Annotated in this window: 49 protein-coding genes (2 of these 49 cut by a window edge); 27 read left to right on the plus strand and 22 right to left on the minus strand. The window is 61.8% G+C overall.

Annotated elements, in window-relative coordinates:
* From DES45_RS05530 to DES45_RS05540, 3 genes are all read left to right on the plus strand, one after another.
* On the plus strand, positions 1-230 hold the 3' portion of the coding sequence (locus DES45_RS05530; protein ID WP_245429760.1) for an HlyD family type I secretion periplasmic adaptor subunit. It extends 1,144 nt beyond the left edge of the window; the window shows 230 of its 1,374 coding nt (coding positions 1,145-1,374); its start codon lies off the left edge, out of view; the stop codon is at positions 228-230.
* Positions 231-382: 152 nt separating this feature from the next.
* The gene (locus DES45_RS05535; protein WP_114768997.1) at positions 383-2,122 is read left to right on the plus strand and encodes a hybrid sensor histidine kinase/response regulator; all 1,740 of its coding nucleotides are present in this window, start codon (positions 383-385) and stop codon (positions 2,120-2,122) included.
* A 124-nt stretch (positions 2,123-2,246) separates the two neighbouring features.
* Positions 2,247-2,885: a response regulator gene (locus DES45_RS05540; RefSeq protein WP_114768998.1), complete on the plus strand. Its 639-nt coding sequence runs from the start codon at positions 2,247-2,249 to the stop codon at positions 2,883-2,885.
* Positions 2,886-3,022: 137 nt separating this feature from the next.
* Here the strand turns inward: DES45_RS05540 and manD are convergent, their stop codons facing one another.
* From manD to uxaC, 7 genes are read right to left on the minus strand one after another with little or no spacing between them, the layout of a single operon-like run.
* Complete coding sequence (manD, locus tag DES45_RS05545; RefSeq protein ID WP_114768999.1) at positions 3,023-4,231, minus strand: D-mannonate dehydratase ManD; 1,209 nt, start codon at positions 4,229-4,231, stop codon at positions 3,023-3,025.
* A gap of 22 nt (positions 4,232-4,253) precedes the next feature.
* The gene (locus tag DES45_RS05550; protein WP_114769000.1) at positions 4,254-5,732 is read right to left on the minus strand and encodes a mannitol dehydrogenase family protein; all 1,479 of its coding nucleotides are present in this window, start codon (positions 5,730-5,732) and stop codon (positions 4,254-4,256) included.
* Between the two features lie 7 nt (positions 5,733-5,739).
* Positions 5,740-6,582 (minus strand): ABC transporter permease, encoded by an 843-nt coding sequence (locus tag DES45_RS05555; RefSeq protein ID WP_114769001.1) that lies wholly within the window; start codon positions 6,580-6,582, stop codon positions 5,740-5,742.
* 4 nt (positions 6,583-6,586) lie between these two features.
* On the minus strand, positions 6,587-7,501 hold the full coding sequence (locus DES45_RS05560; protein ID WP_114769002.1) for an ABC transporter permease: 915 nt from the start codon (positions 7,499-7,501) through the stop codon (positions 6,587-6,589).
* On the minus strand, positions 7,501-8,586 hold the full coding sequence (locus tag DES45_RS05565) for an ABC transporter ATP-binding protein (RefSeq protein ID WP_114769003.1): 1,086 nt from the start codon (positions 8,584-8,586) through the stop codon (positions 7,501-7,503). Before DES45_RS05565 ends, DES45_RS05560 begins: the two co-directional genes overlap by 1 nt.
* A 15-nt stretch (positions 8,587-8,601) precedes the next feature.
* Complete coding sequence (locus tag DES45_RS05570; RefSeq protein WP_114769004.1) at positions 8,602-9,789, minus strand: ABC transporter substrate-binding protein; 1,188 nt, start codon at positions 9,787-9,789, stop codon at positions 8,602-8,604.
* A gap of 55 nt (positions 9,790-9,844) precedes the next feature.
* A complete protein-coding gene (uxaC, locus tag DES45_RS05575; protein WP_114769005.1) occupies positions 9,845-11,248 on the minus strand; it encodes a glucuronate isomerase in 1,404 nt (467 codons plus the stop codon).
* A gap of 122 nt (positions 11,249-11,370) precedes the next feature.
* On the opposite strand from uxaC, the gene DES45_RS05580 reads away from it, so the two are divergent.
* Positions 11,371-12,129: a GntR family transcriptional regulator gene (locus tag DES45_RS05580; protein WP_114769444.1), complete on the plus strand. Its 759-nt coding sequence runs from the start codon at positions 11,371-11,373 to the stop codon at positions 12,127-12,129.
* A gap of 35 nt (positions 12,130-12,164) precedes the next feature.
* On the opposite strand, the gene DES45_RS05585 is transcribed toward DES45_RS05580, so the two are convergent.
* Together DES45_RS05585 and mprF are read right to left on the minus strand one after the other, a co-directional pair.
* A complete protein-coding gene (locus tag DES45_RS05585; protein ID WP_114769006.1) occupies positions 12,165-13,592 on the minus strand; it encodes a virulence factor family protein in 1,428 nt (475 codons plus the stop codon).
* Positions 13,589-16,138: a bifunctional lysylphosphatidylglycerol flippase/synthetase MprF gene (mprF, locus tag DES45_RS05590; RefSeq protein ID WP_170151400.1), complete on the minus strand. Its 2,550-nt coding sequence runs from the start codon at positions 16,136-16,138 to the stop codon at positions 13,589-13,591. The genes DES45_RS05585 and mprF overlap by 4 nt, the downstream gene beginning before the upstream one ends.
* An 852-nt stretch (positions 16,139-16,990) precedes the next feature.
* Between mprF and DES45_RS25020 the strand changes: the two genes are divergently transcribed.
* On the plus strand, positions 16,991-17,161 hold the full coding sequence (locus DES45_RS25020) for a hypothetical protein (RefSeq protein ID WP_170151401.1): 171 nt from the start codon (positions 16,991-16,993) through the stop codon (positions 17,159-17,161).
* Here the strand turns inward: DES45_RS25020 and DES45_RS05600 are convergent.
* On the minus strand, positions 17,158-18,894 hold the full coding sequence (locus tag DES45_RS05600) for a SulP family inorganic anion transporter (protein ID WP_114769009.1): 1,737 nt from the start codon (positions 18,892-18,894) through the stop codon (positions 17,158-17,160). The two genes, DES45_RS25020 and DES45_RS05600, sit on opposite strands and share 4 nt — an antisense overlap.
* A gap of 35 nt (positions 18,895-18,929) precedes the next feature.
* Positions 18,930-19,208, minus strand: coding sequence for a helix-turn-helix domain-containing protein (locus DES45_RS05605; protein WP_114769010.1), 279 nt, complete (start codon positions 19,206-19,208; stop codon positions 18,930-18,932).
* Between the two features lie 294 nt (positions 19,209-19,502).
* On the opposite strand from DES45_RS05605, the gene DES45_RS05610 reads away from it, so the two are divergent.
* On the plus strand, positions 19,503-21,779 hold the full coding sequence (locus DES45_RS05610) for a CDC48 family AAA ATPase (protein WP_114769011.1): 2,277 nt from the start codon (positions 19,503-19,505) through the stop codon (positions 21,777-21,779).
* A 65-nt stretch (positions 21,780-21,844) separates the two neighbouring features.
* Here DES45_RS05610 and DES45_RS24725 read toward each other — a convergent pair whose 3' ends face one another.
* From DES45_RS24725 to DES45_RS05635, 6 genes are all read right to left on the minus strand, one after another.
* Positions 21,845-22,138 carry a hypothetical protein gene (locus DES45_RS24725; protein WP_147282351.1) on the minus strand — a complete coding sequence of 98 codons (294 nt, stop codon included), beginning with the start codon at positions 22,136-22,138 and terminating at the stop codon, positions 21,845-21,847.
* 59 nt (positions 22,139-22,197) lie between these two features.
* Entirely contained in the window at positions 22,198-22,692 is a 495-nt protein-coding gene (locus DES45_RS05615) for a hypothetical protein (protein ID WP_114769012.1), read from the minus strand.
* 64 nt (positions 22,693-22,756) lie between these two features.
* A complete protein-coding gene (locus DES45_RS05620; RefSeq protein WP_114769445.1) occupies positions 22,757-23,953 on the minus strand; it encodes a gluzincin family metallopeptidase in 1,197 nt (398 codons plus the stop codon).
* A 76-nt stretch (positions 23,954-24,029) separates the two neighbouring features.
* Positions 24,030-24,788: a TfuA-like protein gene (locus DES45_RS05625; protein ID WP_114769013.1), complete on the minus strand. Its 759-nt coding sequence runs from the start codon at positions 24,786-24,788 to the stop codon at positions 24,030-24,032.
* Positions 24,785-25,999 carry a YcaO-like family protein gene (locus DES45_RS05630; RefSeq protein ID WP_114769014.1) on the minus strand — a complete coding sequence of 405 codons (1,215 nt, stop codon included), beginning with the start codon at positions 25,997-25,999 and terminating at the stop codon, positions 24,785-24,787. Before DES45_RS05630 ends, DES45_RS05625 begins: the two co-directional genes overlap by 4 nt.
* Positions 25,996-29,064, minus strand: a complete 3,069-nt coding sequence (locus DES45_RS05635) for an ATP-binding protein (protein ID WP_114769015.1) — start codon at positions 29,062-29,064, stop codon at positions 25,996-25,998. The genes DES45_RS05630 and DES45_RS05635 overlap by 4 nt, the downstream gene beginning before the upstream one ends.
* A gap of 447 nt (positions 29,065-29,511) precedes the next feature.
* On the opposite strand from DES45_RS05635, the gene DES45_RS05640 reads away from it, so the two are divergent.
* Positions 29,512-30,765, plus strand: a complete 1,254-nt coding sequence (locus DES45_RS05640; protein ID WP_170151402.1) for a polysaccharide biosynthesis/export family protein — start codon at positions 29,512-29,514, stop codon at positions 30,763-30,765.
* 129 nt (positions 30,766-30,894) lie between these two features.
* Positions 30,895-31,941, plus strand: coding sequence for an alpha/beta hydrolase (locus DES45_RS05645; protein ID WP_114769017.1), 1,047 nt, complete (start codon positions 30,895-30,897; stop codon positions 31,939-31,941).
* Between the two features lie 507 nt (positions 31,942-32,448).
* On the opposite strand, the gene DES45_RS05650 is transcribed toward DES45_RS05645, so the two are convergent.
* A complete protein-coding gene (locus DES45_RS05650) occupies positions 32,449-32,751 on the minus strand; it encodes a hypothetical protein (RefSeq protein ID WP_114769018.1) in 303 nt (100 codons plus the stop codon).
* Between the two features lie 151 nt (positions 32,752-32,902).
* On the minus strand, positions 32,903-34,162 hold the full coding sequence (locus tag DES45_RS05655; protein ID WP_342633504.1) for a L,D-transpeptidase family protein: 1,260 nt from the start codon (positions 34,160-34,162) through the stop codon (positions 32,903-32,905).
* 584 nt (positions 34,163-34,746) lie between these two features.
* Here DES45_RS05655 and DES45_RS05665 point away from each other — a divergent pair.
* The 18 genes from DES45_RS05665 to DES45_RS05750 all read left to right on the plus strand — a co-directional run bounded on the left by DES45_RS05665 (position 34,747) and on the right by DES45_RS05750 (position 54,088).
* Positions 34,747-36,330: an ATP-dependent metallopeptidase FtsH/Yme1/Tma family protein gene (locus tag DES45_RS05665; RefSeq protein ID WP_245429761.1), complete on the plus strand. Its 1,584-nt coding sequence runs from the start codon at positions 34,747-34,749 to the stop codon at positions 36,328-36,330.
* Positions 36,331-36,636: 306 nt separating this feature from the next.
* A complete protein-coding gene (gene urtA, locus DES45_RS05670; protein WP_173950582.1) occupies positions 36,637-37,893 on the plus strand; it encodes an urea ABC transporter substrate-binding protein in 1,257 nt (418 codons plus the stop codon).
* 67 nt (positions 37,894-37,960) lie between these two features.
* Positions 37,961-39,553 (plus strand): urea ABC transporter permease subunit UrtB, encoded by a 1,593-nt coding sequence (gene urtB, locus DES45_RS05675; protein ID WP_114769023.1) that lies wholly within the window; start codon positions 37,961-37,963, stop codon positions 39,551-39,553.
* Positions 39,550-40,683, plus strand: a complete 1,134-nt coding sequence (urtC, locus tag DES45_RS05680) for an urea ABC transporter permease subunit UrtC (RefSeq protein ID WP_114769024.1) — start codon at positions 39,550-39,552, stop codon at positions 40,681-40,683. Before urtB ends, urtC begins: the two co-directional genes overlap by 4 nt.
* A gap of 3 nt (positions 40,684-40,686) precedes the next feature.
* Positions 40,687-41,439 carry an urea ABC transporter ATP-binding protein UrtD gene (gene urtD / locus DES45_RS05685; RefSeq protein ID WP_114769025.1) on the plus strand — a complete coding sequence of 251 codons (753 nt, stop codon included), beginning with the start codon at positions 40,687-40,689 and terminating at the stop codon, positions 41,437-41,439.
* Between the two features lie 2 nt (positions 41,440-41,441).
* Positions 41,442-42,137 (plus strand): urea ABC transporter ATP-binding subunit UrtE, encoded by a 696-nt coding sequence (urtE, locus tag DES45_RS05690; RefSeq protein WP_114769026.1) that lies wholly within the window; start codon positions 41,442-41,444, stop codon positions 42,135-42,137.
* Between the two features lie 115 nt (positions 42,138-42,252).
* Positions 42,253-42,966 (plus strand): urease accessory protein UreD, encoded by a 714-nt coding sequence (locus DES45_RS05695; protein WP_245429762.1) that lies wholly within the window; start codon positions 42,253-42,255, stop codon positions 42,964-42,966.
* A 9-nt stretch (positions 42,967-42,975) separates the two neighbouring features.
* Entirely contained in the window at positions 42,976-43,596 is a 621-nt protein-coding gene (locus DES45_RS05700; protein ID WP_114769028.1) for an urease subunit gamma, read from the plus strand.
* Positions 43,596-45,323: an urease subunit alpha gene (gene ureC, locus DES45_RS05705; protein ID WP_114769029.1), complete on the plus strand. Its 1,728-nt coding sequence runs from the start codon at positions 43,596-43,598 to the stop codon at positions 45,321-45,323. The genes DES45_RS05700 and ureC overlap by 1 nt, the downstream gene beginning before the upstream one ends.
* Positions 45,324-45,330: 7 nt before the next feature.
* A complete protein-coding gene (locus tag DES45_RS05710) occupies positions 45,331-45,807 on the plus strand; it encodes an urease accessory protein UreE (protein WP_114769030.1) in 477 nt (158 codons plus the stop codon).
* Positions 45,794-46,492 carry an urease accessory protein UreF gene (locus DES45_RS05715; protein WP_114769446.1) on the plus strand — a complete coding sequence of 233 codons (699 nt, stop codon included), beginning with the start codon at positions 45,794-45,796 and terminating at the stop codon, positions 46,490-46,492. The genes DES45_RS05710 and DES45_RS05715 overlap by 14 nt, the downstream gene beginning before the upstream one ends.
* Entirely contained in the window at positions 46,486-47,112 is a 627-nt protein-coding gene (gene ureG, locus DES45_RS05720; protein ID WP_173950581.1) for an urease accessory protein UreG, read from the plus strand. Before DES45_RS05715 ends, ureG begins: the two co-directional genes overlap by 7 nt.
* A gap of 11 nt (positions 47,113-47,123) precedes the next feature.
* The gene (locus DES45_RS05725) at positions 47,124-47,696 is read left to right on the plus strand and encodes a HupE/UreJ family protein (protein ID WP_114769032.1); all 573 of its coding nucleotides are present in this window, start codon (positions 47,124-47,126) and stop codon (positions 47,694-47,696) included.
* Positions 47,697-47,987: 291 nt separating this feature from the next.
* A complete protein-coding gene (locus DES45_RS05730; RefSeq protein WP_114769033.1) occupies positions 47,988-49,079 on the plus strand; it encodes an ABC transporter ATP-binding protein in 1,092 nt (363 codons plus the stop codon).
* Complete coding sequence (locus DES45_RS05735) at positions 49,072-50,205, plus strand: ABC transporter substrate-binding protein (RefSeq protein ID WP_114769034.1); 1,134 nt, start codon at positions 49,072-49,074, stop codon at positions 50,203-50,205. The genes DES45_RS05730 and DES45_RS05735 overlap by 8 nt, the downstream gene beginning before the upstream one ends.
* A gap of 87 nt (positions 50,206-50,292) precedes the next feature.
* Positions 50,293-51,126 carry an ABC transporter permease gene (locus tag DES45_RS05740; RefSeq protein WP_114769035.1) on the plus strand — a complete coding sequence of 278 codons (834 nt, stop codon included), beginning with the start codon at positions 50,293-50,295 and terminating at the stop codon, positions 51,124-51,126.
* On the plus strand, positions 51,123-52,046 hold the full coding sequence (locus DES45_RS05745; protein WP_245429763.1) for an ABC transporter permease: 924 nt from the start codon (positions 51,123-51,125) through the stop codon (positions 52,044-52,046). Before DES45_RS05740 ends, DES45_RS05745 begins: the two co-directional genes overlap by 4 nt.
* 530 nt (positions 52,047-52,576) lie before the next feature.
* On the plus strand, positions 52,577-54,088 hold the full coding sequence (locus DES45_RS05750) for a sensor domain-containing diguanylate cyclase (protein ID WP_114769036.1): 1,512 nt from the start codon (positions 52,577-52,579) through the stop codon (positions 54,086-54,088).
* Between the two features lie 46 nt (positions 54,089-54,134).
* Here the strand turns inward: DES45_RS05750 and DES45_RS05755 are convergent, their stop codons facing one another.
* Positions 54,135-54,560 carry a hypothetical protein gene (locus DES45_RS05755; protein WP_114769037.1) on the minus strand — a complete coding sequence of 142 codons (426 nt, stop codon included), beginning with the start codon at positions 54,558-54,560 and terminating at the stop codon, positions 54,135-54,137.
* Between the two features lie 371 nt (positions 54,561-54,931).
* On the opposite strand from DES45_RS05755, the gene DES45_RS05760 reads away from it, so the two are divergent.
* Positions 54,932-56,674 (plus strand): mechanosensitive ion channel family protein, encoded by a 1,743-nt coding sequence (locus DES45_RS05760; RefSeq protein WP_114769038.1) that lies wholly within the window; start codon positions 54,932-54,934, stop codon positions 56,672-56,674.
* Positions 56,675-56,698: 24 nt separating this feature from the next.
* Here DES45_RS05760 and greA read toward each other — a convergent pair whose 3' ends face one another.
* On the minus strand, positions 56,699-57,163 hold the full coding sequence (gene greA / locus DES45_RS05765) for a transcription elongation factor GreA (protein ID WP_114769448.1): 465 nt from the start codon (positions 57,161-57,163) through the stop codon (positions 56,699-56,701).
* Between the two features lie 63 nt (positions 57,164-57,226).
* A protein-coding gene (locus DES45_RS05770) for a branched-chain amino acid ABC transporter permease (RefSeq protein ID WP_114769039.1) crosses the window boundary here: on the minus strand, positions 57,227-57,671 show its 3' portion. The gene runs 677 nt beyond the window's last position; the window shows 445 of its 1,122 coding nt (coding positions 678-1,122); the start codon falls outside the window, past its right edge — the gene reads right to left on this strand; it ends in the stop codon at positions 57,227-57,229.

Genomic DNA, 57,671 nt, shown 5'->3' on the forward strand with positions numbered 1-57,671 from the left:
CGGTTCGTTCAGTCTCCGCTGATCGTCTGCTGGACGATAATACGCGCCAGCCCTATTATCTCGCCCGCGTCGAAGTCGATCGGGAGGAGTTGAAGCGCATTGCTCCCGAAGTGGATCTCGTCCCGGGAATGCCGGCGGAGGTTCTCATTGTGGCGGGCGAACGGACGCTCGTTCAGTATCTCTTCAAGCCTTTCATTGATGCACTTCGTCGCAGCTTCAGAGAGAGCTGACCGAAAGCAGTTCCGGCCAGGTATCCTTCGGAGCATAGCCTGAAGATGGAAGCTTATCCTTAAGGGCACATCTCACGTCGTAGCAGATCCCTTCAAAAGGGCTAAATTGGATCATAAGAGGATCCACGCGGCGGCTCGGAACGATCCAGCCCATGACATCGCGGTCATTGAGATTTGGCCTTTCTCTTGCACCAGCCCTCGCGCTCGCGCTTGGCATTGTCTTCTTGGGTTCTCTTGAACTGGTTCGAAGCTACCATGAGGCCGGGGCTCTAGGGGAGGAAGCGGCTCAGAATCTCGTCCACGTTCTAGCCGAGCAGACAGAGCGCACCTTTCAGGCCGTGGACTTCACCCTGATCGGAATGCGCGATGCCTTATCGATGCATCAGGATACATCCGAGAACGATCCGGCGTTCCGTCAGGCATTGAAGGAGAGGCTCGAGGTTCTGCCGTTCGTTCGGGCTCTCTTCGTGATCGGTCCGGACGGCTTCATCACTCACGATACTGACTATCCCTCAACCCCCAGGGTAAGCTTGGCCGATAGCCCTTACTTCAAAGCCCATCGGGATAATTCTAAGTTAGGCCTCTTTGTCGGCTACCCGCTCCGAAGCCGCTCGCTCGATCGATGGTTCGTCAGCTTTAGCCGAAGAGTCGACAACCCTGACGGCAGCTTCAGCCGCATTGTCGTGGCGGCTGTCGAGCCCCGATACTTTGAGAATTTCTATCAAGGCCTGTCGGTTGGCGAGGGTGGGTTCATCGCCCTCCTGATGCGTGATGGAACGCTTCTGGCCCGCAATCCGGCGTCTGATGATGCGATTGGCAAGGCCTTTTCGACGGCTGAACCCGTCTCCACGCTGCTCGCGAGCCGCCATCAAGGTGTCTATTGGGCGACGAGCCCAGTCGATGGCACTCCACGGATTGTGGGCTATCAAGCCCTCAGTACATCGCCGGCAGTTGTCCTGGTGGGGCTCGCGCAACGAACGGTGTTCAAGCCCTGGTACAAGCATGCAGCGGTCGTGCTCGTCACAGCAATGATTCTCCTCGGGCTGATCGGCTCGCTCATCTATCTCGTCCTGAGGAATCGAAGACGTGAGCAGATCGAGCTAGCGAGGCTCAGCCGCAATCAACGGCTGGAATCTCTGGGACGCATTGCTGGCGGAATCGCCCACGATTTCGGCAACACGATCCGGATCGTCCAGTCGTCTGTTCTGCTCTTGAGACCATTGCTGTCAGGGAATGCCGAAGGCCTCTCTATTCTCAATGATGTCGAGCATGCTTTGAGCGGTGCAAAGGCGATGATCGAGAGTCTGATGACATTCTCAAGGCGTCAGGAATTACGTCCGCAGGTCACTGTCATCGACAGCCAGATTGCATGGTTCGCCCCCATCCTGAGGCAGGCCGCCGGACCTCGGATCTCGGTCACCTTCAACCTCGGCAGTTCTGCCATGGTATGCAGTCTCGATCCCGTTCAGTTCGAAGCAGCCCTGCTGAATCTCGTGCTGAACGCCCGAGACGCGATGCCGAATGGCGGTACGATTCTCATCGAGACGTCCGTCACGTCGAATCCACACCTCAAGGACATCGCGACGCAGCCGGATGAGGGGGCAAGACCCTGGGTCCTGATCTCCGTCATAGATGCTGGTCAAGGCATGCCGCCTTCAGTTCTCGAGCAGGCGTTCGATCCATTCTTCACCACCAAGGCGGAGGGGCAAGGCAGTGGCCTCGGCCTGAGCCAAGTGCTGGGCTTCGTCCAACAGAGCGCCGGAGAGATCAGGCTTGAAAGTGAGCAGGGGCGTGGGACAAGAGCGATCCTCATGTTCCCAGCGATCGGCCAACGTGATCAAGAGGTGGGACCGTCCCAAGAGACCGAAAATTCCGCTGAGGTTGATCGGTGAAAGCCTGAAGGCAAGTCTCGTGATAAAGAGCCCCCCTGTAAAAACCCGAGGATCTATTCGGGAGATCGCCTGATAGGCTTAAGCAGCTTGCGAGGGCCGGGTTCGCCCATGTGCAGGAGACACCATGACCGTGAAGCTCCTCATTGCGGATGATCATACCATCGTGCGAAGAGGCCTGCAGGTTCTTCTACAGGAGCAGCCGGGATGGGAGGTCTGCGCGGCTGCCGAGAACGGACAGATGGCTGTCGAGCTTGCCCTCAAGCATCGGCCGGATGTCGCAATTCTCGATTATTCCCTTCCGGTGCTCAACGGCCTCGAAGCGACTCGCCAGATCCGTCTCGGAAGTTCTAAGACCGAAGTGCTGATCTATACGATGCACAACAACCAAGATGCCATTCGCGACGTGCTGCACGCTGGTGCCCGTGGCTACCTTCTCAAGGTCGAAGATGACGGCGAGGTGGTCAGAGGGGTGAGCGCCCTTCTTCAGAAAAGACCCTACTTCTCCCCGCAGGTGGCCGAGACCTTGCTCGATACATTCCTGAGCGGCGGCAAGGTCGTGACATCACAGATGCTGACATCCCGGGAGCGGGAGGTGGTGCAACTCGTCGCCGAGGGCCAGAGCAATCGCGCGATTGCCGAACGTTGGGCTGTCAGTATCAAGACTGTCGAAAGTCACCGGACCGCAGCCATGAGGAAGCTGAATCTCCGGTCTGGCGTGGAGCTTGTCCTTTATGCAGTGCGAAACAAGCTTGTCGAGCCTTGAAAGGCCGGATCTCGGGCAATCCCGAGGTGTTCCCAGGTTCTGAAAAGCCTGAGCGTCAGAACGCAGCCGAGAAGTCGCGATAGCGCAGCGTCCAGCAGGCAGACGTCTGCGCGTCGCGACAGCCGTTCTTCCTCAAACTACCAGCTCCACAATGTGCCGTCTTCGAGCCGTGCGACGGGAAGATATGCACGATCGTAAGGATACTTCGCCGCGACTTTCTCGTCGATGTCGACGCCATGTCCCGGAGTGTCGCCAGGATAGAGATAGCCATCCGCGAAGGAATAGGCGTGCGGAAAGACTTCATCGGTCTCTGGCGTATGACGCATGTATTCCTGAATGCCGAAGTTCGGCACCCACAGGTCGAAATGAAGCGCCGACCCCATGCAGACCGGAGACAGGTCGGTCGCCCCGTGGGAGCCGGTACGGACCTGATAGAGCTCCGCGAGGGCCGCGATCTTACGCAACTGGGTGATACCGCCGGCTCGGACGACTGTCGTGCGAATGTAGTCGATAAGCTGGTTCTGGATCAGCTCCCGACAGTCATGAATGGAGTTGAAGATCTCTCCGATGGCAATCGGGGTCGTCGTGTGTTGGCGGATCAGGCGCAGGGATTCCTGGTTCTCTGCCGGCGTGGGATCCTCCATCCAGAACAAGTTGTACGGTTCGAGGCTCTTGCCGAGCCGAGCCGCCTCGATGGGCGTCAGACGATGGTGCACGTCGTGGAGCAGGTGAAAGTCGACTCCATGGGCCACACGTACGGCATCGAAGAGCTTCGGAGCAAAGTTGAGGTATTTTTCCGTCGACCAGATCTGCTCCTCGGGCAGTCCCTTCGTGGCGGGCTCGTAGAACAGCTTCCCTCGGGCAATCCCGTAGGCAGTCTCCAGACCGGGAATCCCGGCCTGCGCGCGAACGGCCTTGTACCCGAGATCGAGATACTTCCCCACTGCGTCGACGGTTTCTGGAATGTCGCGCCCGTTGGCGTGACCGTACACCATGACACCCGACCGGCTCTTGCCGCCGAGGAGTTGGTAGAGCGGAAGGCCTGCGACCTTTGCTTTGATGTCCCACAATGCCATGTCGACGGCTGCGATCGCCGACATGGTGACCGGACCGCGCCGCCAATAGGCACCTTTGGCAAGGTACTGCCAGATGTCCTCGATCTGCTGCGGATCCCGTCCGATAAGGCAGGGGATCACGTGCTCCTCGAGATAGGCCGAGACTGCCAGCTCCCGTCCGTTCAGGGTCGCGTCGCCGATACCGTAGACGCCTTCGTCCGTGACGATCTTGAGAGTGACGAAGTTCCTGCCGGGGCAGGTGACGATGCAATAGGCCTTTTCGATTTTCATGGGGATCCCCGGGGAAGTGTCGTCAGGCGGAGGCTAGGTCCAGGACGGTCTTTCGAGCGCCTTGGGCATAAAGCTGCGCAAGTGCCGCTGTAACGGAATCGGTAAAATGATAATCCGCCGGCAGATCGTCGCCAAAGATCTCGCGGAGACTGAACAGCTCCTGCGCAAGCTTCTCGGGACTGCCGCCGGCGCGCTTTGCATGCGTGCGCAAACGGGCTGCCATCGGGTCCCGCACATCGATCGGCAGTCCCCTCTCGTCGACTCCGGTGACGTACCGCATCCAAGCGGCGATCCCGAGGGCAAGGCGTCGGAACGGAGCTCCTGCGTTCAGACGGTCGCGAACCGTGCCGAGCAGTCGTTGTGGAAGCTTCTGTGACCCGTCCATTGCAATTTGCCAGGTACGGTGCCGAAGGGCAGGGTTCTTGAAACGCTCAATAAGGGCTGTCTTGTAGGATACGAGATCGGCACCCGGCGGCATGTGGAGGGTCGGCGTCACCTCTTCGTCCATCAGTCCGCGCACAAGCCGTTCGAAGAATGGATCGGCCATGGCGTCGGAGACCGTTTCATAGTCCGCAAGATAGCCGAGATAGGCGAGGGTCGAGTGGCTTCCGTTGAGCAGGCGGAGCTTCATATGCTCATACGGCTCGACGTCGGCCACGAATTCGGCACCGGCCATCTCCCAGGCAGGGCGGCCCTGCGGGAAGTCGTCCTCGATCACCCATTGGGTGAAAGGTTCGGTGACGACCGGCCACGCGTCCGACATTCCTAGCGCCTGCGCGACACGTTCCCGGTCGGCATCGCTCGTGGCCGGTACGATCCTGTCGACCATTGTGGAGGGGAAGGCGACTTCGGTGGCCATAAACCGGCCGAGATCCTGATCGATCAACTCGGCATAGCGAGCCAGGACTCGTTTCACGGTGCGACCATTCGACGGTAGATTGTCGCAACTCAGGACCGTAAACGGCGGCACCCCGGATGTCCTGCGACGACGAAGGGCCTCGACGATGAAACCTGGAGCCGATCGCGGCTGATGCCGATTGGCAAGGTCGTGGACGATATCGGGATGAGCTTCGTTGAGGGCTCCCGTCGCAGGGTCGTGACAATAGCCCTTCTCGGTGACCGTCAGTGAAACGATGCGGATGGCGGGATCGCACATCACCGTGAGGAGATCTTCGACTGCCTCGGGAGCAACGATCACGCGGCCGATCGAGCCGATGATCCGCAGAGCTTCACCGTCTCGCGAGCGCACCGAAACTGTGTAGAGACCATCCTGTGGCGACAGGGCGTCGTAAGTGTCCGGGCTACGAAGGCTTGCGGCAACGATTCCCCACTGTGGATAGTGACCGAGAACATCATCGGTATAGACCGCCTGATGAGCTCGATGGAAGGCGCCGACGCCCAGATGTACGATTCCCGGTGTGACGGCCTTGCGATCATAAGGAGGCTTATGGACGCTCGCAGGGAGGTCGGCAAGATTCGTCTCGTTCAAACGCTTCGACATTGCGTCCTCAATGCGCCGGTTGTTGCTTTGCCCGCGTAACGATCTGCGTCGGATTGACGAAGCGCAGGGCAATCACGAGCCAGACGAGCGTCGTCACCATGTAGATCACCGCCATAGCGTCGATCGACTGCACGGCGCGGACGCCTGCCGCGAAGACGGCGTAGTAGAGTGCGACAACAAGCGTCTGGCTGGTCGGACCGGCGACTAGGAAGGTCAGCTCGAACATCGCGATGGTCCGGACGAGGACGAGGAGGAGGGCTGCCAGTATGCCCGGAAGCAGCAATGGCAGCAGCACATGGATGAACAGCTTGAAGGTGTTGGCGCCGAAAACTCTGGCCGCAGCTTCGATCTTCGGGTCGATCTGCTCGATGAACGGGATCATGACCAGGATCACGAAAGGCACAGTCGGCACGAGATTGGCGGCGACCACCCCCCAGAAGGTTCCGGCCAGTCCCGTCTGGTAGAGGACCGTGGCAAGAGGGATGCCGAACGTGATCGGCGGGATGAGAAGCGGCAGCAGAAACAGGAGCACGAGCAGCTTCTTCCCCGGAAAGTCTCGCCGGGCTAAAGCATAGGCCGCTGTGACGCCGAGGACGCCTGAGATCAGGACGACGGCGCCAACCACCTGAAAGGTCACGAGCAGCACGTCTCCGAGCTGAAATTCGCTCCAGGCCGAGTCGTACCAACGTGTCGTCCATCCCGCCGGAAGCCAGGTTCCAAGCCAGCGCGTCGCGAAGGAACTCGTCACCACGGTCGCGATCATGGCGAGCAGGTTCAGCACGAAGAACGCGACGACGGCCCATATGGCAGCGGCCCAGAGCTTGGCGCCGAGTGTGGTATCGCGGATCATCGGATTACCCTTTCGCGCCGCTAGCAGGACCGCGGTAGAAGAGACCGCGGGAGGCAAGAACGGCGACCACGATCGCGAGCTGGACGAAGCCCATGATCATCGCAACCGCGGAGGCCATGGAGTAGTCATACTCCTCGAACGCTGCCTGATAGGCTGCGATCGAGATCACGCGGGTCGGGCCCGCCGGTGCGCCGAGAAGAACCGCGGAGGGAAACACGGAGAAGGCCTGAACGAAAGACAGGCAGAACGTGATGGCGAAGCCCGGCATCAGAAGAGGAAGGTAGATATAGCGGAACCGCTGCCAGGAATTGGCCCCGAGCGTTGCTCCAGCCTGCTCTAGCGCCGGATCGATCCCCGTCACATACGAAAGAGTGAGCAGGAACGTGAAGGGAAAGCCGGTGATCACCAGCGATGCGAAAACGCCCCAATAATTGTGAACCAGCTTGAGCGGCTCGGAGATGAGCCCCAACGTCATGAGCGTGCGATTGAACCAGCCCTGCGGCCCGAGATAGTTGAGCAGCCCCTCCGCCACCAGTACCGTTCCCAGAGTGATCGGGAGCACCAAGGTCGTGGTGAGAAGACGCTGATGACGCAATAAACGGACGCGGAAGGCGATCGGAACTGCCAGCAGCAAGTTCAGTAGCGTGACGGGAATCGCAAGCCACAGGGTCTTCGCGATCGTCTCGTATAGAAATGGGTCTGAGAAGAAGCGCTTGTAGTTCGCGAGCCAGTCGCCGCCGGCCTTGGGCTCGAAGGACAGAATAAAGCCGAAGGCGAACGGGTAGACGAAGAGCGCGAGGCTGAAGATGGCTGCAGGCACAACGAGGAGGGTGACCGCGTCAAACCCCTGGGCCGCAAGCCTCTGGCGAAGGCTCGGCCCGTGTGCCGTTGCAGCGGTGGCCGGCGCAAATGCGTCCATCAGTTTCTCCCCTGCACAGGCTCAGCGAAGACGAGAACACGATTGTCCTCGACCTGGAGATGGATCTTCGCGCCGGGTTCGACGGCTTGGTGGGAGCGGAAGACCAGGTCGAGACCGCCAGCCGTATGGGCGGTTCCGACGAACTCGCGACCGCGGTACTCCATGGTGTCGACCGTAACGGCGAGGGAGCGGTCGCCCGGGGTTCCGACGGCCATATCGTCGGAACGTATGGCCGCATAAGCGAGTGATCCGGGCGACACGTGCTCGCGCGCAACTCCCGCGATCCTTGCCCCCTCGACGTCGAGGAGTACGCGACCGTTCTCAATTTCGAGGACGCGGCCCCTCAATTTGTTCCTGAAGCCCATGAAGTCGGCCACGTCGAGATGGGCCGGCTCCTCGTAAAGCTCCTTAGGCGACCCTACCTGACGTACCACGCCGTCGCGAAGCACAACGATGCGGTCGGCGAGCGAAAGGGCCTCATCCTGATCGTGCGTCACGTAGATGGTCGTAGCGCCGAGCTCGTTGTGGATGCGGCGGATCTCCGCACGCATCTCGAGCCGAAGCTTTGCGTCGAGGTTGGAGAGAGGCTCATCCATCAAGACCAGCGGCGGCTCGATGACGATGGCCCGGGCAATCGCCACGCGCTGTTGCTGTCCGCCGGAGAGCTGTCCGGGGAGCTTGTGCTCCTGTCCCTGAAGCCTCACGAGGCTCAGGGCTTCATCGACCTTGCGATCGATCTCGGCCTTGGGCGTCCCGCGCATCTTCAGGCCGAATCCGATGTTCTGCCTGACATTGAGATGAGGAAAGAGTGCGTAGTTCTGGAACACCATGCCAAAGCCGCGCTCCTCGGGGCGCAGCGTATCGACCCGCTGCTTGTCGAGCCAGATTGCACCTCCGGTGACGGGGAGGAGACCCGCAATGCAGTTCAGAGTCGTCGACTTGCCGCAGCCCGATGGTCCTAGAAGCGCGATGAACTCGCGCCGGCGGATTGTCAGGCTGACGTCGCGAAGGGCGTTCAGGGCCCCGAAGTCGCGGCTGACACGGTCGAGCCGGACTTCGTCGAACTGTGAGAGAGCTATCGTCATCGCGGGTCCCTAGCCTTACTTGCGCTTCGCTCCGCCGACCTGCTCGTCCCACATGCGGAAGGCGACGACCATCTGCTCGGGCTGGAGGGGCAGTTCAATCGGGTTCTCGGCGATCCACTTCTCGTATTCGGGACGTCCGAACTCTTTGATCGCCGCTTGGCTGTCCGGCGGGGCCATATCGATGGTCACGCCCTTTACAGCGGGGCCAGGATAGAAGTAGCCCTCGTCATAGGTGTAGGCTTGCTGCTCCTTCGTGAGCAGGAAGTTCATCAGGTCGATGAGGACGGCGACCTTCTCGTTCGGCAGCCCCTTGGGAATGCACATGTAATGCGCATCCGCCACCCAGTGGAAGCCTTTTATGGCTGCAACCTTGGCTTCCTTCGGAACGACGCCGAGAACGCGCGGATTGATGTCCCAGCCGGTAGTCGACACCGTCATGTCGCGGGAACCCTCGCCGAGTTCCTTCATGACCGCGCCGGTGCCTGACGGATAATATTCGATGTATTGACCGAGTTCCTTGAGGTAGGCCCAGGTCTTGTCCCAACCCTTTGCGGGATCCTGCGGGTTGCTATCGCCGAGGATGTAGGGGAGGCCCATGATGAAGGTGCGGCCAGGGCCGGAATTGGCCGGTCGTGCATAGATGAGACGGTTCGGATTGGCCTTGGCCCAGGCCAGCAATTCCTCCGCGGTCGTCGGAACGTTCTGGACCTTGTTGGGCATGTATTCGAGCAGTGGTCCGGACGGGTAGTACGTCACAACGACGCCCTGGCCCTTGGCGAGTCCCTGCATCTTCGCGGCGGCCGGAAGATAGATGTCGTCGAGCTTCGGCAGGACGTTCGCATGAGCCGGCAGAAGCTCGACCCAGAGCTTCTGTTCGATCCCGGCCGAAAGCGCGTCGGTCCCGGTGAGCACCAGATCGATGTCGACGCGTCCTGCATCCTGCTGCGCCTTGATCTTGCCGGCGAGTTCCGGAGCAGGCGCCTTCGTAAAGGTGATGCGCGACACGACGTTCGGTTTGGCCTTCCGGTAGTTCTCGATCGCCTTCTGCGTCAGGGCGAGGTTGCCCGCGACGTCGATAATGTTGAGCGTAACCGGGCTCGTCGGCAGCGCGAGCTGCGCGAATGTCGGTCCGCCCAGAGCCGCGACGCCCGCAGCGCCTGCCACACCCCCGACGAAGGTTCTTCTGGTGATCACGTTGCTCATTCTCTTCCTCCCGTTCTGGTCTGTGCGGCGTAGCCTTTGTGAGCCCCGTCCGGTGTCACAGCTTGTAGGCCTCTTTCGCGAGGCGATATGCGAGGTCGTGGGCCACCTCATGCGCTTCATCCTCGTCGAGGCGATGCTGCGCTACGAGATTGGCCAGAAAGGCGCAGTCAACGCGCCGGGCCATATCATGGCGCGCAGGGATCGACAGGTATGCGCGCGTGTCGTCGTTGAAGCCGACGGTGTTGTAGAAGCCGGCTGTCTCCGTAGTGAGTTCGCGGAAGCGCCTCATGCCTTCGGGAGCGTCGAAGAACCACCAGGCTGGTCCCAGTCTGAGGGCCGGATAATGCCCGGCGAGGGGCGCGAGCTCGCGGGAATAGCTCGTCTCATCGAGCGTGAAGAGGATCAGGGTGAGATTGGGTTCGTTCCCGAAGCGGTCCAATAAGGGCTTGAGGGCGCCGACATAATCTGTCGCCGAAGGGATATCTGCTCCCATGTCGCGGCCGAAGCGCGAGAAGATCGCTCGGTTGTGGTTTCGGAAGGAGCCTGGATGAATCTGCATCACCATGCCGTCCTCGACGCTCATGGCAGCCATCTCGGTCAGCATTTGGGCCCGGAAGAGTTCGGCATCCTGGTCGCTCGCATCTGCTGTCGAGATGCGCCTGAACAGGGCCTCCGCCTCGCTTCGCGCCAAGTCGGCCGTCCTCGCTGTGGGATGCCCGTGGTCGGTGGACGTCGCGCCGTAATCGCGGAAGAAGGCGCGGCGCTTGCGGTGCGCTTCGAGGTAGCCGTCCCAGCTGAGGATGTCGCAACCCGTAATCTCTCCAAACCGTTCGAGGTTCTGCCGAAAGCCCTCGAAAGCGGGATCGACGACTGGATCGGGACGATAGGCCGTGATCACGCGCCCATCCCATCCGGAGCGGCGGATGATGTCGTGATGCTTCAGAGGATCGAGAGGACTCTCGGTTGTTGCGATGGCTTCGATCTGAAACCGCTCGAAAAGAGCCCGCGGTCGGAATTCAGGCGTGCGCAGGGCTGCGTCGATCTGGTCGTAATACTCGTCCGCGTTCTGCGCAGAGAGGCGTTCCGTGAAGCCGAAAAGCGTCGCGAAGGTGTGATCAAGCCAAGCGCGGGTCGGGGTGCCTCGGAAAAGATGGTAATTCTCTGCGAAGCGACGCCAGATTTTTCGGGAGTCGCGCTCGATCGCACTTCCATCCCGGGATGGAACGCCGAGATCCTCAAGATAAATTCCTTGGCTGTAGAGCATCCGGAAAATGTAGTGATCCGGGATCACAAACAACGTCGCCGGGTCCGGAAAGGGTTCGTTCTCCGCATACCAGCGCGGATCGGTGTGGCCGTGCGGTGAGATGATCGGCAGATCTTGGATGCCCGTGTAGAGCCGTCGCGCAATCTGGCGCGCTGCGGGGTCGACAGGAAACATCCGGTCCGGATGGATCAGCATCGCGTCCTCCCTGAAGGCTCCGTTCCGAACTGTTTTCCGATCGGTTTCGAGCTCAACGTCCCGGAGCTTAGAACGGTCTCGAAAGCATTGCAATGGCCTACTAGTATGGTAGTGTGGTGAATATGAACGACAAGACGCTCAGGAAGCTTGATCTCAACCGGGAGCCAATAGCCCGCCAAGTCACCCGGGCCCTGCGTCATGCAATCGTGACCATGCAGTTGGCCCCTGGAGAGATGCTCTCCGAACAGGATCTGGCTCGCCGCTTCGGTGTCAGCCGCTCGCCGGTCCGGGAGGCTTTGATCAAGCTCAGCGAAGCGGGTCTCGTGCGTGTTTTGCCCCAGCGCGGCACACAGGTCGTGAAGATCTCGCAGGCGGGCGTCGAGGACGCACGCTTCATCCGGGAAGCTGTGGAATGCGCGGTGGTACGCGAGGCCGCTTTGAACGCAACGTCGACCATCGTCGCCGAGTTGAATGCCAGCCTGACGAGGCAGCGACGCGCGCAACGGACGACATCGACGGAGGAGTTTCTGTCTCTCGATGAGGAGTTTCACCGCCTCCTCGCCGAGGCTGCTAGGCGGCCGGCCGCCTGGCAGATGATCGAGGACATCAAGCCTCAGATGGATCGCGTTCGCTTTCTGGACATGGCGCAGGCCATGCCGCGCCATGCGGTTCTGGCACAGCACATTGTTATCGTCGATGCCATCAAGGCCGGAGATCCTGAGACGGCCGAAAAGGCAATGCGCCACCATCTCAGCGAGATTCTTCGCTCGCTTCCGGAACTCGCCACGCAATATCCCGACCTCTTCGAATGGGACACTGGAACCGGCCCGGTGATGGAGAGCGTCAAAAAGCCTCGAGTGAATGCGGGCGGAGGCAAATAGGTCCGTCCGACCATATCTTTATCGATCAATCTGGGTCAGAGCTTCGCGCTTTCGCCCTGCATTCGTCTCCAGATCGCCTCTGCTGCCTTGGTGTAGTCGCCATCGAAATGGTGTCCTCCCTCCAAGGGAAGGCGTTCAGCCTGAGCGAGCTCGGGAGCTGTGCACGACGTCTCCCCATCCTCTGCTTCCTCTTTGCCGTAGATACATTGTGTTCTGTTGAGCGGCAGTTGGGCCAGAAGTGGCACTAGCGGTCTGCTTTCGGCCGTGGCGCCACCCACAAAGCCTTCCACAGTTACTTCGAAATCGGCGTTCTGGCCCAGGGCCAGAAGAGAGACGACCTGGACCCGGTCCTTCACGGTCTTCGGCAGCAAAGGCCAGACGTCCGGCATGATGTCGGCCCCGAATGAGAAGCCGACGAGGGAGTAGCGATTGGTTCCGAACTCGGAGCCGTAATGATCGAAGAGAAGTGCAAGGTCTGCGGCAACCTGCGCCGGGCTCTTCTTCGACCAGAAGTACCGCAGGGAATCGACGCCGACGACAGCGACGCCTTGTTTTGCAAGCCATTCGCCGATCGACTTGTCGATATCACGCCAGCCGCCGTCGCCGGACACGATGATCGCAAGGCCGTTGATCTGGCCCTCAGGCTTGATAATCGCCACGGGAAGCTCCGAATGCCCGCGCTCTCCGGTATGTCCCAGACGGACGGCTCCTTCAACAAGGGCCGACCGCGTGCCCTCCTCGTCCTGGGCAGGGACGTATTCGGCCGCGTCGATCGGCTCCTGGAACGCTTCGATGCGAGTCCGTTCGCTTTCGCCGGCGATCACCCGCCACTGGCCGGGGATGTCCGCATTGTTCGGCAGAGCGTATAAATCGTCTGCCGCCTTCACGAGGTCGGGCTCGAAGCAATAGGGGCGGTCGGACTTGATCACGGGTTCGAAGCCGATGCTGATCGCACCGCCGAGAGTGTTCGGTGGAGCCTGAGCGAGAGCCGCATACGCAAATGCTGCACCGTCACCTCGCCCGATGATCACCGGGAAGAAGTAGCGCTTGATCCCGAGTTGACGCTGAACGGCTTGGCCGAGATCCTTCAGGTCGTCGGCGATATAGTGGCAGTCCTCGTCTGCGGGCTCCTTGGCAAGCGCCTGCCGGAATGCATCGAAGTCGAACGTGACCACGATAAGACCTTCTTTAGCCAGAGCTTGGGCGTCCGCATTGCGCGCAGGAATATCCGGCGTGCCGGCGGCGAGGATCACGAGCCCTCGCGCCGGCTGGTCGGAACTCAGGACTTCGACGGTGCCGAATTCCTCCAGCTGTTCCACTTCGCTCATCGCCAGGGTGGCCGTCGTGACGGTGGGCGGAGTCAGGGCAGCCAGAACGGCACCGCCCTTGAGAGCGGCTCCGATGCCGAGTGCCAAGAGGGCAACGGTGATGGCGATGCCCTTGAAGATATCGGTAAGCTTCATCGCCGCGCTCCTCTGATGATCGCCTTGGAAGCGCTGCCGGATATCAGGCTCGTCACGTCGAGCAGGATCTGCGGTAGCGCCCAGCCTCCCGGACACGCCATGTAGCGTGGCTCCCAGACTGGCCCGAACTTTTCCTTGTAGGCGCGCAGTCCCCTGAAGCCATAGAACCGCTCACCGTTGCGGGCAACGAAGGCTGCAACCTTGTGCCAGCTTGGGGCGAGGCGGTGGTGAGAGAGACCCGACAGCGGAGCCATTCCGAGATTGAACCATCGATAGCCGCGCGCCTTGCCTTCCTGCATGAGGTTGACGAACAGGAGATCCATGACACCGGAGCAATCCGGGAGGTGGCGCATGAGGTCGACGGTCATCTCGCCGCCTGGTTGGCCGTACCAGATGTTCGCAAAGGCGAGAATTACTCCTCCCCGCCTCACGACGGCGATGTCGAAGCGCGACAGGTAGCTTTCCGACCAGTAGCCGATTGAGAAGCCTTTCTCGCGGCTGCCGCGCTCTGCAAGCCAGGCATCGGAGACCTTCTTCAGCTCGGAAAGGTGCGCTGGGACCTCGTTCGCAGGAATGATCGCGAATTGCAGGTCGTCCCGCTTCGCCCGATTGACGGCGCTGCGCCAGTCGCGACCGGCCCTGCCTTCCGTCGTAAAGGCCGACAGGTCCACCCTTGCCTCCTCGCCAAGCTTGATCAGCGAGAGGCCGCCATCCAGATAAAGCGGCAGATGGGCCGGACTGACCTGATAGAAGACCGGCCAGCCCGCATGGCGATCAACCTCTTCGAGAAAACGCCACATGAGATCCGGCGCCCGATCGGTGGGGCCAACCGGATCACCCATGACGATCCAGCTTTTGCCCCGCACGGCGTACATGAGGAAGGCATCGCCAGCCTCGTGCATGAGCACACGCTTGTCGTCCAGGAGAGCAAGTTGTGCATCGGCCCGGCTAGCCTGGGCCAGAGCCGGAGCAAGTATCTCGAAGTGGAGAGGGGGCGTGCGTCGCTGAGCAGGTGACCGGTGCAGCATCGCGTAGAGCGAGAGCGCGGCTCCCACGATCACTGTGGCAAGGCTCGCGCGCAGGAAGCGCGAGGCATCGTCGTGCCAATCGAACTGCCACCAGAGTTGATGGCTGTAATCGACATCCTGAAAGACTGCAAAGCCGAGCCAGATGGTGCAGGCGATCACGAACGCGATCGCGATGAGCCAGCGTGGCTCCAAGGGTTCGGCGAAGATGCCTGCCTTGCGGTAGAAGGCCGATCGATAGGTCGCAAGCAGAGTCAGCACGGCTCCGAGGATCAGCGCCTCCTCCCAATCGAATCCCTTGACCAGCGACAGCACCATGCCGGCGCCAATCAGAACGACTGCGAGCGTCCATGCACTTGTCAGCCGCCTGAGAAGGCCGCGCGACAGCACCAGAAGGAACACGCCCACGGTGCTGGCGACAAGGTGCGACACCTCTGTGAACGGCAGGGGGATGAGATGGCGCAGTCCGCGAATGCGCGAATAGTCGTTCGGCAAGGCACCTGATGTGAGCAGAACCAATCCGCCGAGGAACGTCAATGCCGCCAGAGCTGCCGGAACGAACGGCAACACGAGACGCCCCATCCTCCTGGCAGCCCGCGCGAGCTTCGTGCCCGGGTGTCGAAGCTCGTCGACGATAAGAAGCGCTACGGCTAGGCCGAACGGGATCAATGTGTAGGTGAGGCGCCAGATCAGAACTGCCGAAATGAGATCAGAGGCTGGAACATTCGGGAGTGCGAGGAGGACCGCCGCTTCGAACGCCCCAAGGCCGGCCGGCGCATGGCTGACGAGAGCGAGGATGATGGCGCAGGAGAAGACCGCCGCGAAGGCCGGAAAGCCGATATGGACGCCGGACGGAAGCAGAATCCAAAGGGCCGCCGCCGCAGCCCCGACATCAATGACCCCCAGACCAATCTGGATGAGGAGATGGGGACCACTCGGCAGTGGGATCCGGGCCCAGCTCCGGCCGATGGCTCGGCCACCCCTGCCGGTCCACGCCAGAAAGCCCAAGAGGGCAATCAGGAGAAGCGCGCCAAGTCCCTTGTTGACGTTCGCCGGCAGTCGGTCGAGAGCCGTCAAGGCGGAAGGCTGTAGAAGGGCACTAAGGCCGATCACCGATGCCATCCCTAGCCAGAGGTTCAGACCGGCAACGGCGGTGAGCCGGCCGACATCTGGCATCGAAAGTCCCGCGCGGCCGTAAATACGCCAGCGAACCGCGCCTGCGGTCACGAGCGGAAAGCCAAGAGTATGACCGATGGCGTAGCTCGTGAAGGAACCCAGAGCGATGGTTCGAAGCGGCACGGGCTTGTCCGTGACGGTTCGAATGCCGAAGGCGTCATAGCCGATCAGAGCAACATAGCTGATTGCACTGAAGAGCAGCGATAGGCCGACCGCGGCCCTAGGGGTGGCTGCGACACCCTCGGCGACGTGCTGAATGTCGACTTCAGCACCGAGCTTGGCCAAGAGTGCCAGGATTCCGAAAGCGACCGCGATTGTAAGAGCCGTGCCAATCCACTCCGTCAACCCTATCCGGGAAACGGCGGACGCAGGTGCAGGCTCGGTCGAGCCGGAAATCGAAGGAACCAGACTGGTGCCAGCTTCGACTTCAGCCGCTCGGATATGGGGTGAAGACATGTGATTTATTCTTGATCATGGTCTCAGGCCGGTGCGCAGGAGTGTCTCGATGGTGTTACCGCACCCGTTTCGAGGTGCCTTGACACTGTTGCGCCCAAACGGCGGCCGACGAGGATTGCTTGAAGTACGACGCGTTCCGCCGACTTCGCGCGGGAGAACTGGGCCGATCGGTACAGTCCGCGCGGGTTCAGCTACGCGGGCGGAGGTCCGGTCGAAGGGAATGCGCAGGGGTGGTGGGACGAGAACGATGGTGAGTAGGCGATAAGAGAGGTTCCGATAACCCTCGTGAACGCGAATGCAGGCTTCTCAGCGAAACTGAGCAATAGGAAACTTGGCCCGTCACCACTCAGTCGATCGGAATCCGATGTGTACCCGTTCGCCCCATCATCGCCCGGGTCCTGGTCAGCGGGCAGCACTGAGACCAGAGTTTGCAGTGCCACCATCCGACCATCGTCTGACCGGTCAAACGCCATCGATGGCGCGGCTGTGATCAGCAAAAGCGCCAGGGTTAGATGGACAAGGCCGGCGAATATGCGAAAGGCGCTCACGGAATCACGATCGGTCGAACTTGCGACCCATTCAAGATGATAGATAATACGGCGAAAACAAGTTGTTGGCCTCGGCCGTATAGGCGCTTTCAGATGACCGCATGATCGTCGGCGGTTAGGCGAGAGTGGATTTTCGCATAAGCGCCAAGGAACTGCGTGATTGGGTCATATGGGACGGGACACGGAGGAAGCTTTGCAGCTGCGACTTTTCATCCTGCTTCATATTCTTGTGACTGCCGCCGGAACGGTCGCCCTTTGGTGGTTCGTCTTTCGCGACCGCCCTGCTGAAGCTCTTGCCGATGGTGTCAGCGCAGGGGCGATCGCCGGATATGCCGAAATCATGCTGATCCGTCTGACCGCTTAGGAGAGCTGTGGGTCACGAGGTTCCCGATGCTCCTGATCCAGCGCAGCATGAGCTGCCTTCACAGCATCAGGCAGGGTGGGCTTGAACCGCACCTGCGGTGGTCTGACGCCATGGGTGAGCAGGGTTCGCCGGATTGGTGATTTGGCTCCGGTCAAATAGACGATTGCTCCCTGCCTGTGCGCCTTTCGGGCGAAGCCCTCGATCATGGCAGCGGCTGTCGAGTCGATGATGGGGACGGCCGAGAAATCGATCACGTAAGCCTTCGGATGCTCTGCAAGACGATCAAGCGTGGCAGCGACGGTCGCCGCTGCTCCGAAGAAAAATGCTCCTGAGATGCGATAGACGACGACCGCCGGATCCGTTGCGAGAGCGGCATCATAGGGTTCCCGGCCTTTGCCGTTCACGATATCGGCTGTGTCGCCTTCCACCAGGGGCTTGCCGGTTTCGATCTCAACCGCCTGAGCCATGCGGTGGAGAAAGAGAAGCGCCCCGATGCCAAACCCGACCAGGATCCCCTCCGTCAGATCGCGGAAAACGACTAGGAGGAACGTGGCTAGCAAGACGACTGCATCGCCGCGTGAGGCCCGCAGGAGTATTGCAAATTCATGCTTCTCCGCCATGTTCCAGGCGACCACAGACAGCACGGCTCCAAGTGCCGCGAGCGGAATGTAGCTCGCCAGGGGGGCCGCAACCATCATGAAGAGGAGCAGAAAAAGGGCGTGAAGCATCCCGGCGACGGGCCCGCGGGCGCCAGAGCGGACATTGGTGGCCGTTCGGGCAATCGTGCCGGTCACGCACAGGCCACCAAACAGAGCGGAAGCGATGTTGGCGACACCTTGCGCCACCAATTCGCAGTTCGAGCGATGACGCCGGCCGCTCATGGAATCTGCCACGACGGCAGAGAGGAGGCTCTCGACACCGCCAAGAAGCGCGAAGGAAAGCGCGTCCGGCAGTACTGTCAGGACTTTGTCCACAGTGAAGGTCGGAAGACGCGGCGCCGGCAATGATTGCGGGATGCCGCCAAATCGTGTCCCGATCGTCTCGACCGGCAGGCCGATGGAGGCGCTGACGATGGCAGCAAGACCGACGGCAATCAGCATCGCGGGCCAGTGCGGCCGAAAGCGGCGAACGGCGAGGATCGCGGCAATCGTGAGGGCGGCCACGAGTGCGGCCGACACATTAAGGGTCGGCAGTGCACCTGCGAGAGCCGTGAGCTTGGGGATGAAAGGCCCTGGCTCCTTGTCCGTTAAGGATAAGCCGAGCAGTTCCCGGATCTGGCTGGCGAAAATGATGACGGCGATGCCTGACGTGAAACCGACAGTCACAGGGTAGGGAATGTATTTGATGAAGGTTCCCAGCCGGAGGAACCCAATAGCCATCATGATGAGGCCGGACAGCAGGGTCGCCAGCAGGAGGCCGTCCACACCATGACGTTCCACGGTCGCGGCGACAAGCACGATGAAGGCGCCGGCCGGCCCGCCGATCTGAAATCTGCTTCCGCCGAGGAGAGAAACGACGAATCCGCCTACAATAGCGGCGTAGAGGCCTCTATCCGGTGTAACCCCGGAGGCAATGGCAATTGCCATCGACAGGGGCAGGGCGACGATCGCGACCGTCAGTCCGGCCGCGGCATCGGCTCGCAGATCCTGAAGGCCGTAACGCTCACGCAGAACGGTCACAAGCTTGGGTGTGAAAAGCTCAGAGAAGGTGGGGGATTCGGATCGTGTCGCCATGACGCTTTCTTCCGGTGTCGTCAGGGGCTCGAGCTTCAGCGCGTCTCACGAGGTGGGGTCGGATGTGTAGGCTGCTTGTACCGGACCCCCCGCCCACCGCCGCTGCTGGCAGCATTCTCTCCGATCAACTCGATCCCTGCGCGCTCGAAGGCCTCAACGACCTTTGTCAAAGTGTCGACGACACCTCTGACATTCCCCTCGCTGGCTTCCATCCGCTGAATCGTCGGCAGGGAGACGCTCGACATTTCCGCGAGTTGGCGTTGATCAATGCCAAGCAGGGCGCGTCCGGCCCGCATCTGAGCTGCTGTAATCATGTCGCGCTCTCACATGTGCGAATAATTGCTGAACATATATAGTAATGTTTTAAACATGGATAGGGCTGTTTTAAGCATCGATAGTGCGACTTCATGATGCAGATAGTGCTGGGGTTAGCCTTTGGGTTCTTGCTGAGGGAGGTCCCCATCCGAGCCGTCTGCAACAAATCAATGCACGTGGCGTTTGTCCCTCATCCCTGCCGGTGAGATGTCGCGCCTATGGGGTTCTCCGGCGACAAGGGTCCTTGCATGAGCCGGTCGACGATCGGCTTCTGAGATCACAGGAATGAAGCAATGGCAGACGACGGGCAGGTCCTGCGCCTACAGGTGGCGAATGCACGACCAGGAGACTCGGGGCGTGGCGTCGCACGGATGAGCCGCAAATCGCTGAGCGAGCTGGGGCTTCAAGAAGGCCAGGCGGTCGAAATCATCGGAAAGCGGCATACTACAGCGATTGCAGTTGCGCCGTATCCAGAGGATGAAGGCCTGAACATCATCCGACTTGACGGCCTGCAGCGCGTCAATGCCGGCGTGGGGAGCGGCGATCACGTCGAGGTCAAGCAGGCCGAGGTGCGGCCGGCAACCCGCGTGGTGCTCGCGCCGGCCCAGAAGAACATGCGTCTGCAGGGATCTGGCGAGGCGCTCAAGCGCACCTTCTATCAGCGTCCGCTCACGGCCGGTGACGTGATCTCGACCTCCGTGCACTCGCCCCGCGCGGTCGATCCACGGCTTCCCGAGGAGATGCGGGGCCTCTTGAACATTCCAGCCTATGGCCTGCAGGAGATCCGGCTGGTCGTAGTCTCGACCCAGCCTCGTGGCATCGTCCAGGTAACGGCCGAGACCGAGGTCGAGCTTCGCCCGCAGTTTGAAGAGCCGAAGGAGGCAAGGCGCGCCGACGTGACCTATGACGACATCGGCGGCCTCGGAAACACGGTCGATCAGGTGCGGGAAATGGTCGAGCTTCCGCTCCGCCATCCCGAGCTTTTCCAGCGACTCGGCATCGACCCACCCAAGGGCGTCCTGCTCTATGGGCCTCCTGGAACCGGCAAAACGCTGCTCGCGCGCGCTGTCGCCAACGAGACGGAAGCGCAGTTTTTCCATATCGCCGGCCCCGAGATCATGGGAAGCCATTACGGCGAGTCCGAGCAGCGCCTCAGGCAGGTGTTCCAGGAGGCGCAGCAGAACGCGCCAGCGATCATCTTCATCGACGAGATCGACAGCATTGCGCCAAAGCGTGAAGAGGTGACCGGCGAGGTCGAGCGGCGCATCGTTGCTCAACTCCTCACCCTCATGGATGGGCTGGAGCCGCGTCAGAATATCGTCGTCATCGGCGCGACGAACAGACGTGAGGCCATCGACGAGGCTCTGCGTCGTCCCGGACGCTTCGACCGGGAGATCGTCATCGGAGTGCCGGATGAGCCGGGACGCCGGGAGGTCCTGGCAATCCATACCCGCGGCATGCCCATTGCAGAAGATGTAAACCTGGACGACATCGCGCGGACGACATACGGCTTCGTCGGGGCAGATCTCTCGGCGCTGGCTCGCGAAGCGGCGATGGACTCCCTGCGCCGCATTCTGCCGAACATCAACCTCAAGGATGGCATCCCGACGGAGGTGCTGGAGAACCTCCAGGTCACCCGGCAGGATTTTCTCAATGCCATGAAGCGGGTTCAACCCTCCGCCCTACGTGAGATCATGATCCAGGTGCCGAACGTGACCTGGGATGATATCGGCGGCGTCGAGGAGGCAAGAACGCGGCTGCGCGAGGGGGTCGAGCTTCCCCTCAAAAGCCCGGAGTCGTTCCGTCGGATCGGAATCCGTCCCGCAAAAGGGTTCCTCCTTTTCGGGCCGCCCGGGACCGGCAAGACGCTGCTCGCCAAGGCGGTGGCCCGGGAGGCGCAGGCGAACTTCGTAGCGACGAAATCATCCGATCTTTTGTCGAAGTGGTATGGCGAGTCCGAGCAGCAGGTCTCACGTCTCTTCGCCCGCGCTCGGCAGGTGGCTCCGACAGTCATCTTTATCGATGAAATCGATTCCCTTGCACCCGTGCGCGGCGGAGGACTCGGCGAACCGGCGGTGACCGAGCGTGTCGTCAACACGATCCTCGCCGAGATGGACGGGCTTGAGGAACTTCAGGGTGTGGTCGTGATGGCGGCAACCAACCGCCCCAACCTCGTCGACCCGGCACTGCTGCGACCCGGGCGTTTCGATGAGCTGATTTATGTGGGCGTCCCGGACGCAGCCGGTCGCCGGCACATCCTTGGTATCCACACCAAGGACATGCCTCTCGCGGAGGACGTTGATCTCGACATGATCGCCGAGCGGACGAGCAGGTTCACCGGGGCTGACCTGGAGGACCTGACGCGCCGGGCTGGTCTTCTCGCATTGCGACAGTCCCTCGAGGCGCAGTCGGTCACCATGGAGCATTTCGAGCAGGCGCTGCGCGAGACAAGGCCCTCCGTGACGCCCGAGATGGAGCGGGAATACGAGGACATGGTTCGGACGCTGAAGCAGGAGGGGCCCCAGCGCCAGCCGATCGGCTTCCTGCCGTTCAGGCAGGCGGCGGAGTAATAGAGTCGATCCACAAGCATATGGCTTGGCGGGCTAGGAGGCCACGTCCGGACAGGGGCGGGGCCTCAAGCAGTCACGAAAAGAGTGTAGGCGATTTGAGCAAGATCGCTTGCATTCTGGATGTTGTATGTCACGGCTACCTGGGTGTTGCCAGTCGCCGGCTCCGAAGACACTTGCTTGACGACACACGACTTCCCGGCAGCTGGTATCGGGATCAACTGCACGAGATGCCCTGAAAATGGGTAGCCAATGTCGATCGTGAATGAGCCGGACGAGAATGGGCCACCAAAATAGCCTCGATGAATGACGAGCCGCGAATCCACTCCCAGCGTAGCATCTGCCACGTCGGTGGGTGTCACGGCTGGCATCTTTGACGGTTTTGTGCTCATGGCATCGCCCGCCGTAAGGCGGGTCCTCCTTAAGAACCTGCTCCTGTTAGCCTGCCGCCTCGATGCGCCAACATCATCTCGGATGCATAGGTGTTCGGTGGCCGACGACCCGGCAGGTTCGCTTCAAGTACAAGAGAACGGAACGTATCGATCTGGGCCGTCAGCTCCATGACCTCCTTGTCGGCCGGAACGCGCCACATTTGGTATTGCGGTGAGATGTTGAAGCCGCATCCTTGCGCCTGCTCCATCGGAGGGATTTCATTGCTGCTGAAAGTGAGCACGCGCGGACGATCGAAACGGTAGCAATGACCTTGATAGGCATAGCCGTATGCCGCCACGATTTGGAAGTCTGTGCCAGGCGGAACGGATTTGGGAGATAACGCAACACGCCAGTTCGACTTGAACAGCATCTCGCCCTGGGCCTTGCCCGTAGCGCCGTCTCTGAGGTTGACGCCGTATATGATGATCTCATCCGGTGCGAAAACCTTGCCTCCGGGATCTGGGGTGCAGTCACAGTCCGACATCTTCGTTGAGCCTCCTGGTTTATGTCAGTTGCACATCATGCGCGTTGCATGAGGGATGCCTCATTCACGAAAATCCACGCCAAGCGAAATTATCCGCGATGCGGTCAGCATAACGCCGCCCGAGACCGGCGGTGGCGGCCGTGATGATGGCCTCCATCGCGTCCTCCAATGTGAAGCGATCCGGATTGAGGTGGCGCCACGATTGCATGAGGCTTTGGCCGACGATATCGCGCGCATCCGCGAGAGCCGCCTTCACGGCATAGTGGCGCAGTTCGTAGTCACGACCTGAGACCTGAAGTTCCCGTTCGAGTTCGTCTCGAGTCATCTCCATCCGAATATAGGCAAAATCCCGCGGATCGATCCGCGTCAGCCCGCGCTCGAACAGGATGACTTGGTAGATTTCGATCAGCGTATCGAACAACGCGCCTGCAAAGGGCTTTGAGCGATCGTGAACCTCGTTGCCCACGTCCTGCACACGCAGGGAATTGCTGAAACGTCTGACCTGCTTCTCGTCGCTGAGTTCGGCGAAGCGATCAAGCTCGTTGGTGATCAGGAGATTGCCCCTCGTACGACGTAGAATGCGGTCGAGAGCCGTATCGAAGTGGAGAAGGCCGATGAGCGATATGAAGTCTGCGGCTGCCTCGTGGTAGATCAGAAAGTCTTCACTTGGGCCGGATGCACGAGGGAGGCCAAGCGCTCCGAACAGCACAAGATGGCCGACCTCATGTGCGATCACATCGAAGTTCAGTGCGAAGGGGAAAGGCTTCTCGCCGAAATCATCCTCGCCCAGCTCGAGAAAGCCGAAGCCCGATTGTGCATTGTCCCACAATAGATGCGGAACGATCTCGAGCCGCTCATAATAGGGCTGGAAGAACCAAGGCTGCGCAGAGCCGATGTAGCCCTCGCAGACGTCCAGCACCCGGTGCACGCAGGCAAAGGCGTGAGCCGCCATGAAAGGGCGTGTCCCGGGCGTGAGATGATCGAAATGCCCATCCGGCCCAGGTTCGGCCGGCGAATGGCACAATCCGTCGTAAGGCGGAAGAAAAGGCGCCTGATAGGGTTGCTTGGTCAGGATGGGATCCCGCACATAGGCACGGTCGCTCGCAGGTCCGGCCGCAATCTCGCCGGGCGCGATCGGCAGCCAAACAAGCTCCGGCCGCTCATAGCCCGGGACAAAGGGGGGTTGAGGATAGACAAGGAAGCGCGTGCCGAGGCTCGCTGCCTCGTTGCTGCGTGACGGCCGCTCCGCGAGAGCATCCATGCCGAGCATTCCCATGCGATTCCGCTGGGGAAATGTCCCATATCGTCAAGTTGAAGTCGATGGAGTATAGTCTATCCTAAAGTATATTTTCAGAGAATAATCCGGCAGCATCGAGATCGGCAGCCCAGGCCTCTGTCATACGGAATGGAGCGGTCCTAACCGGTGGTGTCGTCGAACGCTGCGCTGCAACATGGTGCAGAAGGCCGATCGCATCATCCCGCTTCTGTCGAACGGCATGACGGTCAACCCAAGTTTCCAAGAGATGGATTACAGCCGCCTCGTCATTCGGCAGCAGTTTTCGCGCATTATCGAACAGGGCTGCGTAGGTTCGATCGATGAAGTGCATATCCCGAGCTATGGCTTCGAGCCGTCTCCTTAGCGCCAACGATATGATCCCGTATCTCACGGCCCGCCGAAGGTTCAGGCGGATATCGATCAGTGCTTCGCTCATTGCTTGGGATCCGAGTTCGGCAGGCATCATAGCGACCGCTACCTCGTCGTCATCCGCAAGAGGCGTTGCCCGGTACCAGCGATAGATGAGTCCATGCCCCTTCATTCCGATGGCATGCAGCTCGGCGGCCCGCAGAGCTCCCATGCTGGCGGCCCCGTACACGCGGATTCCTCGGTCGAGCGCCCAGAGGATCTCCTTGTGTCGGACGGCTGGAGCTTTCGCGAAGACGCCGTCGATGAGCACGATGCAATCTGCCTTGAGCAACGTGACGGCGCGCACGACGTCCCCCTGCGCGGCAGGCGGCTGGTAGTTCGCATCGAGAATGCGAGAGGCCTCCTCCTGGCCCAGGGACGGTCCGAGAAACACGACGATCCGGTTCGTCATTGCCGGCTCCTCGGATCGAGCCGCAGGGGAGGAGCCACGAGGCGGACCACATGAACCTCGCTCTCTTGATCGCTCAGGAGCGGAACGATCACGGCTGCACCCGCGCCGGCCCTACGCAAAGCATGGAGAACCCGCGGCAGCCGATTGACTTGGGAAGCATCAGGTTGAGGCCCGCCCGTGGGAAACACACGGAGCCGCCAGGGCGCTGAAAGCTGTTCACGCCATTCCGCGAGGTGTGATCGGTCATGAATGGCTGGATAATGATGGCGCGTAAGGTCCTCTCGTGCGCCCGAGATCGCGGTGGCTCGCGCCTGGCACGCCTCGAGAATGGCCTTGGCGGCCGCGTCCTCGTGCGTCCAGCTGCATCCGAAGCCTTCGCTCGGCAAGGGTACGAGTTCGTTGGGCGGGCCACGCTCCATGAGATGGCACCAGAAGACCGGCAGGTCGTGAACGGCGGGCGCCTGCCAGAGGCCGCAGAGGAGGCCGGCGTTGCTCACGGCATCGATCAGCGTTCCACAGGCCTCGCTGTGTCCATCCGGGAGGCTGGTCTGATTTAGGTCGAAGAAATTCGGGATCCTTCGCGCCTTTGCGATAGCGTCACGCTCCAGCACCTCCAGCCCGGCCTGAATGATCGCCTGCAGCATGGTCCGCCCCGCGCCGAGTCCAGTGGTCGTTCGGGGGAACATCACGGGATGCGAAGACGGGAACGTATAGACGGTGTCGACAAGTGCCGAAGGCACAAGGGCAGGCTCATCGTTGAAGAGGTTCCAGCCCTCGATCCATGGTATAGGGAGCTGAGCCCAATCTTTTGGAGCCTCGTTGACGAGGCAGGAGGCATAAAGTTCTCGCGTGGCCGTACCCAGGCTCTCGGCGGTGGCCAGTGTGAGCCGCTCGCAAGGGATGTTTTCGCCAGCCCAGCTCTCGATGGCCTCCATCATGGCGGAGGCGGTCGCCTCGGGCCAAGAGAGGCCCTTGCCCTGGCTCACTGCATTGGAGAGTGAAAGAGGCCGCACCACTTGGACGATAGGTACGCCGACGTGATCCAATCGCGTGATCGAGCCGATCCGGGTAATGCCGATGTCCCGTCTTCGGCCCACCAGCTTTCGGAGCCAGGTTTCCGAGGCGTCGTCGGAGGTGTTCTTGCGCCACAGGTCGACTTGCTTCAGGCTGCCCGGCACCGATGATGCAGGCGGTGCAAGACCCGATCTCATTGACGATCTTGACTCTCGAAGCGCGTACGATCCGCACGGGCCCTAGCCGCAAGAGCAGCGGCACCCTGGTCTTCCGCCAGCGATATGGACCGGTCGAGGTCCTGCAAGGACAAGGTCTCGTTCGGCTGGTGAGCTTGCAGCGTAACAGCGCGAAGCCGGTATAGCTCCGGAAGCCATACGAGATTGCCCGCCCGCTCGGCCTCTGCAATCGCGCTGGTGAGGATCGACAACCCTTTGTCGGGCTGCTGCGACTTGACGAGAAGCTCGGCCCACAGGCTGCAATAGACCGGCATGTCCTCGTCCGTGCCGATGGCGCGATGAGCCTTCACGCCCTCCTCAAACTCAAGCAACCCGGCCTTGAGATCTCCAAGTATTGCCTGTGCCCAACCCGCAAAGATCCGGCTCTTGGCGCGTACTTCCGGCAAGTCGTGTTCGTCCGCAAGCGCCCTCATTCTTTGTGCGAGATAGGACACCTTGGATGCATCGTGCTGATAGCTTGCCAGAAGGATCGCATTGTCCAGCGCGTGACAGAGGCTCCCAGGATGATCCGTGGCTTCGGCCCAGGCCATTGCTTGGCTCATGCTTTCGATGGCACCCTCGTTGTCGCCCATGAGCCAGAGAAGTTGCGCCCGCTCGCCCAGGCCGCAGACATTCGCATCATGGCCGCCGTATCGTGCACGGCTGAGGCGGCCGCGGTCGGAATCATAGAGGGTGAGGCCCTTGTTGATGCAGTCCAGGCACAGGTGGTGCTGTCCGGCGTGGAAATTCGCCGCCCAGGCGCAATGCAGGGCTTGCAGTCTGATCTCAGGGTCATTGGCTTTGTCGAGATCGCTGATCAGAACCTCTGCCCGGCTCCGCTTTGTCTGCCGGTCTGGTGAAGTGTACCACCATCCCCAGTAGAGGGGAAACCACCGCTCACGGTCTTCGACCCCACGACGGCGGCAGATCGCGACGCCCTGGTCGTAGACGGCACGCGCTTCCGGGGAGCCTTTTCCGAACAGGGCGATGGCAATCGGACCTCTTGCGGCCAGGAGTTGAAGCGAAAGTTCGTCGACGTCCGGGCCCGCTTCGCAATGTGACAGGTCCTCCTCTGCACGGGCGAGCAACTGATCCGCTTCGCGAATAGCCGATCGAAGGGCATAGTCCTCGGCAGCCTTCACGGCATAGCGTGCTCCCTCGATCCATCGTCCCGCCTGCTCGCAATGCCAGGCTGTGACCTCGTCGGGAGGTGGCGCAACATCGCCATCCAGCACGAGGTCGACCAGTCGGTCGTGCATGCGCCGACGATCGACGCGCAGGAGACTGTCGTACGCCGCTTCCTGGATCAATGCATGCCGGAAGCGGAAGACCTCGACATCGTCCGTCTCCTGACGCTGGACGATCCTGGCGTGGATCAGCTGCGCCAATGCATCGTCGAGGAAAGCCGCTTCGTCTTCGCCATCAGCGAGTCTCTTGAGGAGATTTCCGGAGAATTCCCGCCCAATGACACTTGCAACCTGCGCAATCCGGCGTGCCGGCCCGAGAGCCGCGAGTCTTGCCGATACCAGATCCTGAAGGGTCACGATGCTACCTTCGTGCAGCACCTTGCTCCAATCTCTGATCGTCGAGGCCGTGCCTCCGAACCGTTCCTTGAAGAGCGTGCCCAGTTCCTCCGCAAAGAGCGGAATACCGTCGCTCCTGTCATGGATGAAGGATGCCAAGCCTGGGGGGAGAGGCTGCTCCCAGATTGCCTCAAGAAGCTTTGGCGTATGCGACGCTTCCAGGTGGGGCAATGTAATGGTAAGACTGTTGCTGTGATCGGCACCGCGGAGGACGGTATCGTCTCGGGAGGTCAAAACGGCGAGGATCGGGAGGTGTCGAATCCGATCTGCAAGCTGATCGATCAGCTCCAGCGTCAGCGTGTCGGCCCAATGAACGTCTTCAACGAGCGCCAATTGCGGCTTGTGCCGCGACCATCCTTTTAGAACATCGATAATTGCATCGAGCGCTGATTGCCGAAGTTCGTCCGCCGTGCGTTCAATAGGCTCGACCTCACCCGTCGGCAAGGCGGAGCCGCCGGATTGGAACGCAAGAATGTTTGCCGCGTCCTCACCGAGCGCCACTCCGTCATGGAGCAGGGAATCAAGGATTTCCTCTTTCGTGAGACCGGTTGATTCTGGCCTGTCACGACGGATTTGGTGCCGAAGCATGTCGAGAAAGGGATGAAGGGGGCGGCCGTTGCCCCGCGAAAGGCACTGGAAGATGCGTACCTCCGCCTCCGAGGGCGTCAGTCCCTGACGCAGTTCGGCAACCAAACGCGACTTGCCGATCCCGGCTTCGCCGACGAGAAGGATGACCTGGCCATGGCCCTCCTGTGCCTTGAGCAATCGATCTCGACAGAGCGCCAGTTCTTCTTCGCGCCCGACGAGGGGGGCGAGCATTCGACCCGACGTCGAGAACCGATCTATCGGGTCTCGACGGGCAATGGGCTTCCAGAGGCGCACAGGTTCCACCAGGCCCTTCAAGCGTCTCTCGCCAAGAGGCTCGAAGTCGAAGGCCCCGTGCGTCAGGCGATAAGTCGTGTCCGAGACTGCAACGCTGTTCGGTTCTGCCTCCGACTGGATGCGCGCCGCCAGAGCTGGCGTGATCCCGATCACCTCCTTCGTCAGCGGCAGGTCCGCCCCGCTCAGGTCCGAGATCACCACAGTGCCGGTTGCGATTCCTACGCGGACCCGCAACGGAGTTCCTTGAACGATGCTTTCCCCAGCGGCCCTACACCGGGCGACCAATTCCAGCGCCGCCGAGACGGCGGACTCGGCCGCATCTTCCAATGATACGGGAAAACCGAAATAAGCCGATCCGCCATCACCGTGCAGGCTTTCGAGGTAGCCGCCATTGCCACGAATGGCCGCGGCTGCTTCGCCATGGATCCGGCGCTGAAGAATACCGAAGTCTTCAGGATCGAGCGTCTGCAGAATCTCCGTCGATCCCACGATATCGTAGAAGAACGCCGTCACCTGGCGGCGCTCACCCGTGATTGCATCAACGGTCTGTTTTGACAGCTTCGCTCCAGCGGGCTTCGCCATTAACCCCACCCCGGCTTCTACGAGGGCCTTACACTAATGGGAAAAGAAGAGTTGTGCGATGCGACATCAAACAGATCGACTGAAATCTTGTGCCTTTCGGGAATTAGTATTGTGATAACGTTTTAAATCTTTTGGTTCGCTTCCGTGCTGAGACGCTGGGCACTGATGCCCGTGCGGCAGCATCGTGGAAACCACTCATAGGAGGTACTTTGGTCGGTGGCCCGAAGGTGTCCGGAATTGCCGCCACGACGAGGGGGCCAACGCTTACTCTACACATTCGAATCCGGAGCCGGCTCGTCCGAAACTTGATCCGCTCATGGGGGCATTCATTGTCCTGCATGTCGTCGCATTTGCAGGACTGCATCAGCCGAAGGGATAGCTGCTATGACCCGCGCCCTCCGTTCTCGCACTCGCTCGCTCACGTGCGCGGTTCTCCTCGGTTGGACCATGTTGCAGTGCATCGGGCGTTCAGACGCCGCTGACGGGGCGAGCCCGCAGCAGCTTGCGCCAGGGGATCGGGTTCAGGTCATCGTTTTCCAGCAGCCCGAAATTTCAGGCGATTTCATCGTCGATGGGGCGGGCGCGGTCACGATTCCTCTCATCGGGGCCATCGCCGTCCAGGATCTGACATTAGGCGAGGCGGAGAAGCGCATCACGCAGCGGCTTGCGGAGGGGTTCATCGATCGGCCTGTCGTGAGCCTCAAGATCAACGAACAACGTCCCGTCTACGTCCTAGGAGATGTGAGGTCACCCGGCAGCTACCCCTATCGCTATGGCGCATCGGTCCTGAGCGCCGTTGCTCTCGCGGGAGGAATTGGGATGCAGGAGCAGGCGGTCGCCGGCAACCGATCGGAGTTCCTTCAGGCGGACGAGCGCCTGCAAGTTGCCCAAGCGACGCATCGCGCCCTTTTCATCCGCCGGCTCCGCCTGGAAGCCCAGCGGCTCGGTTCAGCAAAGTTCGATCTGCCGCGTGATACGACCTACTCACGGGATGATCCGGATGTGGCGCGCATCTTCAAGGAGGAGCAGGACCTTCTGGCAGTCCAGCGGGCTGGACATGAGCAGACCCTACGTCTGCTTCGGGATCAGAAGCCGCGTCTCGAAGCGGAGATTGCCGGTGTTCGTGCGCAGGCGGAGGCCGAGCAGACGCAGCTCGAGCTCCTTCAGGAGCATATCGCCGACTACAACAAGCTCGTCACCACCGGATTGGCACGACGTTATGCCATGATCGAATTGCAGCGGGAGGAGGCGCGCCACAAGGGAAATCTCGCTCGCTTCGCTGCCGACATTGCAAGGCTCGAAAACAGCATCGGTGAGATCGGCGTCCGGATGCAGGAGGCGGAAAACGAGTACATGCGCCGGGCCATGACGGAATTGCAGGAGACCCGTTCGCGCCTTCAGGAACTCGACATCACGATTCCGGTTGCTCAGGAGTTGCGTGAAACCCGCTTCCAGCAAAGCCGTGCCGCCCTTATGGGCATGGTAGACGCAAGTTACGCCGTTGCCATCCTGCGCACCCGGAGCGGCAAGGAAGAGGTCGTCCGAGCCGAGATGTCGACCCGCCTACTGCCGGGCGATATCGTTGAGGTGCGCCGCAATGGCACTCCGGGCTCGCCGTCTCCGACGATGTCCCTGATCAGCGGCGTGGCGATGCAGGCGAACTCGGGTCAGGATGCGTCGAAGGCCGAGCCTCTCGACTAAGAACTGGCGATGGCCTCTTAGACCTTCTGCCTGATCACTCTGGGTCGCCCATCAGGCTATTCTGCTAGTTATCCCCTGCGCATCGTCCCTCTAGGGTTCGTCGGGAGGATGTCTGATGGAGCCATGTAAATGAATGATGACGCTGCCGCCGCCAGGTCCTCGGCGACGCCTGTCGATCAACGGACCGATGGTCCGGGCATATCCCATATCGATCCATTGGATCCGGCTGCCCGCTACTTTCAGCTCCTCGCCAAGATGCGGACACCCATGACATTGAGGGACATCATGATTCAGCCGGTGCGGCATGGCTACATCAGCCACAGCATCGAGCCCGCCGACCTTCCTCCCAGTGCCTCCCAGCTTTATCCGGAGATCGAGGTTTCGGACATCTACGTCCCTTCAGCCGCAGGACCCATTCGCTGCCAGGTATATAGACCTCGATCCGACGAGCCCCTGCCGATGATGCTGTACGCCCATGGTGGCGGCTTTACGGTCGGCAGTTCGGAGGACACCGCCTACATCACGAGCCGCCTCGCATCCGACAACAGAATGGTGGTGGTGAGCGTCAACTATCGCCTCGCACCGGAGTGGCCATTCCCGGCAGGCCTCGACGATTGTGCTGCGGTCTTCGGCTGGCTGCGGCAGAACGGACGCGACGTCGGTGGAGACCCCTCATGGATCGCTGTCGGCGGTGACTCGGCCGGTGGCAACATGGCGGCCGCCCTGCCGATCAAGATCAGAGACGAGGGAGATCATCCGCCCGAGGCGGCGGTTCTCATGTGCCCGATCACGAGCTTCTTCGTGGAGGAGCACGAATCCTTCGAGCGCCTTGCACCGCTCGGCATCATCTACGACACCGCCTTCGTTGGGTATATCCGTGGTGCCTATGCGGTGCATTACCGAAACTGGTCACACCCGCATGTCAGTCCCGCGCTGGCGGATCTACGAGGATACCCACCGACGATCGTCGTGTCGGGAACTGCGGACCCGATCGTCGACGACAATCTCGCCTTCGTCAGGAAGTTGCGGGACAGCGGCAATGGGGAGGTCGTCTCGTTCGTGCGCGAACGGATGCCGCACGGCTATTACTTCTTTCCCGGACTGCTGAAGGAAGGGGACGAGGCCTTCGACGCCATTGCCGAATTTCTGAAGAGCAAAACTCCACGGAAGGGTTGAACCTCATTCCACGGGCACGCATTCGATCCGAATGCTTCGATCCAGGACCGCGGAACTTTCGAGGTAACCGTGTAGCCTTCCGCTCACGTGTCCTCTTGAGCTTTCGGGCATGATACGTTTACGCATCCTTCCGACATCGATCGCGTCAGGTGCTCTGGCTGCTACATCCTCGCTGTCCGTGGAGCGCACGCCGTCCATTGCTCCAACATCGGACGACGTTCGAGCAGGTCTCTTCAGCCGGCGGGATCAAAAGCACCGACGCCGGGAGGCCACCAACGTCCGAGCACTGCGGAGCATCTGCGAGGCCGGCTGCCGGGGCGAACTGCCGCGACATACACAGCCGGCCGGTCCCTTCGCCCAGCTTCCAAGCTGGGACGATCCGCTCGGTGAAGAAACACAGGTGCCCGACGAGTGAGAGGTCGGCAGCCTCCGCATCGGTTGGATTGGGGAGCAAGCCGAGACGCTTGAGTGAGGTCGCACAAGCAAAGCTCGTCTCAAGCACCCTCCTCAATGCAGCGTACCGTCCTCATCAAGCCAGCCGAAACGCTCCTTGAACGCCGCCAAATGGCCGAAGCTCAAGGTGGCGGCATTCGGCAGATCGGTTTCAGCCACCACGTCGAAGCCTCTGAACAAGGAGAGGTGGCCCTCGTCCAGGAGGCTTAGATAGACTTCTGATCCCCCGGTTGTCGCAATGGGGGTCGATATCATTAGCATGTCGAAAGGCAGGCCGAGACTCGACGACAATTGGTTATATTGCTGCTTCACCAGCGCCCATTCAATGTTGCTGGCACTTTTCCTGGCCCAGATCATGACGACCTCTGTCAGTCAGTCGTTTCTCCAGGCTTTATTCATAACGCGTCGGCCGCGGAATGCGCTGTTTCAGAGGGAGTACTTCACGAGAACGAGCGCTACCTATTCCATCGGGAGCGCATTGCGATCACATGCTGCTCGTGCGGACGGCTTAGGACCGCTTAGGTGCAATCGACGAGGTTGCCGGTACGTCGAGAACTTGGGCATCCGGCAGCGGCTCGGCCTTCGGCTCATCGAGGCCGTACACGTCCTTTCGGAAGTGGGCGATGCCGTCGGCAGTTGCGTAACCCGTGAGATAGACCCAAGCGACCGGGATTGGCTTGTCAAGCCGGATGTCCTGGCGTGCCGTCGTTGCAATCGCAGCCTCGATATCCGGCCGCGCCCACCCGCCTGTCGGCGAAGGGGTTCCCCGCAGGAGCCACTCGGCGAAGCTCGCCACATCCGCGACGCGGACGCAGCCGGAGGAGTGAAACCGTGTGTCCTGCGCAAACAGCCGCTTCGACGGCGTGTCGTGCATGTAGACTGCTTCCTTGTTCGGCATGTCAATCCGGATCTGGCCCAGCGAGTTGATCGCGCCTGGATCCTGCCGCAGGGTGTAGTTCACGGCGTTCTGCGTCGACCAGTCGAGCGTCTGCGGGTCTATCTCCTGTCCTTTTCCGTCCAGGATACGGATCTTCATCTTCGAGAGATACGAGGGGTCGCTCCGGACGTGAGGAATGATGTCCTTCTTGATGAGGGACACCGGGACGGTCCAAGTCGGGTTGAGGTTTACGGCCGTGATCCGGGTCTCAACCCTGGGGGAGGGACGATCCACCTTGCCGACAACGGCCACGTAGCGCCGCACGACCTGACCCTCCTCGATCGCCTCGACAGTGGCGGACGGGATGTTGACCACGACATAGCGCTGGCCGAATGGGAAGTTCGACCCCATGAGCCTTTGTGCCGAGGCGGCGAGCTGGCGGTGACGGGTGAGGGCCGGGACGTTCAGGGCCTCGACGGTCTTGGCCCGGACCGCGCCGGACTCGGGCAGGCCATGGCGCGCCTGGAAGCGCTTCACTGCAACGACAACGTCAGGATCGAACAAGTCACCAGACTTTTTGTCGGCTGGCAGATCCCCTTCCATGGCGAGACGCCTACGGAGAGCGGCAACGACAGGGCCTCGGTCGCCGCTCTTCAAGAGCGTCTCGGCAGGAAGTGTCGGCCACGCTCCGGCCTCCGCGATCTGCTTGTAGGTCCACGCCGCTTTCATCGTGTTGATGAAGGTGCTCGGGGTGAACGTCGGCCTGGGGTCCTGCGACACGGCGACAGCCGCTGGAACGGGCTTGACCGCACCTTGGCCGTTCGGGGAAGGGGGCGTGGCCGTGGGATCGACGGAGCCCGGCGCGGGTGGCTTGGAGACTGGAGCCTGCACGATCGGCTTGGAAGCAGGAGCGGCCGGCACGACCGAGGCCTGATGCGCTGCCCCTGCGGAACCATCAGTCGGAGCCGCAAGTGCTGCCTTTCCAGCCAAGCTCGTGCAACATAAAAGAACCAGGCCTAGGCCACGATGGAAATGCATTGAGTTAACCCTGCGTCACGGCTCAACTATCGTTGACGAGGGTTTACAAAACGCTGCCGTCCCCGACGCCCTCACTCAGTGGATGGCCTTTCGAGGTCCTCGACTTCTTCGGCAAATAAATGCGGCCAAGCTTAAATTCCTGATCCGACGTGTGCCTCCGTGCCATTTCGCCGTACTGCGCCCGACGGAAAATCGGACTAGAGAGCACCTTCAAGAGAAAAACGATATCCGTACATTGGGGGCAGCCGGTGTCCAAGATCCTGAGGAATACAAGCAGTCGGCTAGGTCGACGGGGAGTCGCCATCGCGGCGGGCATGCTCATGCTTTTCGCCCTGGCTGCCGCCTTCGCCTTACCCAGGATGATGGCTGATCCGGTTGCAGAGATTTCCTATTCCGAGTTTTCGCAGGATCTTGGCCTTGGGAAAATCAAGAGGGTCATGATCGAAGAGGACGGTCTTACCGTCCAATCCGTGAATCGGGATGTCTTTGTCCGGCTGCCCGGGGAACTCCTCAGCGCACCCTACCTCGATAAGCTCACGGCTGCTGGCGTGGAGGTGGATTTCACAAAGCCCGGCATCGACCCGTCGGCCGTCGCAGGCGCGCTGGTCCCCCTGATCCTGGTTGCTGCCGTCCTGGGCCTTCTGGCCATCCAGACCGATTTCAACCCGACCGCCCGCTGGCCTCGCGTTGTCAGGAACGTCCCGGACCGGTTCGACGATGTGGCCGGACAGAATGAGCCCAAGGCCGAGCTTCAGGAGGTCATCGCGTTCCTGCGCGATGCGGACGCGTTCACGCGGGTAGGCGCCCGTATCCCGCGCGGTCTCCTCATGGTCGGTCCACCGGGCACGGGCAAGACGCTCATCGCCAAGGCGCTTGCCGGCGAAGCCGGGGTCTCCTTCCTGGCTGTCTCGGGGAGTGACTTCTCGGCTCCCCTGATCGGCATTGCCAAGAACCGCGTTTCGAAGCTGTTTCAGCAGGCCCGCAAGCGTGCTCCCTGCCTGATCTTCATCGACGAGATCGATGCCATCGGCCGCAAGCGCGGCGGAGGCGGATCTGCGGCTGACCGCGAGTTCGAATCGACCCTGAACCAGCTGCTCGTCGAGATGGACGGCTTCAACACGACGGCCGGTGTCATCGTGATCGGTGCCACCAACCGGGTGGACGTTCTCGATCCGGCCCTCCTGCGCCCCGGACGGTTCGACCGACAGATCCATGTCGGGCTGCCGGATGTCGGCGGCCGCGAAGCCATTCTCAAGGTGCATGCCAGAAATCTCAAGCTTGGCACGAACACCGATCTGGCTTCGATCGCAAAGGGAACGCCCGGTTTTTCCGGTGCGGATCTTGGCAATCTGCTCAACGAGGCCGCCATCTTCGCGGCCCGAGAAGGGATGAGCGCGATCACCCCGGATCATCTGGAAGCCGCACGCAACAAGGTCATCATGGGACTCGAGCGGCGCTCTCTCGTGGTCAGCCCGGAGGAGCGTCTCCTCGTCGCGGTGCATGAGGCGGGGCACGCGGTTTGTGCCTGTCTCACGCCAGGCTCGGACCAGGTGCACAGCGCCACCATCGTGCCTCATGGGCAGGCCCTGGGTCTCGTAATGCGGCTGCCGGAGCATGACCGTCACTGCATCCCGGTCGAGAAGCTAGAGGCCGATCTTGTCGTGGCCATGGGCGGCAGAGCGGCTGAGGAGGCCGTGTTCGGACCCAAGAAGGTGACCACGGGCGCTGCAAGCGATATCGCTCATGCGACCGACATCGCGAGGCGCATGGTCACTGAGTGGGGCATGAGCCCCGCCATCGGGATGGTCCGGGTGTCGCGCGCAAACGACAGCTTCCCTCCTGAGGTGGAGCGGGAAATCCGCCGAATCGTCGAGGAGATGTATGCTGCCGCCAAAGCGTGCATCGAGCACAATCGGCATGCGCTCGACGAGTTGGTGGACGCCCTTCTCGAGCGCGAGACCATCGACGGCGATGAGGTCCGTCGCATCGTCTGCATGAGAACCGAGAGGATGGCGGCCTGAGATCGGGCCGTTCTGCCTCGCCGCCTCAGAGATCACGGTAAGGCGCTCCCGCACCATCCCGGGAATATCGCTTGTCGAGGCCGAATGACGCTGCACGCCGGCCTCGTTTTTGAGCGCGCGCATCATTTCTGGGCAGCGCGCCTCATCCGTTGGCTGACATTCTTACCGAACGAGCATTGATCGCGCCGGCCCATCCGGCCGATCCGAGTTGGCACATTTCTTGCCTTACCTCCGTGGGCTGCACGTCGTGCAGTGAAGGCAAGGGAGAGGCCGATGTCGGTATGGACTGGAACCCGAAGGAACGTGATGGCGCTCGCAGCGGCGGCACTCGTATCAGGGGCAATGGCGGGGGCTGCGAAGGCGCAGGACACGATCAAGGTCGGTATATTGCATTCCCTTTCGGGTACGATGGCCATCAGCGAGACGACGCTGAAGGACGTCATGCTGATGCTCATCGACGAGCAGAACAAGAAGGGCGGATTGCTGGGCAAGAAGCTCGAGGCCGTGGTCGTCGACCCTGCCTCCAACTGGCCGCTCTTCGCAGAAAAGGCGCGCGAGCTCATCAGCAAGGACCAGGTTGCTGCGGTGTTCGGCTGCTGGACCTCCGTATCGCGGAAGTCGGTTCTCCCCGTCTTCAAGGAGCTGAACAGCATCCTGTTCTATCCAGTGCAATACGAGGGCGAGGAGAGCGAGCGCAACGTGTTCTATACGGGCGCCGCGCCGAACCAGCAGGCGATCCCTGCCGTCGACTACCTTGCCAAGGAAGAGAAGGTGGAGCGCTGGGTTCTGGCCGGAACCGACTACGTCTATCCCCGCACCACCAACAAGATTCTTGAGGCCTACCTGAAGTCCAAGGGCGTGAAGCCCGAGGACATCATGATCAACTATACGCCGTTCGGGCATTCCGACTGGCAGACGATCGTTGCGGACATCAAGAAATTCGGCTCGGCCGGCAAGAAGACGGCGGTCATCTCGACCATCAACGGCGACGCCAACGTGCCGTTCTACAAAGAACTGGCAAACCAGGGCGTCAAGGCGACCGATATCCCGGTCGTCGCTTTCTCGGTCGGAGAGGAAGAGCTCGCCGGCATCGACACCAAGCCGCTGGTGGGCCATCTCGCGGCATGGAACTACTTCCAGTCCGTCGAGACTCCCGAGAACAAGGCCTTCATCGAGAAGTGGAAGACGTTCACAAAGAACGACAAGCGCGTCACGAACGACCCGATGGAGGCGCACGTGATCGGCTTCAACATGTGGGTGAAGGCCGTCGAGAAAGCTGGCGCGACGGATCCGGACAAGGTCATCGATGCCATCGTCGGCGTCCAGGTTCCGAACCTCACTGGTGGCGTCTCGGAAATGCTGCCGAACCACCACATCACCAAGCCCGTCCTCATCGGCGAAATCAAGGATGACGGCCAGTTCGACGTCGTCTGGAATACGGACGGCCTCGTCCCTGGCGATGCATGGTCGAAGTTCCTCGACGGGTCAAAGGACCTGGTTGCCGACTGGAAGACCCTGAAATGCGGCAACTACAACACCGTCACCAAAAAGTGCGGTGCGTAGCCACGTCTGCCGAGCCGGGAGTGGCAGTCGCGCCACTCCCGTGGAGCCCTCCTACGAAGCTTGATTCATGATCAACTTGCGGGATTTCCTGCGGACCCTTCTGCTGCTTGTCTTCACCACGTCCGGCGCCTTTGCTGGGCCGTATGAGGATGCGCTGCCGAAGTTCGCCGCCGACAGCTATTCGGATACGGAGGCCGCCATCGGCACCGTCGCGGCCAGCGGGCATCCGCTGTCGTTGCCGCTGGTCGAAGCGCTTCGTGACGGGCGTCTGCTGGCCAGCGCGGGACAGGTCTTCATCCGCGAGCCCTCCGGCGGCCTCATCAATGCCGCGACCGGGCAGGCCTTCGGACCTGTCCCCGCCGATCTCAAACCCGTCCGACTCAACAACCGCGTCCGCCGCGCCATTGAGGCGGCCATGGGTGGCCTGACGCTGCTCAGTTCGGGGGCCGCCGCGCGCAGGGAGGCTGCACGGGCGGTGTTTCGCTCGCGTGATGCCGCCGCCCTGCGGACGATTGAGCAGGCTATCGCCAGAGAGGCGGATCCTGATCTCAAGCTTGCTCTCCAGGCGGCGCGCGCTTCCATTCTTCTGGGCAACGAGGCTGCATCTACGGCAGACCGCCTATGGGCCGTCGAGACGCTTCGGGAGCGCGGCGACCAGGACGCACTTGCCCTTCTGTCATCCTTGCCTGCCGGCACGCAGCCCGAGATCGTAGAGCCAGCCGATAGGGCTGCAGACAGCATCCGGTCGCGTCTCGCGCTCTGGAGCGCACTTCAGAACGTCTGGTACGGGGTATCTCTCGGCTCCGTCCTCCTGCTCGCCGCTATCGGCCTTTCCATCACTTTCGGAACGATGGGCGTCATCAACATGGCGCACGGCGAGATGGTCATGCTGGGAGCCTACACCACCTTCGTCGTCCAGGAGATCATCCGCACCCATGTACCTAGCCTTTTCGGAGCATCGCTTTTCATCGCGTTGCCGCTCGCATTCGTCGTCACGGGGGGCGTAGGGGTCCTGATCGAACGGACGGTGATCCGTTTCCTCTACGGCCGACCGCTTGAAACGCTTCTGGCGACGTGGGGGCTGTCGCTGATCCTGCAACAGGCCGTCAGAACGATCTTCGGCCCGATGAACCGCGAGGTCGGTACTCCGGCTTGGATGAGCGGAGCGCTGGAGCTCGGCGGCTTAAGCCTGACCTATAACCGCATGGCTATCGTGCTCTTCGCCTTCGCGGCCTTCGGAACCTTGCTCCTGGTCATGAAGTATACGTCCCTCGGCCTTTATATGAGGGCGGTGACGCAGAACCGCCGTATGGCCGGCTCAATAGGCATCCGCACAAATCGGATCGATGCGCTCGCCTTCGGATTGGGCTCCGGCGTCGCCGGCATTGCCGGTGTGGCCTTGTCCCAGATCGACAATGTCAGCCCGAATCTCGGACAGGGATACATCATCGACAGCTTCATGGTGGTCGTGTTCGGCGGTGTCGGGAATTTATGGGGAACGCTCGTCGGCGCCATGACTCTGGGCGTCGCGAACAAGCTTCTCGAACCCTATGCCGGGGCGGTGCTCGGGAAGATCCTGCTTCTCGTCGCGATCATCCTGTTCATCCAGAGGCGTCCGCGCGGCCTGTTCGCGCTCAAGGGCAGGGCGGTGGAAGCATGAGGAAACAGTCCGTTTTCGATCGTCAGAGCATCGTCGTCTTGTCTCTTCTGGCTGCCACCGCCGTTCTTGTGCCGGTCCTGAACGTGTCGGTCCCGCCCGGCTCCCCGTTCCATGTGTCCGACCATCTCATTCCTCTCCTCGGCAAGTACCTCTCCTTTGCGCTGCTGGCGTTGTCGGTCGATCTGATCTGGGGCTTCTGCGGCATTCTTTCGCTTGGGCACGGGGCGTTCTTCGCCCTCGGCGGTTACGCGATGGGCATGTACCTCATGCGCCAGATCGGGCCGCGCGGCGTCTATGCCGATCCCATCCTGCCGGACTTCATGGTGTTCCTGAACTGGAAGGAGTTGCCCTGGTTCTGGCACGGTTTCGACTGGTTTCCCTTCGCGGCGCTTATGGCCCTGGCAGTGCCGGGTTGCCTTGCCTTCGTGTTCGGGTGGCTCGCCTTCCGGTCACGCGTGACGGGCGTCTATCTGTCGATCATCACCCAGGCAATGACCTTCGCCCTGATGCTCGCATTCTTTCGCAACGATATGGGCTTCGGCGGCAACAACGGCCTGACCGACTTCAAGGACATTCTGGGGCTCCCGATCCAATCAGGATTCACCCGGATCGTGCTGTTTGTCCTGTCGGCCGCCGCGCTCGCAGGGGGATACATGCTGTGCCGCTGGGTGGTCAATTCCAAGCTCGGCAAGGTGCTGGTGGCGATCCGGGATGCGGAGAGCCGGACGCGTTTCCTCGGTTACAGGGTCGAGAATTACAAGCTCGCGGTCTTTACTCTCTCGGCGATGCTCGCGGGTGTCGCCGGTGCCCTCTACGTCCCGCAGGTCGGCATCATCAATCCCGGTGAATTTGCACCGGCAAATTCCATCGAGGCCGTCGTCTGGGTGGCCGTCGGAGGACGGGGGACGCTGGCGGGAGCCATTCTAGGCGCTCTCGTGGTGAATGCCGGCAAGACGTGGTTCACAGGGGCTCTTCCGGAGTTCTGGCTCTTCGTCCTTGGCGGCCTCTTCGTCTTCGTGACGCTTCTGATGCCACGCGGCATTCTTGGAGCCGCCAAGGATCTCTGGGAGCAAGGAAAACGCGTCCGATCCGGCCTCCGGCGTGACGCTGTTCCCTTTGCAGCGGAGTGAGACATGACGGAACCTGTCACACCGACGCTTCTCTACCTCGACAACGTCACTGTATCGTTCGACGGGTTCAAGGCGCTCAACGCTCTGTCCCTCGCCCTCGACCATACCGAGATGCGGGCCATCATCGGTCCGAACGGCGCGGGCAAGACCACCATGATGGATGTGATCACCGGCAAGACCCGCCCAAATCAGGGGACGGTTCTGTTCGAAGGCAAGCATGATCTGACGTCCCTCGACGAGGCGGAAATCGCCGAGCTCGGCATCGGCCGAAAGTTTCAGACTCCGACCGTCTTCGACATGCACAGCATCGAGGACAATCTGCTCCTTGCTCTCAAAGGCGAGCGCGGGCCGTTCTCGGCGCTCCTGTCCCGCCACACCAACCAGGAGAGCGAGCGCATCGATGCGCTGCTTGAACGTGTGCGCCTGACCGCGCATCGGCAGCGCAGGGCCGGAGAACTGTCGCACGGCCAGAAGCAGTGGCTCGAGATCGGCATGCTCCTTGCGCAGGAGCCGAAGCTGCTTCTCGTGGATGAACCCGCGGCCGGAATGACCGACCAGGAAACCGCCGATACGGCCGACCTCCTTCGCGACATCGCCAAGACCAGATCCGTCGTGGTCGTAGAGCACGATATGACCTTCGTGCGCGAACTCGACGTGAAGGTCACCTGCCTGCACGAGGGTTCGGTTCTGGCGGAAGGGCCTCTCGACGCCGTGAGCGCCAACGAACGTGTGATCGAGGTTTATCTGGGCCGATGACGATGCTCTCCGTTGAAAAACTGTCACTTCACTATGGTGCGGCGCAGGCTCTCAAGGGAGTGACCGTCTCGGCCGCCATCGGCGAGGTGACGTGCGTGCTGGGCCGCAACGGAGTCGGCAAGACCTCGCTCTTGCGGGCGATCAGCGGTCAGAGGCCGATCTCGGGCGGTACGATCCGGTTCGATGGCCGCGACATCTCCCGCCTGAAGCCGTTCGAGCGCGCAGAGTTGGGGATTGCCTATGTGCCGCAAGGCCGCGAGATTTTTCCGCTCTTGACGGTCCGCGAGAACCTCGAAACCGGCTTCGCGCCTCTGAAATCCAAGGAGCGACGCATTCCCGATGAGATCTTCGAGCTTTTCCCCGGATTGAGAACGATGCTCGGGCGTCGCGGGGGCGACCTGTCGGGCGGGCAGCAGCAGCAGCTTGCCATCGGGCGCGCCCTTGTAACGAAGCCGCGCCTTCTGGTCCTCGACGAGCCGACGGAGGGTATCCAGCCGTCCATCATCAAGGATATAGGCCGGGCCATCGCCTACTTACGCCAACGGAAGGACATGGCCATCCTGCTCGTGGAGCAGTATTTCGACTTCGCCCGCGATTTGGCCGACCGCTTCGTCGTCATGGAACGCGGTGAAATCGTCCAGCATGGCGACCGCTCCGCGCTTGAGGGGGGCGATGTACGTCAACGCCTCGCCATTTGACGGCCTCCCGCCGATTGCCGGCCTTTCACGACAACGCGCTGTCGGGCGCGTGGCCTTCGCTGCGGCTGCATTCGACGGACGTACGCGGCCGGCGCGGATCTCCGAAAGCGGCTCGATGCGCATCAGGCTTCCGAACGGTGCCGGAACCGGGCTCGAGGCCGTCCTCGTCAACACTGCCGGCGGAATTGCATGCGGGGATTCGTTTCAGGTCGAGATCGATGCCGGCATTGGGACGTCGGTGACCGTGGCAACGCCAGCCGCCGAAAAGGTATACCGCTCCGACGGACCTGTCGCGCAGCTGGTCGTCGGTCTTCGGGTCGGCGCCTCCGCCCGGATGGACTGGCTGCCGCAGGAGACGCTTTTGTTCGATCGTGCCCGCCTGAAGCGGCGCCTCGACGTGGAGATGGACGAGGATGCACGTGTCACGCTCTTCGAAGCGGTCGTGTTCGGACGCGCCGCCCGCCTGGAGCAGGTCGAGACCGGATTTTTCGAGGATCGCTGGCGCATCCGGCGAGGGCGGCGCCTCGCCTATGCCGATACGCTTCGCCTTGACGGTGCGATTGCCGCGCTGCTGCGGAAGCCCACCGTTGCAGACGGAGCGCGCGTCTTCGCGACACTGCTCCATGTGGCGCCGGATTCCGAGGCCCGACTGGAGAGCGTGCGGCAGCATCTCGCCTCGAGCCAATCCTGCGATGCGGCCGCAAGCGCCTGGAACGGCCTCTTGGCGGTGCGCTTCTGTGCCGCAAGCATCGAGGCCCTTCGTGCAGCCGTCTGCCCCTTTCTCATTGCATTCCGTGGCGAGGCACTGCCCCGCGTCTGGCTCAGCTAAGGTACTGTCATGCAGCTCACGCCTCGTGAAAAAGACAAGCTTCTCGTCGCCATGGCGGCCTTGGTCGCGCGCCGCCGCCTAGAGCGCGGCGTAAAGCTGAACCACCCGGAGGCGATCGCGCTCATTACCGATACGGTGGTGGAGGGCGCACGCGACGGGCGTTCGGTGGCGGAGCTGATGGAGGCCGGCGGTCATGTGCTGACTGCCGATCAGGTCATGGAGGGCGTGGCCGAAATGATCCACGACATTCAGGTGGAGGCGACTTTCCCGGATGGCACCAAGCTCGTAACCGTGCATCATCCGATCCGCGGATCAATCTCGAACCAGATCCCCGGCGAGGTGATGACAGGGCAGGGCGAGATCGTATTCAACGAGGGCGCCGAACGGGTCTTTCTGACGGTCGCCAATACGGGCGATCGGCCCATCCAGGTCGGCAGCCACTATCATTTCTTTGAGACCAATCCGGCTCTGTCGTTCGAGCGCGAGAAGGCACGTGGAATGCGCCTCGATCTTGCTCCCGGAACCGCCGTACGCTTCGAGCCGGGGGCTACGCGCGAGGTCGCGCTGGTGCCGCTCTCCGGCAGGCGCGAAGTCTACGGCTTCCGGCAGGACGTGATGGGGGCTCTCTGATGACGAACCAGCGAAAGCCTGCCTCTCTCCCGAGGGCAGCCTATGCGGACATGTTCGGCCCGACCAGGGGCGACCGCGTCCGCCTGGCCGATACGGCCCTTGTCATCGAGGTCGAACGTGATTTCACGACCTATGGCGAGGAGGTGAAGTTCGGTGGCGGCAAGGTCATCCGCGACGGAATGGGGCAGAGCCAGGCAACCCGCGCGGACGGCGCCATGGACACGGTCATCACCAATGCGGTGATCGTCGATCATACCGGTATTGTGAAGGCCGACATCGGCATCAGGGGAGGGCGCATCGCCGGGATCGGCAAGGCGGGTAACCCTGATGTGCAGCCCGGGGTCGACATCGTCATTGGGCCTGGGACCGAGATCGTCGCCGGTGAGGGCAAGATCGTCACGGCGGGAGGCTTCGACTCCCACATTCACTTCATCTGCCCGCAGCAGATCGACGAGGCGCTGATGTCGGGCGTGACCACCATGCTCGGCGGCGGCACGGGGCCGGCGACGGGAACCTTCGCGACGACCTGCACACCGGGCCCCTGGCATATCGCGCGCATGATCGAAGCGGCCGACGCTTTCCCGATGAACCTCGCCTTCACTGGCAAGGGGAATGCGTCCAGGCCCGGTGCGCTGGAGGAAATGATCCAGGCTGGTGCCTGTGCGCTGAAGCTGCACGAGGACTGGGGCACGACGCCGGCAGCCATCGATTGCTGCCTCTCCGTGGCCGACGCCTATGACGTGCAGGTGATGATCCATACGGACACGTTGAACGAGTCGGGCTTCGTGGAGGACACGATCGCGGCGTTCAAGGGACGGACGATCCATGCCTTCCATACGGAGGGGGCCGGGGGCGGCCATGCGCCGGACATCATCAAGGTCGCAGGTCTGCCGAATGTTCTCCCGTCTTCCACCAATCCGACCCGGCCCTACACGGTGAACACCATCGACGAGCACCTCGACATGCTCATGGTGTGCCACCATCTCGACCCTTCGATTCCTGAGGATCTCGCCTTCGCTGAAAGTCGCATCCGCAAGGAGACCATCGCGGCGGAAGACATCCTGCACGACATCGGTGCGCTCTCGATGATGTCGTCCGACAGCCAGGCCATGGGCCGGGTGGGGGAGGTCATCATCCGAACCTGGCAGACCGCACACAAGATGAAGGTGCAACGCGGGCCCCTTCCCGGCGAGACAGGCGACAACGACAATCTCCGCGTCCGGCGCTACGTGGCGAAATACACCATCAACCCGGCCATCGCCCATGGGCTATCAAAGCATATCGGATCGGTGGAGCCCGGCAAGCTTGCCGATCTCGTGCTCTGGACGCCTGCATTCTTCGGCGTGAAGCCGGACCTCGTGATCAAGGGCGGCGCCATTGCGGCGGCACCGATGGGGGATCCGAATGCCTCCATCCCGACCCCGCAGCCGGTGCATTATCGCCCGATGTTCGGCTCTTTCGGCCGCGCGCTCGCTTCAACGTCGCTCACATTCGTCTCGAAAGCAGCCGTCGAAAACGGGCTGGCGGCGAGGCTTGGCGTGCAGAAGCCGCTTGTCGCGGTGGAGAATGTCCGAGGCGGCATCGGCAAGAGGGACATGGTGCTGAACGATGCGACGCCGCATATCGAAGTCGATCCTGAAACCTACGACGTTCGCGCCGACGGCGAGCTTCTGGTCTGTGAACCGGCCAAGGTTCTGCCCATGGCCCAACGCTATTTCCTATTCTGATTCTGACATGATCCGCGCCACTTCCATCATCCGTCGCAACGAGGTCGACGCCGACCATGTCGTTGATGTCATCACCCTCGATCACGGCGACCGCCACCGGCGCCGTATCGTTCTCACCGCGGACGGCGGAACGGTCTTCCTGCTCGATCTCGACAGGGCTGATGTTCTGGACGATGGAGACGCAATCAAGCTCGAGACCGGCTGGCTGGTCGAAGTGCGAGCGTCTCCCGAGCGCCTTATCGCTGTCACGATGGAGGACCCGCTCGATCTGCTCACGATCGCATGGCACATCGGAAACAGGCACGTTCCGGCCGAAATCGCCCGGGATGCGATCTACATCGCCTATGACCACGTCCTCCTCGACATGCTCAGGGGACTGGATGCCCGAGCGGAGATCGTGGAGCGTCCGTTCCGCCCCGTGCGAGGCGCCTATCACAACCACGATCATGGCGGGCATGCGCATCATGGACATGGCCATGGCTGAACCCGCCGGAGTGACGCCGAATATGCAAGCGCTTCTGCCGCTGTTCGCCTGGCTGTCCCCGTCATATCCTGTCGGTTCGTATGCCTATTCCCACACGCTCGAATGGGCCGTCGAAACAGGCGAGGTGATCGATGAGGCCTCCCTCGTCGATTGGATTTCCGACTTCATGCGTCTGGGTGCCGGACGCAACGACGCGATTCTGCTTTGCCATTCCTATCGTGCCGTGGAGGACGGCGACGTGGACGCGTTCACCGACGTCAATGATCTTGCATTGGCGCTCGCGCCTTCCGCCGAGCTCCACCTTGAGACGAGCCAGCAAGGGCGCAGCTTCCTTGATGCGACTGTCGCGGCGTGGCCGTCTCCACGGTTGATCCCTGTCGAGGGAGAGGTCGCGTTTCCCGCAGCCATCGGAATGGCTGCCGCTGCCCATGGTGTGCCGTTGTCCGCGGCTGTGAGCGGCTATCTCCTGACCTTGGTGCAGACCCTGGTCTCAGCGGCCATCCGGTCGGCTCCTATCGGCCAGACTGCGGGCACGCGCGTCTGTGCAGCCATGGCGCCGGTCGTAAGTCTGCTTGCGGAGGAGGCCCTCAGCCTCTCGCTCGACGATATCGGCGGCGCCACGTTCCGGGCCGATCTCGGCTCCTTCCATCATGAGAACCAATATACGAGGCTGTTTCGATCATGACTTCTCGTACAGGACCCCTTCGGGTCGGCATCGGTGGGCCGGTCGGTTCAGGCAAGACCGCGCTGATGGAGGCGCTCTGCAAAGCGTTCCGCGAACGCTACGACATCTGCGCCATCACCAATGACATCTACACCAAGGAAGATGCGCGACTTCTGACGGTGGCCGACGCGCTGCCGGAGGAGCGGATCATGGGGGTCGAGACCGGCGGCTGCCCGCACACCGCGATTCGGGAGGATGCCTCCATCAACCTCGCGGCGATCGCCACCATGCGAAAGCGGTTTCCAACACTTGACATCGTTCTGGTGGAATCCGGCGGAGACAACCTAGCGGCGACCTTCTCGCCCGAGCTCGCCGACCTGACGATCTATGTCATCGACGTCGCCGGGGGCGAAAAGATCCCGCGCAAGGGCGGACCGGGCATCACCCGATCGGACCTTCTCGTGGTGAACAAGATCGATCTTGCGCCTTACGTCGGCGCCGATCTGTCGGTCATGGAGGAGGATACGAAGCGCATGCGCGGGCGACGCCCCTACGTCTTCAGCAATATTCGGGATGGCGTCGGCGTGGAGGCCATCACCCGGTTCATCGAGCAGTCCGGCGGCTTATCCACGGCCGCATAAAGGGGAGTTCCATGGCATTGAAGCGTTTCCTTTCCGTTGCGGGCTTTCTCGCGGCAGCGTCTCCCGCAGGGGCTCATACCGGAGCCGGTACGGCATCAGGGTTTCTTTCGGGGATGTTTCACCCCTTCCAAGGGCAGGATCACGTGCTTGCTATGGTGACCGTCGGGCTCTTGGCCGTTCTCATCGGAGGCAGGGCTCTGTGGGCCGTCCCCGCAAGCTTCGTCGGCATGATGCTGGTGGGCGGCGGCCTGGGACTGTCCGGGTTGGCCATGCCGGCGGTGGAGATGGGCATTCTCACCTCCGTAGTCGTGCTGGGAGCCCTCGTCGCCAGCGGGCGCCCGCTGCCCATTGGTGCCGCGATGGCTCTTGCAGGTCTTTTTGCCCTTTTCCATGGCTATGCGCACGGAGCCGAAATGCCGCTCCGCGCCAGTGCGGCCGCCTACAGTTTCGGCTTCGCCAGCGCGACCATCCTCATACATATGATCGGGATCGCGGCCGGCATGGCAGCCTTCGGCTCACCGAGGGTGATCCGCTCTGCAGGAGCAGCGATCGTTCTCGCGGGGGTCGCATTGGCGATATCCTGAACAACCGAAGGGCGAAGAGCCTTCCACAAGGGCCGGTGACTCCGTCACCGGCCCTTTTTGTTTGGATATTCTCAGTGTCTTCCGTTTGGGGACTAACCCGCTCGCAAGCATGCCGGCCCATGCTTGCTCGGTTCCGTTGCGCATCATTTCCGAAGTGAGTTCCAAGGCGTCGCCGGCCTGTCACAGGATGCCGTTAGGAACCCTGTCCTGCTCTCTTTCCAGCGTCCAAAGAGTGTGATTTGCTGGCTACATAAGAGAGGCGAAAAGCTCATCAGGGAGGAGGCGTGAACTGTGACCGGTTCCCATTCCGCTGCAATCGAGGTGTCTGACCTTCAGGTCAGCTATGGCAGCCAGCGCGTGCTGCACGGGGTCAACCTGTCGGTGGCGCCCGGCGAGTTCATCGCGATTCTGGGCTCGTCTGGCTGCGGCAAGACCACCTTGCTGCGCACCATCGCGGGTTTCCAGAAGGCCTCCGGGGGCGCCATTCGCCTGTTCGGCCGTGACGTCGTCAACACCCCGCCCGAGAAGCGCGGGATCGCCATGATGTTCCAGTCCTATGCCCTCTGGCCGCATATGACCGTGCTCGGCAATGTGGGCTATGGCCTGCGCCTGCGCGGCGTGCCCAGGGACGAGATCCGCAGCCGGGTCGCCAGCGTGCTCAAGATGCTTAATCTCTCCGGGCTCGAGGAGCGCAAGGTCACCAACCTGTCGGGCGGACAGCGCCAGCGCGTGGCCTTGGGCCGGGCGCTGGCGATCGAGCCCGAGATCCTCCTGCTCGACGAGCCGCTCTCCAACCTCGACGCCAAGGTGCGCATCCAGGTGCGCTCCGAGATCAAGGCGCTTCAGAAGCAGCTTGGCTTCACGGCCATCCAGGTCACCCATGATCGGGAGGAGGCCATGACCATGGCCGACCGGATCGTGGTGATGGAGGCCGGCCGCATCGCGCAGGTGGGCTCGCCCGAGGAAGTCTTCGACCATCCGAACTCCCCCTTCGTGGCGAGCTTCATGGGAGCGGAGAACACGATCGCTCTGGACGTGCGCCCGTCCGGCGCAGGCGTCGAGGTTCGCGCTGCCGGAGGATCTGCCACGACCTGGACCGGCACTGCGCCGGTTGGCGGCGTGACGGCTTACTTTCGCGACGATGTCGCTTCGCTCGACGATCCGAACGCCCGGATCGAGGGCTCCATCGTGCTGCCCGGGACCATTACGCAGAGAACGTATCCCGGCGGACACTACAGGTACGTGGTGGCGATCGACGACCGTCATTTTACCGTGACGGACAGCGCCTACCACGAGCTTGACCGTCCGGTGCGCCTGCGCCTGCCGCTCGCGTCACTTCACCTGTTCCCCACCGAGATGATCAAGGGAGGAAATCATGCATAAACACCTGCTGGCTGCGGGCTTCGCAGCACTGATGATGACGAGCGGGGTCAGCGCACAGACGCTCAACGTCGCGACCGCCGGCGACCAGAACATGGTCGACTACATCAAGGACTATCTCGGGCCGATGTTCGAGAAGAAGCATCCCGGCGTGAAGGTCGTGGCCGTCGGCACCGGCCCGGGCGACGGCGGCTCGCAGAAGATCTTCGAGAAGCTGGATGCTCAGAAGAAGTCCGGCGCTGCATCGGATTTCGACGTGGTCGTGATCCACCAGAAGGCCGCCGGCACGATGGTGAAGGACGAACTGCTCAAGAAGTATCGCGACGCCCTTCCCACCGGTCAGTTGGTGACGCGCGACACTGCCACGAACGCTCTCGGGACCGACGTGTCGGGCTACGTCATGCCCATGTTCCACTCCCAGACAGCGCTCGCCTACAATCCCGATCTCGTCAAGAACCCGCCGAACTCCTACGCGGAGCTGCGCGAATGGGTGAAGCAGAACCCGAAGCAGTTCGGCTATAACGGCATCAAGGGCGGCATGTCGGGTGTTGCCTTCGTGACCGGCTGGGTTGCGGCCTTCGGCGGCGACGCCGCGAAGCTGGAGAAAGGTCCCTACGACCCGGCCGTCAAGGCAACCTGGGACAAGGCGCTCGCCGACCTGAAGGAGTTCAACAAGAACGTGGTCATCACCCCGGGCAATGCCGGAACCCTCGACATGCTCAACCGCGGCGAAATTGCCATGGGGCCGGTCTGGGTCGACATGTTCTACACCTGGAAGGCCGAGGGCAAGCTGCCGCCGACCATGCGCCTGAAGCTCGCCGCGCCCGGCATGCCGGGGCAGCCGATGTACTACGCCATTCCGGCCAAGACCGGGCAGGAGAAGCTCGCGGCCGAGTTCATCGCGCTCGCCACGAGCCCTGACGTGCAGGCGGAAGGCATCGTCAAGCGCTTCAACTGGTATCCGGGCATCGATGCCAAGAACCTCGAGGGCAAGCTCGATCAGGCGGCCTGGAACGCATTGTTTGCCGACATCACGCCCGATGCGCTCGCGAACAACGGCAAGCCGTTCCCGATCGGCCCGTACTTCAACGACATTCTCGAAAGCTACGAGAAGAACGTCGCCAACTGAGCGCTACGGCGCCGTTTGATCCTGGCGGGCCCGCCCTTTTGGCGGCGGCCCGCCACTCTTGACCGTCAGCGTTCAGGCTATCCTCCCATGGCGAGACCATCGTTCTTCGGCCTCCTGCTCATTGCGCCCGCGCTCACCATGATCGGAGCGCTGTTTCTCTATCCGCTCGGGTATTCCCTTGCGGCGGCGTTCACCGAGCCCGGCGGCAGCCTGTCCCTGATGCATTTCCAGAAGGCTTACGAGCTCTACTCCACCGATATCCTCTTCACCCTCTTCATCGTGATCGTCTCGACGATCCTGGTCGCGCTGTTCTCCGTTGCGATCGCGGGCATCCTGACGCTGGGCGAAACACCCTGGCTCGTCGGCGCCCTCCGGCAGCTCTACCGCTGGCCGCTCTTCATCCCGTTCATCGTCGCCGCCCAGTGCATGCGCACCTTTCTGGCCAAGAACGGGTTGATGAACAACGCGCTCGTGGCGCTGGGTGTCATGGAGCCGATCCAGGCCACCAGCTTTCTCGATTGGCGCGGCATCATCATTACCTTCGTGTGGAAGCAGGTGCCTTTCGTCACGCTCATGCTGGCCGGCGCCATGGCGTCGATCGACCCGGCCACCATCGAGGCGGGGCGCAATCTCGGCGCCTCGCGTCTGCGGGTCCTGATCGAGCTGGTGCTGCCGCAGGTCGCGCAGACGCTGCTCGTCGGCCTCGTGCTCTCCTTCGTGACCATGCTGTCTGTCCTGTCGGTGCCCATGATGGTGGCGGGCTCGCAGCCCACCATGTTGACCGTCGACATGGCGTTCCGCATCAACTCCTACGGAGACTACGCGACGGCGAACGCGCTCGGCGTGATCTCCTACATGATCGCCGGCACGGTCGCCTGGATCTATCTCCGGCACAACGTGAAGCGGGAGGCGCAGGCATGAGCATAAAGATGCCGATGACGTCCTCCTCTGCCAGCGTGATGGAAAGTCCGAGCCCGGCCGTACGAAACACGCGGTTCGAGCGCGATCCCGCCCCCTCGGCCGTGAGTGCCCGGGCCTGGAGTCTCGGTTCGACGCTTACCAAGATCCTGGGGCTTTCGGTCTTCGCGTTCCTGCTCTTCGGCCCGCTCGCGAACCTGGTGCTGTGGTCCTTCGCCGAGCGCTGGTATGCGCCGTTCAAGCTCCCGGTTTCCTACGGGACGCGCTATTGGGAGGTGGTGTTCCGGCCGACCGGGGATGCCATGTCCTCGCTCATGACGAGTGTTGGCATCGCGAGCCTGACGGTCCTGGTGGCGCTCGCCGTTTCGGTGCCGGCGGGCTATGCCCTGGCGCGTCTCCGGCTGCCCTGGCGCACGGCCTTGATGATCCTGTTCCTGCTGCCGCAGGCCTTTCCGTCGGTCGCGATCTACATCAACGTGGCGCGGGTGTTCTACAGCCTTGGGCTCACGGGCACGATCACAGGCGTCGTCCTCGTCCACGCGGCACACGGGCTCGTCTACTCGGTCTGGATCTCGGCGGCGGCGTTTGCGGCAGTAGACAAGGATTTGGAGCTTGCCGCCCGCAACATCGGGGCGTCACCGTTGCGCACGTTCTTCACCATTACCCTGCCGCTGGCTGCGCCCGGCATCATGGCGAGCGCGATCTTCGTGTTCCTGGAATCGCTCGACGAGTTCACCGGCACGTTCTTCGTCGGCGTCCCGCAGGTCACGACCCTGCCGCTGCTGCTCTACAACGCGAGCATGGGGGGCAACTATCAGATTGCCTCGATCACGGCGCTGATCCTGCTCGTGCCCTCGATCCTGTTCATGCTCGTCATCGAGCGCTTCCTCAGAGCCGATGTCCTCAGCAAAGTCGGGCAATAGAACCGAGGCAATGCTGGTGCCGGAACCTTAAGGTTGCTGAGGGGGCGCAAGCGCAACCCTCGCTTCGTTTACACGTATTTAGTTACTTAGTTACATTTTCCTGCCGTCCTATGACGGCGTAACCAAGGGAAATGAACATGCTTAAGAAAGCAATGTTGCAGGTCGTATTCGCTGCGGCCATCGCGGTGTCGTTCGCGGCTTTCACGGCCAGCACGGCTCAGGCCTTCGACTTCGGAGTGATCCAGTCCAAGCGCTAAGCCGCCACGGCTCGTGAAACGGCTGAGGCTTTTCCACTCAGCCCATTTCACCTTGAAAGGCACCCCTCCTTTGCGGATGGGTGCCTTTTTTTAGGATGAGGATCGCGAAGGCCCCATGCCATATCCTCGCGATCCATACGAGAATCCTGACCGCCCGCAACGTCGCTGGATGGCAGGCAGCCCAAAGTTTAAGCAGTTATGACCTTGCGTAAGGTTTGACTTGCAGGCTGAAGTGTCCCGCCGATTCGACTCGAATCCGAGCGGGACGTCTCCATGCTTCACGTTTCACCTGACCAATCCGATCGCTCTCCTCTCGAGCAGCGGGACGACCATGCGGAGACTTTCTCGCTCGCGCCTGTTTCGTTGTGGCTTGAGGATTACAGTGGTGTGCGGCACCTGATGGAGCAGTGGCGGCAAGCGGGGGTGACGGATCTCAGAGCATTCCTCGCCGAGGATGTCGGACGGGTTAAGGACTGCTCCAGCCGCATCCGCGTGCTGAAGGTCAACCGGAAGACCCTCTCCCTGTTCGAAGCTCACGATCTGCCGCATCTGGTCGAGAACCTCGATCGCATCTTTCGAAATGACATGCTCAAGACCCATGTGGACGAACTCGTCCAGCTCTGGGAGGGCAGGGCGGAGTTTTCCAGCCACACGGTGAATTACACCCTGTCCGGCAAGCGCCTCGACATCCAGCTGAAGGGAAGCATTCTTCCAGGCTACGAGGAAACATGGGGGCGTGTCCTCGTCGCGATCGAGGATGTGACCGAGCGCGAGACGGCACGGCGGCAGCTCGCGCGCAGCGAGGAATATGCACGTGGCTTGTTCGAGCATTCGCCCGTCTCCCTTTGGGTGGAAGACTTCAGCCAGGTGAAGCAGTTGCTCACGGATGTGCGTGAGAGGGGCATCACCGATTTCCGCGTCTTTACGGATGTCCATCCCGAGTTCGTCGAGCGATGCATGGCGGAGATCCGGGTGATCGACGTCAACCGGCACACGCTCGAACTGTTCTGCTCTCCCGACAAGCCGACCCTGCTCAGGCGCCTGAACGAGGTCTTCCGCGATGACATGCGCGAGCAGTTCCGGGAGCAGCTCATCGACCTGTGGCATGGCAAGACGTTTCAGCAGCGGGAGATCGTCAACTACTCCCTCAACGGCGACGAGCTCCATCTGCATCTGCAGTTTTCAGTCCTGCCGGGCCATGAGCACGACTGGTCCCTGGTGCAGGTTGCGCTGACCGACATCACCGCTCGCAAGAAGGCCGAAGCCTACCTGGAGTATCTCGGCAAACACGATGTGCTGACGAAGCTGTACAATCGCACCTTCTACGCGGACGAGTTGAACCGCCTCGAACGGAAGGGCCCTTTCCCGGTAACGGTCATCGTCGTTGACCTCAACGGCCTGAAGGCGGTCAACGATCAGTTGGGCCACGCATCTGGGGACGCACTGCTGCGCCGCGCAGGCGAGGTGCTGAACGAGGCCGTCGACAAGCCGAGCTACGCGGCACGGATCGGCGGCGACGAGTTTGCGCTTCTCCTGCCCGCGACCGATGAGCGCGAGGGAGCGGCTGTGATGGAGAAGATCGAGAAGCTCGTCGAGATCAACAACCAGTTCTATTCCGGCCTGACCCTCAGCTTCTCCATGGGGGCGGCAACGAGTCTCTCGGGGGAGCGGCTGGAAGCTGTCGTGAAACGCGCCGATCTGCTGATGTACGAGGCCAAGCGGGCTCTTTATGCGGCCAATCCTGAACCTGCCCTGTCGCAGCCTGATGGCAACGGCCCTAGCTGAGATAATCGCCCCAACCCGCCTGGGCCGCCGAAACCGAACGAGCTCTCTACTTATCCTGCTCGGGATTACTTGCTGCGGAATGCCCGACAAGATCCTTCAGCGGCACCCAGCCGATCCCTGTCCTGTTCTCCGGGACGAGATATGCGAAGCCGTCAGTGATCTTCTGGACCTTGCAGGAATAGGCCCTTCGATCGCCGTCTGGCCGATAAATAACGGTCGTGCCGACCTTGACCTCTGTCTCCGATGCCGAGACATGGATGTTGGACTGTGACGCGGGCACGCCCTCGGGAGGATTGGTTTTCGCCGCGCTTGCCCGAAACCGGTCGAGGGCCGCGATGGCGGCTCTTGCCCTGTCCCGATAGCGTTCGTGCACGACCCGTAGGAGAGGGCCTGGTTCACGCCCAGGATACCAAGCTGTTCCTCCCAGCTTCGCAAGTTCTTCCGCGACGACTTCGACCTCCGCCTCATTCATGAAGACCTATCCTCCAGGGATGCTTGGTATTGAACCTTCAACGAATTCGCTCGGTGCGGCTTTGAGGCAAAGAATACGGGATCGATACGTGCATCTCCATAAGTGAATTGCGCTTCACAGAGAAATGAACATAACAAAAATGCCCTATGGTGAATATAGAGACGGAGGCATGACCGACACTATCGCGTAACTTAGTATCGCAAATCATGCCAGTTCTTGCGGAGCGTGTGGTCACGCCGCCAACAAGCAGGAGCGCTTGAAGCTCAGCGGCAATGGTGAAATCGTCACACCAATGTTTCTAGAGGTGCCTTGTTCCGCTAGGATGCGGCCGGAAAAATGCAAAATCTCCTTAAAGAATCCCAGAGACATCCATGACGATGCCTTCGAGACGCCCCCTGCAGGAAGCCGTCGTTCCGATCGTCTGCGTGCTCCTGGCAGCCTTCTTCGTTGTATTCCAGTTCCTGGCGACACCGCCGGCTCTCGGCTCGCTCAGGTTCCTGGCCGCCGCCGAGACATCAAGCCCCCGGGCGACCCTTGAAGGCTTCCGCTCTAACGTCGCTCGTGCCTCGTCGCTGCTTTTGGAGGCCTATCGCGAGAACAATGCCGAGCCTGGGTTCTTCCAGAGCCAGAGCGTGAAGGACAAGGTCAAGGAAGCTGAAGGCCTCCTAGCCCAGGCCGCTCGCGCGCTCGACCTGCGGGATGTGCCGCCGGTTGAACTGGAACACCGGCGCCTTGAGGCGCCGCTTTTGCTGAAGGAGATCCTGGATCGACTGCCCCTTCCTGATCCCGGCACCATTCCGGGCGACGCTGATATCTCCAAGCAGGCAATCCCGAACTGGAACGTGCCGGGAACCGAGATCCGCATCGCACGCGTGTCCGACGGGCCGCGGACCGGTGAATACCTTTTCTCCCGCGAGACGGTCCGGCAACTCGACGCCTTCTACGAGGCGATCCGCACCGAGCCGAACGTCAGCGGGTCCGGCGAGGATCTCTACGACTTCTACAGCCAATCGCCCGGCTACCTCCTGCCGCCGAAATGGTACAGTCTCGTCGAGGCATTGCCGGCCGGCTTGCGTCGAAACATTCAGGGGCAGGCCCTATGGCAGTGGATCGCCCTGGTGCTGGTTCTGGTGGTCGCGGTGCTCGCCGTCCTCGGCATCCAGCGCCTGGCAAGGTCGAGGCGGAGCGCCGCAGATGCCTCCATCTCCCTGCCGGCCAGCATCCTGGTGCCCGCAGCCGTTGCGGTCGCGGCCCTTTTCGTCTCCTACATGTCCGATTACCAGATCAATCTCACCGGGAGCGTGAACGACATCATCGACGAGGTCTCCGAGGCCGCTGCCTATCTGGCCGCTATGTGGGGCATCCTGAAGTTCTCGAATTCGCTTGCAAACCACCTGACCTTTACGAAGTCGGAGAGCATCGATGCTCATCTGGCCCGCGCTTCGATCCGGATCGGCGGCATCGCCGCGGCGCTCGGGCTCCTCATCTACGGCGCGTCCTACCTGGGGATTCCTCTCGCAGGGCTGCTCGCCGGCCTCGGCGTGGGCGGCCTGGCCGTCGCCTTGGCGGCCAAACCGACCCTGGAGAACTTCATCGGGGGGCTGATCCTCTATGCGGATCGCCCGGTTCGCGTCGGGGATCTGTGCCGGTTCGGTAACCTCGAAGGCCGAGTTCAGGAGATCGGCATCCGATCAACCCGCATTCGCGGTCTCGACCGGTCGCTGATCACGATCCCGAACGCGACCTTCGTGAACATGAACATCATCAATCTCACCAACCGGGACCGGATGCCCTACGACCGCACCATCAGCATCCAGGCGGCCGACAGCGCCGGCATCCGCCGAGAGATCGAGGCGCTTGCATCCCTCGTGGCGGAGCATCCGAAGATCGAGGCCGGTTCGGTTCAGGTGCGACTGCGCGAGGGTCAGGAGGAGAAGCCCAAGGCCGAGATTCAGGCGCTCATCCTGACGTCGAAATGGGAAGAATTCCTCGTCATTCAGCAGGAGATCGACCTGATGCTGCGCGACAAGGTGCTGGCCGAGGTGCGGACTGCCGGCGAGACGATGGCGGCTTTCGACAACGTCGTTCCCCTAAAGGAGGCGGAGGACGTCTGACGACGCTTCCTGTCTGCGTGGTATTTAGCGGATCTCCACGATCTCGGCTTCGCCCTGGGCGACGATCACCACGTCTCCGATCTCCTTGCCCATGAGCGCCTGCGCCAGGGGAGACACGTAGGAGATGCTTCCCTTGGCGGGATCCGCCTCGTCCTCGCCCACGATCCTGTAGGTCTGGATTCGCCCGTCCTTGCGTTCGAAGCTCACGGAGGAGCCGAAGCGGACATGGGATTTGTCGCTCGGTGGCGGCACCATTTCGGCCGTCAGGCGACGATGGTTCCAGTAGCGGAGATCGCGCGAGACGCGCGCGACTTCGGCCTTGTCGTCAACCGCCTGCGCCCCGGCGAGGCGCCGCTTCAAGGCCTCGATCTCCTCGTCCATCCGGGCCAAGCCGGACGGCGTGACGAGATGGTGAGGGCTCACCGGCCGATCCGGCAGGTCCTCGAAGGCCTCTCCACCTTCAGGCTCACGAACAAAGGCACTGCTCATCATGCATCCCTCCGCTCCCGGAGGGAAACGAACGGCAGCCGGCTAAGTTGCGGGTGGCAACCCTTAATTGCCGCGCTGCCGCAGCCTACCGACGATTCCGCCCGGGAAAGCGTAGACGCTGACGATGAAGAGCGCTCCGAGCCAGAGCAGCCAGCGGTCGGGATGGATCAAGTTCGGGAGGATCGGGACGCCCGCGACGGCGGAGCTTCCCGCCTCCATGAGAACCTGAAGGTAGCTCTGCGCCAGGACGAACAGCGCCGCGCCGATGACGGCACCGTACATGGTTCCCATCCCGCCGATCACGACCATCAGCAGGATGTCGATCATGATTGAGAAGGACAGAGTGGTGTCCGGGCCGTTGTACCGGAGCCAGAGCGCCATGAGGGCGCCGGCGACGGTGGCGGCGAGGGCTGAAATGACCGACGCGGCTGTGCGGTAGGCCACGACGCGGTAGCCCAGCGCCTCGGCGCGGAACTCGTTCTCGCGAATGGCCTGCAGCACCCGCCCG

The organism is Microvirga subterranea, from assembly GCF_003350535.1.
In the GTDB taxonomy this organism is placed as follows: Bacteria; Pseudomonadota; Alphaproteobacteria; order Rhizobiales; family Beijerinckiaceae; genus Microvirga; species Microvirga subterranea.

Bases quoted from the DNA above. Each gene is read 5' to 3' on its own strand.
- DES45_RS05535 (WP_114768997.1), top strand. From the start codon at position 383: ATGACATCGCGGTCATTGAGATTTGGCCTTTCTCTTGCACCAGCCCTC.
- DES45_RS05540 (WP_114768998.1), top strand. From the start codon at position 2,247: ATGACCGTGAAGCTCCTCATTGCGGATGATCATACCATCGTGCGAAGA.
- manD (WP_114768999.1), bottom strand. From the start codon at position 4,231: ATGAAAATCGAAAAGGCCTATTGCATCGTCACCTGCCCCGGCAGGAAC.
- DES45_RS05550 (WP_114769000.1), bottom strand. From the start codon at position 5,732: ATGTCGAAGCGTTTGAACGAGACGAATCTTGCCGACCTCCCTGCGAGC.
- DES45_RS05555 (WP_114769001.1), bottom strand. From the start codon at position 6,582: ATGATCCGCGATACCACACTCGGCGCCAAGCTCTGGGCCGCTGCCATA.
- DES45_RS05560 (WP_114769002.1), bottom strand. From the start codon at position 7,501: ATGGACGCATTTGCGCCGGCCACCGCTGCAACGGCACACGGGCCGAGC.
- DES45_RS05565 (WP_114769003.1), bottom strand. From the start codon at position 8,586: ATGACGATAGCTCTCTCACAGTTCGACGAAGTCCGGCTCGACCGTGTC.
- DES45_RS05570 (WP_114769004.1), bottom strand. From the start codon at position 9,789: ATGAGCAACGTGATCACCAGAAGAACCTTCGTCGGGGGTGTGGCAGGC.
- uxaC (WP_114769005.1), bottom strand. From the start codon at position 11,248: ATGCTGATCCATCCGGACCGGATGTTTCCTGTCGACCCCGCAGCGCGC.
- DES45_RS05580 (WP_114769444.1), top strand. From the start codon at position 11,371: ATGAACGACAAGACGCTCAGGAAGCTTGATCTCAACCGGGAGCCAATA.
- DES45_RS05585 (WP_114769006.1), bottom strand. From the start codon at position 13,592: ATGAAGCTTACCGATATCTTCAAGGGCATCGCCATCACCGTTGCCCTC.
- DES45_RS05600 (WP_114769009.1), bottom strand. From the start codon at position 18,894: ATGGCGACACGATCCGAATCCCCCACCTTCTCTGAGCTTTTCACACCC.
- DES45_RS05605 (WP_114769010.1), bottom strand. From the start codon at position 19,208: ATGATTACAGCAGCTCAGATGCGGGCCGGACGCGCCCTGCTTGGCATT.
- DES45_RS05610 (WP_114769011.1), top strand. From the start codon at position 19,503: ATGGCAGACGACGGGCAGGTCCTGCGCCTACAGGTGGCGAATGCACGA.
- DES45_RS05615 (WP_114769012.1), bottom strand. From the start codon at position 22,692: ATGTCGGACTGTGACTGCACCCCAGATCCCGGAGGCAAGGTTTTCGCA.
- DES45_RS05620 (WP_114769445.1), bottom strand. From the start codon at position 23,953: ATGGATGCTCTCGCGGAGCGGCCGTCACGCAGCAACGAGGCAGCGAGC.
- DES45_RS05625 (WP_114769013.1), bottom strand. From the start codon at position 24,788: ATGACGAACCGGATCGTCGTGTTTCTCGGACCGTCCCTGGGCCAGGAG.
- DES45_RS05630 (WP_114769014.1), bottom strand. From the start codon at position 25,999: ATGAGATCGGGTCTTGCACCGCCTGCATCATCGGTGCCGGGCAGCCTG.
- DES45_RS05635 (WP_114769015.1), bottom strand. From the start codon at position 29,064: ATGGCGAAGCCCGCTGGAGCGAAGCTGTCAAAACAGACCGTTGATGCA.
- DES45_RS05640 (WP_170151402.1), top strand. From the start codon at position 29,512: ATGTTGCAGTGCATCGGGCGTTCAGACGCCGCTGACGGGGCGAGCCCG.
- DES45_RS05645 (WP_114769017.1), top strand. From the start codon at position 30,895: ATGAATGATGACGCTGCCGCCGCCAGGTCCTCGGCGACGCCTGTCGAT.
- DES45_RS05650 (WP_114769018.1), bottom strand. From the start codon at position 32,751: ATGATCTGGGCCAGGAAAAGTGCCAGCAACATTGAATGGGCGCTGGTG.
- DES45_RS05665 (WP_245429761.1), top strand. From the start codon at position 34,747: ATGATCGAAGAGGACGGTCTTACCGTCCAATCCGTGAATCGGGATGTC.
- urtA (WP_173950582.1), top strand. From the start codon at position 36,637: ATGGCGCTCGCAGCGGCGGCACTCGTATCAGGGGCAATGGCGGGGGCT.
- urtB (WP_114769023.1), top strand. From the start codon at position 37,961: ATGATCAACTTGCGGGATTTCCTGCGGACCCTTCTGCTGCTTGTCTTC.
- urtC (WP_114769024.1), top strand. From the start codon at position 39,550: ATGAGGAAACAGTCCGTTTTCGATCGTCAGAGCATCGTCGTCTTGTCT.
- urtD (WP_114769025.1), top strand. From the start codon at position 40,687: ATGACGGAACCTGTCACACCGACGCTTCTCTACCTCGACAACGTCACT.
- urtE (WP_114769026.1), top strand. From the start codon at position 41,442: ATGCTCTCCGTTGAAAAACTGTCACTTCACTATGGTGCGGCGCAGGCT.
- DES45_RS05695 (WP_245429762.1), top strand. From the start codon at position 42,253: ATGCGCATCAGGCTTCCGAACGGTGCCGGAACCGGGCTCGAGGCCGTC.
- DES45_RS05700 (WP_114769028.1), top strand. From the start codon at position 42,976: ATGCAGCTCACGCCTCGTGAAAAAGACAAGCTTCTCGTCGCCATGGCG.
- ureC (WP_114769029.1), top strand. From the start codon at position 43,596: ATGACGAACCAGCGAAAGCCTGCCTCTCTCCCGAGGGCAGCCTATGCG.
- DES45_RS05710 (WP_114769030.1), top strand. From the start codon at position 45,331: ATGATCCGCGCCACTTCCATCATCCGTCGCAACGAGGTCGACGCCGAC.
- DES45_RS05715 (WP_114769446.1), top strand. From the start codon at position 45,794: ATGGCCATGGCTGAACCCGCCGGAGTGACGCCGAATATGCAAGCGCTT.
- DES45_RS05725 (WP_114769032.1), top strand. From the start codon at position 47,124: ATGGCATTGAAGCGTTTCCTTTCCGTTGCGGGCTTTCTCGCGGCAGCG.
- DES45_RS05735 (WP_114769034.1), top strand. From the start codon at position 49,072: ATGCATAAACACCTGCTGGCTGCGGGCTTCGCAGCACTGATGATGACG.
- DES45_RS05740 (WP_114769035.1), top strand. From the start codon at position 50,293: ATGGCGAGACCATCGTTCTTCGGCCTCCTGCTCATTGCGCCCGCGCTC.
- DES45_RS05745 (WP_245429763.1), top strand. From the start codon at position 51,123: ATGAGCATAAAGATGCCGATGACGTCCTCCTCTGCCAGCGTGATGGAA.
- DES45_RS05750 (WP_114769036.1), top strand. From the start codon at position 52,577: ATGCTTCACGTTTCACCTGACCAATCCGATCGCTCTCCTCTCGAGCAG.
- DES45_RS05755 (WP_114769037.1), bottom strand. From the start codon at position 54,560: ATGAATGAGGCGGAGGTCGAAGTCGTCGCGGAAGAACTTGCGAAGCTG.
- DES45_RS05760 (WP_114769038.1), top strand. From the start codon at position 54,932: ATGACGATGCCTTCGAGACGCCCCCTGCAGGAAGCCGTCGTTCCGATC.
- greA (WP_114769448.1), bottom strand. From the start codon at position 57,163: ATGAGCAGTGCCTTTGTTCGTGAGCCTGAAGGTGGAGAGGCCTTCGAG.